The organism is Maribellus sp. YY47 (assembly GCF_023111095.1).
In the GTDB taxonomy this organism is placed as follows: Bacteria; Bacteroidota; Bacteroidia; order Bacteroidales; family Prolixibacteraceae; genus Draconibacterium.
Genome location: NZ_JALGYW010000010.1, coordinates 1 through 57,671, shown reverse-complemented (window position 1 = coordinate 57,671; position 57,671 = coordinate 1). Strand labels below are relative to the sequence as shown.

42 protein-coding genes, 2 tRNA genes and 1 pseudogene (1 of these 45 running past the window's edge) are annotated in these 57,671 nt (G+C 41.9%); 29 read left to right on the top strand and 16 right to left on the bottom strand.

Features of this window, described 5'->3' with window-relative positions; translation table 11 throughout:
* The 7 genes from MR764_RS09925 to MR764_RS09895 all read left to right on the top strand — a co-directional run.
* Nucleotides 1-614 carry the 3' portion of a hypothetical protein gene (locus MR764_RS09925; protein ID WP_247979260.1) on the top strand. It extends 64 nt beyond the left edge of the window, so 614 of the gene's 678 nt are visible here — the last part of the coding sequence; its start codon lies beyond the left edge, outside the window; the stop codon is at nucleotides 612-614.
* Nucleotides 615-880: 266 nt separating this feature from the next.
* Complete coding sequence (locus tag MR764_RS09920; RefSeq protein WP_247979259.1) at nucleotides 881-1,435, top strand: sigma-70 family RNA polymerase sigma factor; 555 nt, start codon at nucleotides 881-883, stop codon at nucleotides 1,433-1,435.
* Nucleotides 1,436-1,442: 7 nt separating this feature from the next.
* Nucleotides 1,443-2,027, top strand: a complete 585-nt coding sequence (locus MR764_RS09915; protein WP_247979258.1) for a hypothetical protein — start codon at nucleotides 1,443-1,445, stop codon at nucleotides 2,025-2,027.
* Nucleotides 2,014-3,057 carry a hypothetical protein gene (locus MR764_RS09910; protein WP_247979257.1) on the top strand — a complete coding sequence of 348 codons (1,044 nt, stop codon included), beginning with the start codon at nucleotides 2,014-2,016 and terminating at the stop codon, nucleotides 3,055-3,057. Before MR764_RS09915 ends, MR764_RS09910 begins: the two co-directional genes overlap by 14 nt.
* A 144-nt stretch (nucleotides 3,058-3,201) precedes the next feature.
* Entirely contained in the window at nucleotides 3,202-4,323 is a 1,122-nt protein-coding gene (locus MR764_RS09905; RefSeq protein ID WP_247979256.1) for a glycosyltransferase, read from the top strand.
* Nucleotides 4,320-5,726, top strand: coding sequence for a redoxin domain-containing protein (locus MR764_RS09900; RefSeq protein ID WP_247979255.1), 1,407 nt, complete (start codon nucleotides 4,320-4,322; stop codon nucleotides 5,724-5,726). The genes MR764_RS09905 and MR764_RS09900 overlap by 4 nt, the downstream gene beginning before the upstream one ends.
* Before the next feature lie 304 nt (nucleotides 5,727-6,030).
* The gene (locus tag MR764_RS09895) at nucleotides 6,031-7,689 is read left to right on the top strand and encodes a mechanosensitive ion channel domain-containing protein (protein ID WP_247979254.1); all 1,659 of its coding nucleotides are present in this window, start codon (nucleotides 6,031-6,033) and stop codon (nucleotides 7,687-7,689) included.
* A 1-nt stretch (nucleotide 7,690) separates the two neighbouring features.
* On the opposite strand, the gene MR764_RS09890 is transcribed toward MR764_RS09895, so the two are convergent.
* Nucleotides 7,691-9,862: a T9SS type A sorting domain-containing protein gene (locus MR764_RS09890; RefSeq protein ID WP_247979253.1), complete on the bottom strand. Its 2,172-nt coding sequence runs from the start codon at nucleotides 9,860-9,862 to the stop codon at nucleotides 7,691-7,693.
* 136 nt (nucleotides 9,863-9,998) lie between these two features.
* Between MR764_RS09890 and MR764_RS09885 the strand changes: the two genes are divergently transcribed.
* From MR764_RS09885 to MR764_RS09870, 4 genes are all read left to right on the top strand, one after another.
* Nucleotides 9,999-10,388, top strand: coding sequence for a heme-binding domain-containing protein (locus tag MR764_RS09885; RefSeq protein ID WP_247979252.1), 390 nt, complete (start codon nucleotides 9,999-10,001; stop codon nucleotides 10,386-10,388).
* A gap of 128 nt (nucleotides 10,389-10,516) precedes the next feature.
* Nucleotides 10,517-10,990, top strand: coding sequence for a heme-binding domain-containing protein (locus tag MR764_RS09880; RefSeq protein ID WP_247979251.1), 474 nt, complete (start codon nucleotides 10,517-10,519; stop codon nucleotides 10,988-10,990).
* A 42-nt stretch (nucleotides 10,991-11,032) separates the two neighbouring features.
* The gene (locus MR764_RS09875) at nucleotides 11,033-11,446 is read left to right on the top strand and encodes a threonyl-tRNA synthetase editing domain-containing protein (protein ID WP_247979250.1); all 414 of its coding nucleotides are present in this window, start codon (nucleotides 11,033-11,035) and stop codon (nucleotides 11,444-11,446) included.
* Nucleotides 11,447-11,528: 82 nt separating this feature from the next.
* On the top strand, nucleotides 11,529-12,749 hold the full coding sequence (locus MR764_RS09870; RefSeq protein ID WP_247979249.1) for a DEAD/DEAH box helicase: 1,221 nt from the start codon (nucleotides 11,529-11,531) through the stop codon (nucleotides 12,747-12,749).
* Nucleotides 12,750-13,019: 270 nt separating this feature from the next.
* On the opposite strand, the gene MR764_RS09865 is transcribed toward MR764_RS09870, so the two are convergent.
* The 3 genes from MR764_RS09865 to MR764_RS09855 form a co-directional block, all read right to left on the bottom strand.
* Nucleotides 13,020-13,688 carry a DUF1080 domain-containing protein gene (locus MR764_RS09865; protein WP_247979248.1) on the bottom strand — a complete coding sequence of 223 codons (669 nt, stop codon included), beginning with the start codon at nucleotides 13,686-13,688 and terminating at the stop codon, nucleotides 13,020-13,022.
* 28 nt (nucleotides 13,689-13,716) lie between these two features.
* Nucleotides 13,717-15,036, bottom strand: a complete 1,320-nt coding sequence (locus MR764_RS09860; protein WP_247979247.1) for an SO_0444 family Cu/Zn efflux transporter — start codon at nucleotides 15,034-15,036, stop codon at nucleotides 13,717-13,719.
* Between the two features lie 154 nt (nucleotides 15,037-15,190).
* Entirely contained in the window at nucleotides 15,191-16,588 is a 1,398-nt protein-coding gene (locus MR764_RS09855) for an NfeD family protein (RefSeq protein WP_247979246.1), read from the bottom strand.
* Between the two features lie 292 nt (nucleotides 16,589-16,880).
* Here MR764_RS09855 and purB point away from each other — a divergent pair, with 292 nt between their 5' ends.
* Entirely contained in the window at nucleotides 16,881-18,227 is a 1,347-nt protein-coding gene (purB, locus tag MR764_RS09850; RefSeq protein WP_247979245.1) for an adenylosuccinate lyase, read from the top strand.
* Between the two features lie 78 nt (nucleotides 18,228-18,305).
* A complete protein-coding gene (locus tag MR764_RS09845; protein ID WP_247979244.1) occupies nucleotides 18,306-20,114 on the top strand; it encodes an ABC transporter ATP-binding protein in 1,809 nt (602 codons plus the stop codon).
* Between the two features lie 183 nt (nucleotides 20,115-20,297).
* Here the strand turns inward: MR764_RS09845 and MR764_RS09840 are convergent, their stop codons facing one another.
* The 3 genes from MR764_RS09840 to MR764_RS09830 form a co-directional block, all read right to left on the bottom strand.
* The gene (locus tag MR764_RS09840) at nucleotides 20,298-21,020 is read right to left on the bottom strand and encodes a (Fe-S)-binding protein (RefSeq protein WP_247979243.1); all 723 of its coding nucleotides are present in this window, start codon (nucleotides 21,018-21,020) and stop codon (nucleotides 20,298-20,300) included.
* Between the two features lie 99 nt (nucleotides 21,021-21,119).
* Nucleotides 21,120-21,192: transfer RNA gene (locus tag MR764_RS09835), tRNA-Trp, on the bottom strand.
* Nucleotides 21,193-21,395: 203 nt separating this feature from the next.
* Nucleotides 21,396-21,480 (bottom strand) — tRNA-Ser (locus MR764_RS09830).
* A 285-nt stretch (nucleotides 21,481-21,765) separates the two neighbouring features.
* Between MR764_RS09830 and MR764_RS09825 the strand changes: the two genes are divergently transcribed.
* The gene (locus MR764_RS09825; RefSeq protein WP_119440295.1) at nucleotides 21,766-22,038 is read left to right on the top strand and encodes an HU family DNA-binding protein; all 273 of its coding nucleotides are present in this window, start codon (nucleotides 21,766-21,768) and stop codon (nucleotides 22,036-22,038) included.
* Between the two features lie 616 nt (nucleotides 22,039-22,654).
* Here the strand turns inward: MR764_RS09825 and MR764_RS09820 are convergent.
* From MR764_RS09820 to MR764_RS09805, 4 genes are read right to left on the bottom strand one after another with little or no spacing between them, the layout of a single operon-like run.
* Complete coding sequence (locus tag MR764_RS09820) at nucleotides 22,655-24,832, bottom strand: family 43 glycosylhydrolase (protein ID WP_247979242.1); 2,178 nt, start codon at nucleotides 24,830-24,832, stop codon at nucleotides 22,655-22,657.
* A 6-nt stretch (nucleotides 24,833-24,838) separates the two neighbouring features.
* Nucleotides 24,839-26,782 carry an alpha-L-arabinofuranosidase C-terminal domain-containing protein gene (locus MR764_RS09815; RefSeq protein WP_247979241.1) on the bottom strand — a complete coding sequence of 648 codons (1,944 nt, stop codon included), beginning with the start codon at nucleotides 26,780-26,782 and terminating at the stop codon, nucleotides 24,839-24,841.
* A 54-nt stretch (nucleotides 26,783-26,836) separates the two neighbouring features.
* A complete protein-coding gene (locus MR764_RS09810; protein ID WP_247979240.1) occupies nucleotides 26,837-29,428 on the bottom strand; it encodes an alpha-L-arabinofuranosidase C-terminal domain-containing protein in 2,592 nt (863 codons plus the stop codon).
* 48 nt (nucleotides 29,429-29,476) lie between these two features.
* Nucleotides 29,477-30,661, bottom strand: coding sequence for a glycoside hydrolase family 43 protein (locus MR764_RS09805; protein ID WP_247979239.1), 1,185 nt, complete (start codon nucleotides 30,659-30,661; stop codon nucleotides 29,477-29,479).
* A 311-nt stretch (nucleotides 30,662-30,972) separates the two neighbouring features.
* Between MR764_RS09805 and MR764_RS20370 the strand changes: the two are divergent.
* Together MR764_RS20370 and MR764_RS20365 are read left to right on the top strand one after the other, a co-directional pair.
* Nucleotides 30,973-32,196: pseudogene (locus tag MR764_RS20370) on the top strand (malic enzyme-like NAD(P)-binding protein); the annotation flags it as partial.
* Nucleotides 32,197-32,259: 63 nt separating this feature from the next.
* Nucleotides 32,260-33,252, top strand: a complete 993-nt coding sequence (locus MR764_RS20365; RefSeq protein ID WP_348773077.1) for a phosphate acyltransferase — start codon at nucleotides 32,260-32,262, stop codon at nucleotides 33,250-33,252.
* Here the strand turns inward: MR764_RS20365 and MR764_RS09795 are convergent.
* Nucleotides 33,249-33,806, bottom strand: coding sequence for a hypothetical protein (locus MR764_RS09795; protein WP_247979237.1), 558 nt, complete (start codon nucleotides 33,804-33,806; stop codon nucleotides 33,249-33,251). The genes MR764_RS20365 and MR764_RS09795 overlap by 4 nt on opposite strands.
* Before the next feature lie 88 nt (nucleotides 33,807-33,894).
* Here MR764_RS09795 and recR point away from each other — a divergent pair, with 88 nt between their 5' ends.
* The 3 genes from recR (at nucleotide 33,895) to MR764_RS09780 (ending at nucleotide 37,081) form a co-directional block, all read left to right on the top strand.
* Nucleotides 33,895-34,521: a recombination mediator RecR gene (recR, locus tag MR764_RS09790; RefSeq protein ID WP_247979236.1), complete on the top strand. Its 627-nt coding sequence runs from the start codon at nucleotides 33,895-33,897 to the stop codon at nucleotides 34,519-34,521.
* A gap of 77 nt (nucleotides 34,522-34,598) precedes the next feature.
* Nucleotides 34,599-36,554 carry a glycosyltransferase gene (locus MR764_RS09785; protein WP_247979235.1) on the top strand — a complete coding sequence of 652 codons (1,956 nt, stop codon included), beginning with the start codon at nucleotides 34,599-34,601 and terminating at the stop codon, nucleotides 36,552-36,554.
* Nucleotides 36,554-37,081, top strand: coding sequence for a GNAT family N-acetyltransferase (locus MR764_RS09780; RefSeq protein WP_247979234.1), 528 nt, complete (start codon nucleotides 36,554-36,556; stop codon nucleotides 37,079-37,081). The genes MR764_RS09785 and MR764_RS09780 overlap by 1 nt, the downstream gene beginning before the upstream one ends.
* A gap of 162 nt (nucleotides 37,082-37,243) precedes the next feature.
* Here MR764_RS09780 and MR764_RS09775 read toward each other — a convergent pair whose 3' ends face one another.
* A complete protein-coding gene (locus tag MR764_RS09775) occupies nucleotides 37,244-37,699 on the bottom strand; it encodes a type I restriction enzyme HsdR N-terminal domain-containing protein (RefSeq protein WP_247979233.1) in 456 nt (151 codons plus the stop codon).
* Between the two features lie 114 nt (nucleotides 37,700-37,813).
* Here MR764_RS09775 and MR764_RS09770 point away from each other — a divergent pair, with 114 nt between their 5' ends.
* From MR764_RS09770 to MR764_RS09750, 5 genes are all read left to right on the top strand, one after another.
* The gene (locus tag MR764_RS09770; RefSeq protein ID WP_247979232.1) at nucleotides 37,814-38,584 is read left to right on the top strand and encodes an AMP nucleosidase; all 771 of its coding nucleotides are present in this window, start codon (nucleotides 37,814-37,816) and stop codon (nucleotides 38,582-38,584) included.
* Between the two features lies 1 nt (nucleotide 38,585).
* The gene (gene holA, locus MR764_RS09765; protein ID WP_247979231.1) at nucleotides 38,586-39,587 is read left to right on the top strand and encodes a DNA polymerase III subunit delta; all 1,002 of its coding nucleotides are present in this window, start codon (nucleotides 38,586-38,588) and stop codon (nucleotides 39,585-39,587) included.
* A 2-nt stretch (nucleotides 39,588-39,589) separates the two neighbouring features.
* Nucleotides 39,590-40,204, top strand: coding sequence for a rhomboid family intramembrane serine protease (locus tag MR764_RS09760; RefSeq protein ID WP_247979230.1), 615 nt, complete (start codon nucleotides 39,590-39,592; stop codon nucleotides 40,202-40,204).
* Nucleotides 40,205-40,206: 2 nt separating this feature from the next.
* Nucleotides 40,207-41,031 carry an aminotransferase class IV gene (locus MR764_RS09755; RefSeq protein ID WP_247979229.1) on the top strand — a complete coding sequence of 275 codons (825 nt, stop codon included), beginning with the start codon at nucleotides 40,207-40,209 and terminating at the stop codon, nucleotides 41,029-41,031.
* 139 nt (nucleotides 41,032-41,170) lie between these two features.
* Nucleotides 41,171-42,346 carry a sialidase family protein gene (locus MR764_RS09750; RefSeq protein WP_247979228.1) on the top strand — a complete coding sequence of 392 codons (1,176 nt, stop codon included), beginning with the start codon at nucleotides 41,171-41,173 and terminating at the stop codon, nucleotides 42,344-42,346.
* 161 nt (nucleotides 42,347-42,507) lie between these two features.
* Here the strand turns inward: MR764_RS09750 and fabF are convergent, their stop codons facing one another.
* The 3 genes from fabF to MR764_RS09735 all read right to left on the bottom strand — a co-directional run bounded on the left by fabF (nucleotide 42,508) and on the right by MR764_RS09735 (nucleotide 48,579).
* Nucleotides 42,508-43,752: a beta-ketoacyl-ACP synthase II gene (fabF, locus tag MR764_RS09745; protein WP_247979227.1), complete on the bottom strand. Its 1,245-nt coding sequence runs from the start codon at nucleotides 43,750-43,752 to the stop codon at nucleotides 42,508-42,510.
* A gap of 70 nt (nucleotides 43,753-43,822) precedes the next feature.
* Nucleotides 43,823-44,383: a TetR/AcrR family transcriptional regulator gene (locus tag MR764_RS09740; RefSeq protein WP_247979226.1), complete on the bottom strand. Its 561-nt coding sequence runs from the start codon at nucleotides 44,381-44,383 to the stop codon at nucleotides 43,823-43,825.
* 164 nt (nucleotides 44,384-44,547) lie between these two features.
* Complete coding sequence (locus MR764_RS09735; protein ID WP_247979225.1) at nucleotides 44,548-48,579, bottom strand: hybrid sensor histidine kinase/response regulator transcription factor; 4,032 nt, start codon at nucleotides 48,577-48,579, stop codon at nucleotides 44,548-44,550.
* A 223-nt stretch (nucleotides 48,580-48,802) separates the two neighbouring features.
* Here MR764_RS09735 and MR764_RS09730 point away from each other — a divergent pair, with 223 nt between their 5' ends.
* From MR764_RS09730 to MR764_RS09710, 5 genes are all read left to right on the top strand, one after another.
* Nucleotides 48,803-50,128 (top strand): IPT/TIG domain-containing protein, encoded by a 1,326-nt coding sequence (locus tag MR764_RS09730; protein ID WP_247979224.1) that lies wholly within the window; start codon nucleotides 48,803-48,805, stop codon nucleotides 50,126-50,128.
* A gap of 83 nt (nucleotides 50,129-50,211) precedes the next feature.
* Nucleotides 50,212-53,304, top strand: a complete 3,093-nt coding sequence (locus MR764_RS09725; protein WP_247979223.1) for a TonB-dependent receptor — start codon at nucleotides 50,212-50,214, stop codon at nucleotides 53,302-53,304.
* Between the two features lie 43 nt (nucleotides 53,305-53,347).
* A complete protein-coding gene (locus MR764_RS09720; protein ID WP_247979222.1) occupies nucleotides 53,348-55,459 on the top strand; it encodes a RagB/SusD family nutrient uptake outer membrane protein in 2,112 nt (703 codons plus the stop codon).
* 26 nt (nucleotides 55,460-55,485) lie between these two features.
* Nucleotides 55,486-56,415 (top strand): DUF4361 domain-containing protein, encoded by a 930-nt coding sequence (locus MR764_RS09715; protein WP_247979221.1) that lies wholly within the window; start codon nucleotides 55,486-55,488, stop codon nucleotides 56,413-56,415.
* Nucleotides 56,416-56,459: 44 nt separating this feature from the next.
* Nucleotides 56,460-57,518, top strand: a complete 1,059-nt coding sequence (locus tag MR764_RS09710) for a carbohydrate-binding protein (RefSeq protein WP_247979220.1) — start codon at nucleotides 56,460-56,462, stop codon at nucleotides 57,516-57,518.
* Nucleotides 57,519-57,671: the final 153 nt, after the last annotated feature.

The following is a 57,671-nucleotide window of genomic DNA, read 5'->3' as shown; positions in this document are numbered from 1 at the left end:
ATCAAATCAGTTCACTAATGGATATGATGAAAATCAATAAATCTGCGCATACCATTATTACTGAAGAAGACATTGAAGGCTCTCCGTATTTAAACGACGAATTTATAACCGGAACTGTTTATACCACCAATAAATATCAATTCAAAGACATACCTCTGCGATACAACGTTTTTAACGGCGATGTTGAATTTAAAACTCCCGATAATAAAATTTTAGCCATTGCAGTATCAGAAACCATCGAAAAAGTTGAGTTTGGAGACTATACGTTGGAATACATTCCTTACATAGCCGTAAAAAAAGTAAAAACCGGATATTTGTTGGCCCTATCCAAAGGCAAAATAAGTTTATATGCCAAACCAGAAATTAGCTACAGGAAACCCACCAAAGCCGGGGCTTACAAGGAAGCAGAACCTGCGAAATTTCTGCGCGGAAACGATTCTTTTTACATTAGGATAGACTCGGGAAACGCTCAAAGCGTTGGGAATAAAAAAGACTTAATCGGTGCATTCCCCGACCACCAAGCTCAAATTGAAGACTTTATCAAAAAGAATAAAATAAGACCGGATAAAGCGGATGAACTAAAATTGCTGGTCGAATTTTACAATTCACTATAAAATTAACTCGTATCCGATTACCTCCGTAAGCATTTGTCGGCAGAACAAGGCGACTTAACAAGCATTCAATGGGTCGTACCGGGTTATACTTGATATGAAACAAGTTCAATTCCTGAAGCAAAACGTTATATTTAATGTTTCCCGACAGCTTGTCGCACTGTTTTTCCAACACCTGTTCACCCCAAATATTCAAAATAGAAAAATAATTTCGTAACAGATGCAACATTGCATTTTTGCTTTCGTCATTGAATCAGAAAAACAAGAGTGTGAATACGCTTTATAAAAACATCCATCAGGAACTCATCGACCAGTGCCGCAACGGCGATCAAAAGGCACAGTTCAGGTTGTACAAGCTTTATTACAAAGCCATGTTCAGTGTGAGCCTGCGGATCGTAAACGATGTTGTAGAGGCGGAAGATGTAATGCAGGAAGCTTTTTTAAGCGCATTCAAAAAAATGGATACTTACAAGGGCGAGGTTAGTTTTGGCGCCTGGTTAAAGAAGATTGTTGTAAACCGTTCATTGGACTATTTAAAAAAGAACAAGGTAAAGTTCGAAGAGGTAAACGAACGTACCAACGAAATTGCCGACTATCAGATGCCCACTCATGAAGTGGATGTAAAAGTATTACACGATACGATACAAAGTCTGCCTGACGGCTACCGGGTGGTGCTCAGTTTATTTCTGATCGAAGGCTACGATCACGAGGAAATCAGCCAGATACTGGGCATTTCAAACTCGTCGTCGAGAACCCAGCTGCTGCGGGCAAAAAACAAATTGCGCGATTTACTCAAAGGCAAAGAAGTATTCTCATACAATTAGGAAGGACATGAAGGAAAAAGATTACATAGAAGAATTGATTTTAAAGAACCTGGAGGCGTTGAACGACAACGAACCGATGGATGGGCACTTCGATAGGTTTGAAGCCAGGTTGAATCAACAACACAGCAAATATAAATTTAGCTGGTCGTTGGTATGGAAAGCAGCGGCAGTGGTGGTATTTGCCTTATTAATCACCAACCAGGCTTTTATCTATTTTTCACCCGACCAACAGGGATTTATCTTAAACGCAAGAGATAAATCGGATATAACACTGGCCTCGTTGTCACCGGAATATGAAGAAACCGAGTTCTACTATCAAACGTCAATCCGTTCGGGACTAAACCAATGGGATGAACTAACCCGCGAAGGCTATGTTTCCGAAGAAGAACAAAGGCTGATGCAAAACGAACTCAACGATTTTGAAACACGTTTTAAGAACCTCCAGGAAGATTTAGCCGCCAATCCAAACGACGAAAGAGTTATCAATGCAATGCTTGAATATTACCAGGTAAAATTAAGTGTGATCAACATGATTGTGAACAAATTAGAAGAAGTAAAACAACAAAAAAATACAAGTTATGAAAACCTTTAAGTGGATGACAGTTCTGCTGTTCGCCGGTCTTCTTTCGGCCGGAATTACAGCAAAAGCAGAGGAAAAATCAAAGGAGTACAATAAATCGTGGACCGCTTCGGAAGTTGCCACTCTTCAGATCATCAATAAATTTGGTGAAGTAAAGATCAATAACAACGGAGGAAGCGAGATTACGATTGACGTTAAAGTTACGGTTGAAGCAGCAACTGAAAAAAAGACAAATGAGTTACTCGATTTAATCGATGTTCAATTTCAAAAAAACGGAAAAACCATTAAGGCTGAAACCAAAATTGAAAATGACTTTAAAAGCCAGAAACGCTTTAGTATCGATTATACGGTAAATATCCCATCGGATAAAAACCTGATGATTGAAAATAAATACGGCAACACATCGGTTAACCGGCTCGAAGCCAATGGCGACTTCCAGATTAAATACGGGAACTTTAGTGCCAACGCACTACTTACTCCTGAAGGTGGCAGTTTACATGTTGATCTGGCTTACGGTAATGCCAGTATTGGAGAGGCAACCAACCTCAATGCCCTGGTAGCCTACTCCCCGATGACAATTGAAACATTACATTCATTAAAACTCGAATCGAAATATTCATCCGTTGAACTGGGAGAAGGAAAAGACATACAGATCGAATCGAAATACGACAAGTTCCGCTTCGGAAAACTGGAAAGCGTTACAGCAGTCACTAAATACAGTCAAATCAGTATCGACGAACTTTCAAAAAGTATAAAAATTGAAGCAGGTTATGGCGGCGTAAAACTTGCCACTGTGAGCCCTGATTTTGAATTCATTGATATTACCAACAGCTACGGACAAATATCGCTGGGACTTAACGAGGCCAATTATTCGATCGATGCCAGCTGCGATTACTGTGGAATTTCTTACCCGCAGGAAAGTTTTGAAGGCAACCGCATTCGGGAAAACAATTCTCAAACCCTGAAAGGGAAAGTCGGCTCAGGAGAAGGAGGAAAAGTTTATGTAAGAAGCCGTTACGGAGAAATTAAATTGACAAATTAATAGAACAGGATATTTTAGAAATGGAAAAACCGCCGGAAAAATCCCGCGGTTTTTCTTTTTCACGAAACGTCCAAATTCGTTGTGGATTTTACTGCTCGTTTGTATTTTTGAAATACATCTTTCTTTGATTACTTTTGCGTCGCGATGGCAGAAATAAGTATCAATATTGTTGCGTTCGATATCCCATATCCGGCAGATTACGGAGGCAGCATCGACATCTTTTACAAGTTAAAAGCACTTCATGCAAACGGTGTTCAAATTATCCTACACTGTTTTAAATACAACAAAAGTGAACAACCCGAACTCGAAAAATATTGCCAAAAGGTAATTTATTACAAGCGGCAAAAAGGCGTTCGCTTTCTTTTTTCCAGGCTCCCGTACATTGTAATAACCCGGAAAAACAAACAGTTACTAAAAAACCTGTCCGCCAACGATTATCCGATTCTGTTTGAAGGCCTGCATTCGTGTTATTATCTGAATTCCCGAAAATTAAAGGGAAGGCGCAAAATAGTACGTATGCACAATATTGAACATTATTACTATCGCGGCCTCGCCGATGCTTCCATCGACTTTTTCAGGCGAATTTATTACGGTATGGAAAGCCGTAAACTGAGACGCTACGAAAAAGTGCTGAAACATGCCTCTCAAATTATCAGCATCATATTCGACGATCAAAAGTACTTTGCTGATAAATACGGAAAATCGTTGTGTATTCCTGCCTTCCATTCGTTTGACCACATCACGGTAGAACCCGGACGGGGATCGTACTTTCTTTACCACGGTAACCTTTCGGTGGAAGAAAACCAAAAAGCAGTTCGTTTTTTGCTCTATGAAGTTTTCAATAACCTGGATATAAAACTGATTATCGCCGGGAAAAACCCTGAGAAAGACATTGAAAACCGTTCCAACAAACTCGAAAATGTAGAGTTAATCGCCAACCCGTCGGATGAGAAAATGTACGAGCTGCTAAGAAATGCACAAGGTTGTGTTTTGCCTACTTTTCAGGATACGGGATTGAAGTTAAAACTATTGATTTCGCTGTTCTCGTCGCGATTTGTAGTGGTAAACAATACCATGGTTAAACACACTGCCCTGGCCGATCTTTGTGAAATTGCCTATACGGCCAGTGAGTTTCAGAATGCACTGAGAGACCTTTCAATACAGGAATTTACTGCAGAAATGGTGGAACAGCGCAAACATAAACTGGAAAAATTCACCAATCAATACAACAGTAAAGAACTCATCAAAATTTTAACCTCCGAATGAGAAACTATTTTTCAGTCTTGTTGATATTACTGCTTTTTCTCTTTTCAAAGTGTTTGTTTGCTCAACACTACAAAATTGAAATTGAGTTACCCAACGAGGCGGGAAAACAAGTCAGGCTGGCGTATCATTTCCTTGATAAATTGTATGCGGCAGATACCACAGTGCTCGATAGCAAAGGGGCCGGCATTTTTGAAGGCGACTCGTTATTAACTCAGGGGCTTTACAAAATCCTGATCGACGACGAACATCATTTTGATTTTCTGCTGGGAGCCGATCAGCAGTTTCATCTCTACAATGCCGGAACCAATTCGGCTCAAATGAAAATAAAAGGTTCGGAGGAAAGCGAAGCTTTTGTGAACTATCTGAACTTCCTGGAAACGATGAAAACCCAAAGCCGCGAACTGAACGAACAATACAAAACAGTCGATGAAAACAGGAAGAAAGAGATTCGGGAACACTTACAGAATTTGAACGCTGAAATGCGGGCCTACCGGGAAAAAATCAACCACAAACTTCCGGGATCGTTCCTATATAAATTTCTAATCGCCAACGAGGTTCCTCACCTCGATACTTCTACCCTTCCTGTAGAGATTCAGCAAAGCGATTCGTTACTATTGCTGGCAAAATTTCGCTATCAGTTAGAGCATTACTGGGATAATTTCGATTATACCGACGAACGGATGCTCTATACTCCGTTCTACAAACCTAAACTGGAAACCTGGTTCACCAAAGTTTTATACCCGGCGTACGATTCGGTTAAACCCTATGTTTACCAGTTTCTGGATAATGTAGAATCCAATCCGCGTATTTTTCAATATGCAGCATCCTATTTTATAAATGCCGCCATCAATAGCAATATTCTGGGCATGGACGCGCTTTTTGTCGATCTCGCCAATGATTACTACCTGAATGGGAAAGCATTCTGGGCATCGGAATCAACCCTCGATAAGGTGAGAGAAAATGTAATTTTCCTAAAAGATAACCTGATTGGGAAGACTGCACCCGACCTGACACTGGAGAATTTCGACGGCGAATATGTAGACCTTCACCAAATTGATGCCGAAATTACAATTCTGATCATATATGAACCCAATTGCGGGCATTGCAAGGTTTTTGTTCCCGAATTGTACAACGAAGTTTATCAGAGCTACAAAAACAAAGGTTTGGAGGTGTTTGCCATTTATTCGATGGACAACCGCGAAGAGTGGACCGAATTCCTGACCGAACATCATCTTTTCGACTGGATCAATGTGTGGGATGAACATCAAACCACCCGATTTAAAATTTTATATGACGGAAGAAAGACTCCCGGGGTCTATGTTTTGGACCACGACAAAAAGATCATTGCCAAGAAATTGGACATCGAACAACTCAAGCAGCTATTGGCCGATACATTGAAATGAACATCCGTTTTTCGAACAACAAGCTGTTTCATATGTTTTAAGGATGATATTCAACAATTTTATCCTTTAAACCCATCAAAAATGACCAATCAGGAAAAAACGAAAGCCCCCAACGAAAACGAATTGACAGAACTAAATAGCTGCGGGGCAAGCAACGAAAAAGTAAATCTTTTTCTACAATATGCGTCATTTCTCTTCAATCCTCTGATGTTAGTATAAGAAATTTGAAAGATTAGGTTGAAAGCTGAATAATTTTCTTTCCGGTTAGATCGATCTATCCTATTTTTATAAAAAGAACATTTTTATGCTAAGAATATTTTTAGTCATACTGTTGACCGTCGGAAGCCTGTCGGTTTTTGCTCAGACAGCAAACAGCCCCGAGTTGAAAGATCCTCAGATGTCTTCCACTTCACATTTCGGATATGTAGTGTTTAACCGAGACACCCTTCTCACAATAAGAACAAGCCTTGGCCCCTTTTCTCCGGTTGAGCGGGCCTCCGCAATCGACAAAAAGCTCTTGCTGATTGAAGACGAACCAAGAATCAGTATCGACTCTTTACACATCGTTAGTTCGGAAAATTACTCCATTATTATTTACAAAGACATTTCCATATTAAGTGTAACCGACGATGATGCGGCTGCCATTGGTAAAGAAAGAAACGACCTGGCAGCTGAAACTTTCGCCGTGGTAAAAGAGGCACTGGTCAAGATTGGAAAGACAAAAAGCATTGTTTTCTGGATACTCCGTATATTTTATACGTTGCTTGCCGTTGCAGGCCTGTTCCTGATTTACAAACTGACCAACCGCTTTTTTCGCTGGCTAACCGGCTACGTAGAGCACTATCAAAACGACATAAAAGAAAAACACAAAAGTTTCTGGCGCTACCTGGCTCCCAAAGGTCCGGATAGTTTTTTTGCCTTCTTATTAAAAATCTCGAAAATCGCTGTTCTGATCGTTATCCTGCTGTTGTACATGCCGCTGATGTTCAGTTTCCTGCCCTGGACACGGGGAATTGTTACCGATTTTTATGTTTTTATCAGCGACCCGCTAAAGGATATTCTGCTGGGTTTGTGGGAATTTATCAGCAAGAAACTTGTTTTCATTGTACTCATCATTTTTATTTCAAAATACCTGCTCAGAGTAATCTACTATATTTCAAGTGAACTGGAAACGGGGAAACTCAAATTCAAAGGCTTTCATCAGGATTGGGCAAAACCCACGTACAATATTGTACGGATTCTTGTCATCGCCTTCACACTGGTTTTTATTTGGCCTTATATTCCGGGTTCCGATTCGCCGGCCTTTAAGGGGGTTTCCATTTTCCTGGGGGTACTTTTCTCGCTCGGGTCAACATCGGCCATTGCCAACATTGTGGCCGGAATTGTAATTACCTACATGCGACCTTTTCAAATCGGCGACCGGGTAAAAATTGGTGAAACCGTTGGCGATATCGTTGAGAAAAACCTCCTGGTAACCAGAATGACCACCATCAAAAACGAAGATGTGACCATTCCAAATTCCACGATCATCAATACACATTTGATGAATTTCACGAAGAATGCCAGTAAATTGGGAATTATTCTTCATCCCACGGTTACCATCGGCTACGATGTTCCGTCAGATACCGTGATCAAGTTATTGCTGGCAGCCGCGAAAAATACACCCAACCTGACACGCGAATTCAAGCCTTTTGTTTTGCAAAAAAGCCTGAGTGATTTTTATGTGGAATATGAATTAAACGTTTATACCAAGCAACCGGGAAAAATGGCTTTCTTTTATTCCGAATTGTACAAAAGCATTCTGAATGAATTTAATAAAGCGGGGGTGGAAATTATGTCGCCGCATTACACGGCTTACCGCGACGGGAACAAATCGACCATTCCTGAACAGCAACCGGAGCAACCGGTAAAAGGCCCCGACCCGGTTACCAATATCATCGATAAAATCACAAAAAAAGATTAAACTAAGGCGTTAACACCAGGAATTTTCGGGTAACAAACGAATCGTTGTAATTAAAGCGGATAATATACGTTCCGGGAGTTTTCCCTGAGAGATCGATTTTTACCCGGTTTTCTTCAACACTTAGCAAGGGCGCCTGTACCTCCTGCCCCATAACATTGAAAATGGAGATGGTTTCGACTACTATTTCCTGATCGGAAACTACATTCAGCACCGAATTTGAAGGATTGGGATACAGCCACACGTCAGCGGGTACATTCACAATTGGCGTATCGGTCACCTGATCAATGTTGCAGGCAATCAGTTCCATTACGCTTGTCATCACGCCCTGCTCGTTGGTTTCAAAATTATACCAGTCGCCCGATCGTTTGTAATAAAAGTTATTTTCTTCGCCTGTATTTCTCAACGATTGATAAAGCACCAAGGTATCCTGTGCCTGAATATTTCGAATATCGATCCCAACAAAAAAAGTCCCGACCGGCTTAACGTCCTGCCCGAAGTCGATGTAATTCATCGCATCTTTTGCGAGGCTTGTAATGTTTACCGTTTTGCTGAACAGAACCGTCCCCGGCATATCAGTTCCTTCGTAAACCTTTACATCAACCGTGCTGATTCCTCCTGCTTTTTTCACCATTTTCCCAACTCCCAGCGAAACACCTTTTAAACTTTCGCTACCCGGAATATCAAATTTCTCCACAATTTCGGTAATACCCACGGTATTGGTACCGCCCCAGTAACCGGCAAAACTGCCACCCGATGTAATTCGAATATTGCCATGTTCATCGTTGTCGTTCAGATTGGTAAATGCTCCGCACAGGTCTTCTCCCGAATTAAACTGTTCTCCATCGAGTGAAGATGTGGCTGAAGCCAAGGGATCGAGCCAGCATTTAACCTGTTTACTGCTATCGGGATAATAGTCCCAGTAAACTGAAAAATTTGCAAAATAGTCGTTTACGGGCTTAATACAAGTTGCTGCACCTCCGGTTAACGTACCAATAAGCTGCCCGTTCCTGTTAAAAAGTCCACCTCCCGAAGAGCCACTTTCGGTCACTCCGGCTTCCCATGTGGCAATTTTCAGAAAAGCATTGGGAATATAATCGACTGTAAAATTCGATGGTGTTGGTTTATTTTCGTCAAACGCAATTTTTTTAACATCGCCCTGCGGATGATGAATGCTTACCGTACTATCCGAATATACATCAGTATGGTTCCATCCGGCATAATACGGACGATAAGTAGGCGGCGGAACCAACGACATTTCGGTTAGTGCAAAATCGAGGCTATCGCTCTGAGCTTTCATTACCGCTCCCGAAATCGAATTTCCCGGATCTCCGTCAAGTGGTGCACAATAAGGACTTTCGTAGTTAAACGTATAAACCGTGGTTTCGGCCAGCTCCCACGCATCGTAACAGTGGGCCGCTGAAATAATATACGGTTTGCCGTCTTTGGCAGTATTGTTGACCAAGGTACCGCTGCATATTTCGTCACCGTCCACAATCAGGCGGCAAACAGCGTTTTTCAGCTCACCATACTTTCCGGCAACATCGCAGTTTACGTCCACATTGCAGGAACCCGCTAGTCCCAATGGCCGGCGTTCTGATTTCAGTATCCCGACAAAATCGTGGTTCACACTGGCAATTTCAAAACAGCTGGGAGTACCCAGTTTTTTAGGCACTTCGTATTGCACGGTAACCTCGTCTCCGGCCACCGGTGAAACCGCAAATTTCTGCGATACCTTATTGTTTTTAGCCGTGTACGCCCCAAGGTAATGTTCCTCCTGCTCGTTGTATAAAAACAACCTTGCCCCTTCCGGCAACTGAAAATTATGAAAGATCAGATTTAAGGACTGCGCTCCTGCCGATTGAATCGTAAGTTTCCAAACATTAAAACCGCTATTGGTCGAATACCATTGACCGGAGTTGGCAGGACTGAAGTCAACGTTAAATTTATAGGCAAAGCGAAAAGCTTTTAGATTTCTTTCATTTGAGCTATTTTCCGCCGTCAACGAATCGATCATGCTTTGTTTTACTTCCGGCATTTTCACCGCTTCCGCTCCAACACTTTTGACCGAAATCACCTGTAAGGGATAGCCGCCTTCAGAAACCTGTGCTGCAGCGAAATGGATATTCACCAACAGACCTATGATAGCCCCGGCTAAAAAAATTGCTCTTTTCAAAATCACCAAATATTTGTTTTCGCCTGAAAAATACATAAAAATCTTGCGTGAAATTTGACTTCATCTGATTTTCAACAAAATCAACTTCACTTGTGTTATAGTAATCAAACTGTAAATTAAACTTAAAATTACATTTATGAGAACAAAAACCGGTTTAACCCTGCTTGCAATCCTTTTCAGCCTGGCGTTATTTGCCACTGAAACTGAAAAAAATCCCGTTCAACCTTTCGGCCCCATGCCCGACGAAGTAAAAGCAATCGTTGATAAATCATGTATCGGCTGCCACAACACCGATTCGAGAAACGAGGATGCGAAGAAGGAACTCGATTTCAAAAAACTCGACGCGTTGAGCAAAGTGAAAATGATCAGCACCTACAAAGAAATCTCAGAGACCCTAGAAAAGAACGAAATGCCGCCTAAAAAGTTTTTGGAAAAATACCCCGACAAAGCATTAACCGATGCCGAAAAGAAAGTGTTGATGACCTGGGCCAAAAAAGAAACAAAAACTTTGGTAAAAGCGAAGTAATACCGATTAGCAATTGAATTGAGGCTTAAATCGTTACACGCCTTAAGCCTTTCAATTGTCTATCGGCATTAACCATTATAATTTCATCGTTTCGCTTAGAGCTCACTTTGAAAAACAATTGGTATAACATGCGAAAAACAATTCGAATCTTTCTGCTGGTGCTTGTTGTGACCTTTATTGTTGCACAATTTTACCGGCCCGAAAAGAATACAAGTGAAGCGTCGGAAAATAATATTCTGATGCTTCATTCTGTCCCTGACGAGGTTGCAGGACTCCTCAAAAACTCTTGTTTCGATTGTCATTCGAACAATACCACCTATCGTTGGTACCACAACATTTCGCCTGTATCATGGATGGTGGCCGACCACATTCGGGAAGGAAAAAAAGAATTGAACTTTTCGGAATGGGGAAACATGGATATATTTTCGCAAATTACCAAACTGGAAGAAATGTGCCAGGAAAGTGAACATCGGAAAATGCCACTCAAATCGTATTTGTTGATGCATTCCAAAGCCAAACTTTCGGACGAACAAATTGCCACACTTTGCGACTGGACCACCAGGCTGAGCGAGGAACTGCTGGTTAAAGCAGCAGAAGAATAATTCAGGTTTGCCTATTTCCTTTATCTTTATCTGAAAAACAAGATGAAGGTACTTGTAATGTATGTTGACCGCTTTGCGTATTCGCCGCGAATAAAAAATCTGGAGACAGCTGAAGAAATAACAGAAGGAGCAGAATTTACGGATTCTATTCTGGCATTTATCCAGGTGGAAGAAAGCGACGAAGAAAAGGATGTGGCGAGTCGCGAGAAAAAGCTCGTGAATCATTTGAAATGGACAGCCCGCAAAAACAACTGCAAAAAAGTAATTCTTCATTCTTTCGCGCACCTTTCCGAATCAAAAGCATCGATAGAATTCACCAAAGAATTGTTTGATTTGGCTGAGAAAAGGCTTCAAAATGCCGACTTTACCACCGCTCAAACTCCCTTTGGCTATTTTCTTGATCTTGACATAAAAGCGCCCGGTTATTCTTTGGCCCGAATATGGGCAACGCTTTAATTCCAGGTCCAAATTTCCGGAATATTCATTGAGTCTTGCATTTGAATAAACGATTCAACTACCTTTGTCGCAAAATCAGATCATGAAGTTCGAAGAATATTCAATAGCACAAGCCATTAAGCAAAACCTGGAGAAACAAGGATTACGCCGGCCAACCGACATTCAGTACAAAGCCATCCCTCCTATTTTAAAGGGTGAAGATGTGCTGGCAATTGCTCAAACCGGTACCGGTAAAACCGCAGCCTTTGTCATTCCTGTGCTTCATAAACTGCAGCAAATCAAAAACAGGCAGGGAGTGAAATGCCTGGTAATGGCTCCAACCCACGAACTGGCCGAGCAGATTTGCTCGGTTTTTAATGGACTGGCCGAAAATATGGATGTAAAAACCATTGCGGTTATTGGCGGAGTGGAACAGGATCCTCAAATCAGTCAAATTCAAAAAGGTGTCGATGTGGTTGTGGCTACGCCCGGCCGGCTTTTCGATTTGGTGAGCCAGGGGCATTTGAAATTGCAAAACACAGATATCCTGATCCTGGATGAAGCCGATCACATGCTGGATTTGGGCTTTATCAAAGACATTAATGACCTGATTCGTTTTCTCCCCAAGAAACGACAAACGCTGTTTTTCTCAGCCACCATAAACCCAAAAATCAAGAAACTCGCTTATTCGCTGGTGAGTAATCCGATAAGAATTCAGATTTCGCCCAAAAACCCGGTAGCCAAAAACATCGACCACAAAGTTGCCTTTATCGAGATGGACGACAAAAGGGCTTTTCTGGAAAGACTGGTCAACGAAAATCCGGAGGCGAAAATTCTGGTTTTTGTCCGGACCAAGGTGCGCGCCGAACGAGTGAAAAAGGCAATGGAACGGGTAAAAATAGAGTCTGAAACCATCCACAGCGATAAAGATCAGAAAGAAAGAAATGCAACCATGAGCAACTTTAAGTCGGGCCATTCCCGATTACTGATTGCAACCGATGTGAGTGCACGTGGTATCGATATTCCGAATGTTGATTTTGTGGTAAACTATGACCTGCCTGAAGTTCCTGAAAATTACGTGCACCGCGTTGGGCGTACCGGAAGAGGAAAAAACAAAGGCCAGGCCGTTTCGTTCTGCAGCAGCGAAGAAAAAGAGATCCTGCAAGAAATCGAAGAATTTCTGGACAAAGAAATCACCGTTCTCGAGATTGACAAAGGAGATTACCAGGAAACGCTGGACTTTACGGCAGACACCGATTACAACTGGAAAAAACTGATGCGCGAAGCGAACGCTCCTCCGCAAAAACGAAGAAAAAAGAAATAGACAGTTTCTCTTTAGTTCAGCTACCCTTTTACACAACTAAGAATCTGAATAAAGCAGAATCAGATTTCCGCCGAAAATAATTCGACAACAAACCTTCAAGGTCGTTTTCGCGGACAATGAAGTGAAAAAGCATTTTGATAACCTTTTGTCCGCGACAACGATGCGAAAAATCATATCGATAGCTCTCCCCGCACCGATTCCAGCGAGGTTTTGGAAAAGCAGGAAAATAAGAAATAGAGAATAACAAATAAAGAAGTTTATAAAAAGTTGTTATTTCAGGGACCACCTTTTGTACCAGATATTTCGAATTTCGGCGGTGGTCATCCAGGTACAAATGCCAAACGGCCTCGAAAGTGAAACTTCAGGACGAATTCCCAACTTATGATCTTTGTAGTGAAAATCTACAACGGTTTCCCCGTCTATAGTAGCCACAATCGTTGAATCGTTTACCTGCAGGTTGATTTTATACCAAACACCCGGTTCAAATTTTCGCAATACTTTGGTTTCATTATCCGAAGCATCAGCACCGTCGATGGTACTCAATCCGACAACCGGACCGCCCCATCCGCCAACAATCAGCGAACAAAACTGTTCGTTAACCGGGAAAGTCAATCCGCAAAAGAAATCGTTACCGGAAGTTTTCCTGGCTTCGAGACCGAGCTCATAATTTATCGCAGGAAAATCCTTTAACCAGTTCACTCCGCTGCAACCATCGCCCATATTTATTACAATTTTCCCCTCGGAAACTTTCACGGGGCCTTGCGTTCCAAAATTGGTTACCTGCCATCCATCCAATGATTTTCCATCAAACATCGGCCTCGCACCTTCGGGGATTTGTTGCGTATATTCTATTGATTTTTCTTCCTTTTCGGCTTTCTTCCCTTGATTACAGGAAGCCAAAAACAGCAGAAATAAAACAGGTACAAAACATATTTTCATCGGTAGCAGTTGTGATTACCCTACTAAATTAACCAATATATTTGTAACCCAGCTGTTCAATTGTTTCCTTTACTTTATCCATTTTGTATCCGGAGCCCAATATCTTCACTGTGTTGTGACTATTATCTGCCATTACCGATTTGATCCCCCTGATTGATTCCAGGTTTCTTTTTACACTGGCTTCACAATGCGAGCAGGTCATTCCTTCCACATGAATGGTGACTCCTTCCATGGCTTTCATTCCTTGTTTTTTTCTGAGTTTTTGCCAGAAATAACCACCGATTATTGAGCCGATCAAAAGAACAGCCGAAGCCAGTTCCAACCACTGTGGCAACATCGAATGTTCACCTCCGTCGCCATGAATGTGCATTACTTTACTAAGAATGAAATCTGCGGGAAACAGCCAGTTCGTCAGCAATCCGAACAAAACAGCGCCGCCTGTGATGGTAGCCATATAAACCGCCAGAGAACGTTTCCCCATTGTTTTTCCAAGAACTGTCATGGTAGCAACATTGGTAGCCGGACCGGCCATCAGGAACACCAGGGCAGCGCCTGGAGAAACACCTTTCATTAACAATACTGCAGCAACCGGAATGGATCCGGTAGCACAAATATAAATGGGTACCGAAGCTGCCAGAATCAGCAAAATCTCCAATATCCCCCAGCCTTGAAAACGTGAAAAAAAATCATTGGGAAGCAACACTGAAATCAGTGCAGCCAGCATAAAACCGATCAACAACCATTTAGCAATATCCTGAAGTAATTCAACAAAAGCATAATCGGCAGCCCGCACCAACGACGGACGATTATCATCTTCTTTCTCCTCGTGACAACCGCATGATGCATCATTGCAGGTTTCGGCGCCATTAACTGCCTGTGTATCTATTTTGAAGGATGCAAAGGGTGATGCAGCCACTTGGGGCTTTGGTTTTTCCTTTACAAAAACATTGGTGAGCACCCCGCCGACCACACCGGTAACAAAAGCCACAAGTGGTCTTAAAACGGCAAACGGCCAACCCAACATGGAGTATGTTGCAAAAATTGAATCTACCCCGGTTTGAGGCGTTGAAATCAAAAACGAATTGGTAGCCCCTTTCGAAGCGCCGTCTTTATAAAAGGAGATTCCGGTTGGAATAACACCACACGAACACAAAGGCATTGGAATACCCAATAAAGCAGCGTTTAACGCCGACTTGAAATTCCGTTTCCCTAAATATTTATCGATATGCTTTTGCGGAAAATATACTTTCAGCAAACCGGCAAAAATTAATCCCAACAGCAGCCATGGTGCCATTTCCTGCACCAAAAACCACAACTCCTTAATGTAATTTTCAATATACTCCATCATAACATTCAATTAAACAACACAGGTGTCATGTTGTTTGACAGGGTTCAAAATTACATACAGAAACAGCAAAGGGTATTATATAATTATAGAAATAACTATCAGCATTTTGATGAATCAGCCAAATCCAACAACGCTTATATTGAATGGAATGGCTTTAGCTGTTCTCCGCTCTCTCCACATAAACCTGTGTGGCTTCCACACGGGTAACCACCACTTTTTCTCCGCGATCGATAAAACCGGTTTCGGCCACTGCATCGTAAACTTCAGCATCAACTAAAACTTTACCGCCGGGGCGAAGTACTGTTTGCGCCGTTCCCGACTTCCCTTTTAAGGCGAGCATCGCAGGTTCTATACTGATATAGCCTTCGTTGGTATGCTGAACCGTGTTCAGTGCGAAATTTTTAAACATCCCCTTTTCTGCAGTAAACACTTTTCTACCGAAATACAATGAAATCAGAAATCCGCCAAAAACTCCAAGGACAACAGTAGTAATAGCCACTCCTACCCTGCGTATTTCCACACCTTCAAAATCGAAGTGAATGTTGTCGATCAAACTAAGCACCAGCCCGGCGAACACCAGCAAGATGCCCAAAGCACCGGTTACACCAAAGCCCGGAATGGCAAAAATCTCGATCGCGATCAGAATCACCCCGACGATAAAAACTACAATTTCCCAGTTGGCAGCCAATCCTTCGAGGTAAAGCGGAGCAAAATACAATACCGCAGCCAGCACCGCAATTCCCAACGGAAATCCGATACCCGGGGTTTGCATCTCGAAATAAATACCTCCGATGATTGCCATGATCAACAAACCGGAAATCATTGGATGAACCAGGAAACCAATAATTTTTTCGATCCACGACGGTTCGTACTCGACCAGCGTATACTCTTCTACGCCCACCTGATGCAGCACTTCCTCAACGCTTTCAGCAATTCCTTCGCAATAACCATTCTCCATCGCCTCCATCGGAGTAAATGTGAGCACTTTCCCCGTATCCGAAATCCCTTCTATATAAATACGCTCATCCACCATTGCTTCTGCAATTTTCGGATCGCGAAACCATTTTACAATCGTATCGTTGTTGGCCGTTATCACTGTATCTTTTCCATGTGCTTCAGCTGTCGATCGCATGGTCGATCGCATGTAACTTTGGTACTTGTCGGGCATGGCAGCACCGGTTTGATTGACCACCGTGGCTGCCCCAATGCTTCCCCCCGGCCGCATATAAATTCCGTCGCAGGCAATGGAAATAAGCGCTCCTGCCGAAGCCGCATTATTATCAATAAAAACATACACCGGAATTTTACTCTGCAGTATCATCGTTCGGATGGAATCGGCATCAACCACCGTTCCGCCGTAAGTATTCATATGAATCAAAAAGATGTCGGCCTTGAGCGAATCGGCTGCATCAAAAGCCTGTGCTACCTGCCGACGTGTTCCCGGCGAAATATCCTGTTTGATGTTCAGTTTATACACCAGTTTTTTGGGAGTTTCCTGTGCAAACACCACAATCGACAGCAAAAGAAGAAATATCAGCCCGTATCGTTTCATTTTTATGAAATGTTAATGATTCAGATCATCCGCCCACTTTCAGTTAAAATACCCCAAAAGACAGGCATTCTATATCCTTTCTACGAAGTTAGAAATTATCGCCGATTCGGGAATAATGATCGGGTTAATAAAATCCGACACAGCTCAATGCGTTTCAAAAAAACATTCATTATGAACCGTGAATTATGGTGGAATTGGATTTATCAGTGGCAGAGAATGTTAAATCCTTCGGCCATCACCATACGAACTTGCCCGAAATTGTTAAATTTGCGACCTAATCATTCAAAATAAAATGGAATTATCTGCATTAACAGCCATTTCCCCGGTTGACGGGAGATACAGAGATAAAGTTGAAGGGTTGAATAAATATTTCAGTGAGTTTGCCCTGATCAAATACCGCTTATTAACCGAAATTGAATATTTCATCGCCCTGTGCGAACTGCCACTTCCTCAGCTGGCTGAAATTCCTGCTGAAAAACTGGAGCAGTTGCGCGAATTACACAAAAACTTCTCGCTGGAAGATGCACTGCGAATCAAGTCGATTGAAAGCGTTACCAACCACGATGTTAAGGCAGTTGAGTATTTCATCAAAGAAGAATTCGATAAGCTTGATTTGGGCAAATACAAGGAGTTTATCCATTTTGCACTGACTTCGCAGGATGCCAACAACACGGCGCTTCCGAAATCCATTCAGGATGCACTGGAAGAAGAATATTACCCGCTTTTGCAACAGTTGATTGAGAAACTGCTGACCTTGGCTAACGACTGGAAAGATATTCCAATGCTGGCCAAAACACACGGTCAACCGGCTTCTCCAACCAAAGTTGGAAAAGAATTCAAGGTTTTCATTGAACGGATCATGGTGCAATTGGTACATCTGAAATCGATTGCCATCGATGCAAAATTTGGTGGTGCCACCGGCAATTTCAATGCACATTATGTGGCTTATCCCGATATTAACTGGGAAGAATTCGCCAATAATTTTTTAAAGGAAAAACTGGGATTGCACCGTTCGCAATACACTACGCAAATTTCGCATTACGATAACCACAGCGCAATTTTTGATGCCTTGAAGCGCATTAACAACATTATCCTTGATTTGGATCGTGACATCTGGTCGTACGTTTCGATGAACTACTTCAAACAAAAAATCAAAAAGGGAGAAGTGGGTTCGTCAACCATGCCACACAAGGTGAATCCGATCGATTTTGAAAACTCGGAAGGTAACATTGGCATTGCCAACGCCGGTTTTGAACAACTGGCGCAAAAACTTCCGGTTTCGCGTTTGCAGCGCGACCTGACCGATTCAACAGTGACACGTTTTATTGGCGTTCCGTTTGGTCATACCATTATTGCCATCAAATCAACGTTAAAAGGATTGAACAAGTTGCTGCTGAACGAAACAGCCATTCAAAAAGATTTGGAAGACAACTGGGCAGTAGTGGCTGAAGCCATTCAGACCATTTTGCGCCGCGAGTTTTTCCCCAATCCCTATGAAGCGCTGAAAGACCTGACACGCAGAAACGAAGTGATCAACAAAGAGGCTATTCATAATTTTATTGAAACACTGAACGTTAGTGAATCTGTAAGAGAAGAACTTAAGGCGATTACTCCTCAGAATTATACAGGAATTTTTTAATTCAAACCATAAAGAATCAGAACTTCGGACGTCCGGCTTCTGATGTAAGATTATTCTATGAAGGAATTCATGCAATTGATGAAACGATTTATTCCGCCCTACAAGTGGAAAGTCGTTATGAACATCATCTACAATATTCTGGGAGCCATATTTGGGGCTTTCGCGTTCGCTATGCTTCAACCCACATTGGAAATTCTTTTTCAAACTCAAACTGAAAATGTGGTGATCGAAAAGACAGAACTGGTATTATCCCTCGATTCAATCAAACAAAATTTCTTTTATTATATCAGCCAATTCATTGCTGAACATGGTCCGCAGCATACCCTAATTCTTATTGGTGTATTTTTGGTAAGTGCTACTTTACTAAAAGTTGGATTTACATATCTGGCTAGTTTTGTACTAATTGCCCTCCGTAATGGAATTGTTTATGACATCCGTTCGCTTATTTATCAAAAAATCATTGGTCTTCCTTTGGGCTATTTCTCAGATGAGCGCAAGGGCGATATTATGGCGCGAATCACCAGCGATGTGCAGGAAGTAGAGAATTCGATTGCCAACTCGCTGGAAATGATGATCAAAAACCCGATTCTGATCGCAGTGTATTTGGGAGTAATGATTTATATGAGTTGGTCGCTAACCTTGTTCGTTTTTATTATGCTGCCGGTTACCGGGCTGATTATCGGAAGAATCGGGCGCAGCCTTAAACGTGTTTCTACCAAAGGGCAGGACAAACTGGGAGAAATTTTATCGATTATTGAAGAAGACCTTTCAGGACTACGTATCATAAAATCGTTTAATGCCGAAGAAAAAGCAACCCGGCGTTTTGACAACGAAAACCACAACTACAGGCTGATCATGAACAAACTGATGTGGAGACGTTATCTTGCACATCCGGCTAGTGAATTTTTAGGAACAATTGTTATTGTGATCGTATTATGGTACGGAGGAAACATCATTCTTGGCGGTGGAATATCTTCGCTTTCTGCTTCCGAGTTCATTGTTTATCTGGTCTTTTTCTACGGAATTATTAATCCTGCTAAAGCATTTTCAACTGCCCTTTACAGCGTTGAAAAAGGACTGGCTTCCATGCACCGCATCGATCATGTTCTGGCAGCAGAAGTAACCATAAAAGACAAACCCTACGCGAAAGAGATCGTTTCGTTTGAAAATAAAATCGCTTATAAAAATGTAAGTTTCTCTTACGACAAGGCGGAGGTACTTTCGAATGTTTCGTTGGAAATTGAAAAAGGAAAAACAGTTGCACTGGTGGGCTCTTCCGGAAGCGGTAAAACAACCATGGTCGACCTTTTGCCGCGTTTCTGGGATATTTCAGAAGGTAGTCTTGAAATTGACGGCACCGACATTCGCGATCTGAAACTGAAATCGCTGCGTAACCTGATCGGAAATGTTAACCAGGAACCGATTTTATTCAACGATACCATTTTTAACAACATCGCTTTTGGAGTGGAGAACGCCACGAAAGAAGAAGTGGAAAAAGCAGCCAGAATTGCCAATGCCCACGATTTTATCATGGCTTCTGAAAATGGATACGATACCCGCATCGGCGATCGCGGCGACAAACTGTCGGGTGGACAAAAGCAACGTTTATCGATTGCACGCGCCATTTTGCGTAATCCACCGATTTTAATCCTTGATGAAGCAACTTCAGCGTTGGATACAGAATCGGAAAAGCTGGTTCAGGAGGCCTTGGAAAACCTGATGAAGAACCGAACTTCACTGGTGATTGCACACCGGCTTTCGACCATAAAAAATGCCAACCTGATTTGTGTGTTGCACGAAGGAAAGATTGTGGAACAGGGAACGCACGAAGATTTGATTAAACTTGATGGCCGCTATACACGTTTGCACAAAATGCAGATGTTTTAAAAGCAACTACAAGCTATTGTTAAACCGAGAAATTGTAGTATTGTTAAATTGTAATACACTTCGTAATCCTTCGTTTTCACAAAAAAATGAAAACTGTGACTGCTTACTGCGACTAGCAACTCAATCGCAGATTAGAAAGCGTTACGTGAAAACAGGTGCATCTATGTGTAAAAAATAGTGATTTTACCAGCCTGTGGCCAGTACATCAACCAAATGAATGATTTTGATGGGCAGCTTCTGTTTCCGGATATAAGCTTCCATATTCATCAAACACGAAGCTTCGGTAGATACAATATATTCCGCGCCCGTTTTTAACGCATTCTCTACTTTTTGCTCGGTCATTGCCGAAGAAATATGATGGAATTTGGCGGCAAATGTTCCTCCAAAACCACAGCAGGTTTCCTGGTTCTCCATTTCAAGCAACTCCAATCCTTTCACTTTTTCCAGTAATTGCCGCGGTTCCGATTTTATGCCATACTCCCGCAAACCTGCACAGGAATCATGGAAGGTGACTTTGTGATGAAACGCTGCTCCAAATTCAGAAACCCGCAATCTGTTGATCATAAAGTCAGAGAATTCAAAGATTCGCTTTTTAATTGTCTTTGATTTCTCCAGCTGAATTTCGTCTTCAGCAAAAAGTTTATGATAATAATTCCGAATAAATCCGGTACAGGAAGCTGAAGGTGCCACCACAATCTCTGCTTCATCAAAATCGTTGAGAAACTTCCCGGCTACCGTTCTGGCTTCTTCCCAATAACCGCTGTTAAATGCCGGCTGTCCGCAACAGGTCTGCTCCGGATTATATTTTACTTCGCAACCCGCTTTTTCAAGAACTTTTATAAAGTTCCAGGCTGTATCAGGATAAAACTGATCGATAAAACAAGGGATAAAAACGTCAATCCGCATTTTGGCTATTTTGGGATGAAATTACATCAAAGAGTTAGAATAAAAAAAAAGATAAACTCCCGAAAACAAAAAAAGCGAGGCTATATAACCTCGCTTTTGCACGGGAGGAGAGACTCGAACTCCCGACACCTGGTTTTGGAGACCAGTGCTCTACCAACTGAGCTACACCCGTGTGTTTTTATTAAAGAACATCGCTTTTGTTAAGCGTCTGCAAATATAATCATTCATTCCAAATTACCTAAACTGCCTGCTAAAATATCTTTGTAAATTGAAAGATTCTCAACACCGATCTTACGCAGAAAATTTGCTTTAGGTAAAAAGTTACTTACACTATGTCAAATAAAAAATCCACCGTAATTCCGGTGGATTTTTCTGCGGAGAGAGAGGGATTCGAACCCCCGGTACCTCTCGGTACAACGGTTTTCAAGACCGCCGCAATCGACCACTCTGCCATCTCTCCGGATGCGGTGCAAAAGTAGATTAATTTTTTAAACCGCAAAAAGTTTTTTGTCTAATTTTTATGAAAACGCAGAAAAAAAAAAGGGTTTTATAGTTTGGTTTTTTAAAACTTATTTCTGAATTTAGCTAAGCTTTAGTTAAAGCGCTCTGAAAGTATTGATTTTACTGATGTTTGGACGTACCGATATCAATATCTCAGAAAACAATAAGATTTAAATAAGAATTAACTAAAATAACTAAATACTTTATTTTCAATCACTTAATTAATTATTTTAAATTTTGCCTTATGAATAAAGCACAATTAATTGACGCAATGGCCGAAAAAGCAGGCCTTAGCAAAGCCGACGCAAAAAAAGCACTAGACGCTTTTATCGATGCAACAACTGACGCTCTTAAAGGCGGTGACAGAGTTGCTCTCGTTGGATTTGGCTCATTATCTATCTCTGAACGTGGTGCCAGAACAGGTAGAAACCCACAAACTGGTAAAGAAATTACAATTCCTGCTAAAAAGGTAGTTAAATTCAAAGCTGGTGCTGAATTGGCTGACGCAGTGTCGTAACAATACACTACAGGCAAAGAAATTTAAGGGAGGCAATTGACCTCCCTTTTTTATTTCCCTCAAACATAATTTCTACTTATCAAAACCATCCTTATTTCGAGATGACTGGCCTTACTCTGGTTTTCTGTCATTAAACGCGAAAAAAACTTCTTGTTGAATTAAACTATTTTTATTTCGTCTGGTCAATGAAGTGGTTTAGCTTGTTAAATGAACTAATTTCATTGACAGCTTTAAAACTCCTCAGAGAGCTGGGGAGTTTTTTTTTTGTTGTACTGAATCATTGTAAATCTTATGCAGCCCCTATAGCAACAGATAAATTATAAGTCCTTAGATTTGTTAAAAGAAAAGCGGCATGAAAGTCCAATTCGAAACAGAATTGAGAAAACCTTGAAGATGAAAATTGGACTCTAGCCGCTATCTTTTTTGATTATTTGCGTCCCAATAAACCGACCGGTCATCCAGGGGAAGATTCCACAAGTCGTTGTAGAGGTTGAAAATAACAATATTTACCAATATAATGGGGCTAACCAACAGGATATTATCACAAATTATGTAAAAAAGGCTGTCTTAAAACGACAACCCTGTTGAAATAAATTATTGTATTTGCAAAATGTAACTAGTTCACCGGCTCAATTCCTTTAAAAGTTGGTTTCACCTCCAGAATATTTCCGTTTTCATCAAACTCCATTTTGTCGATGCAAACTTCGCGATGAAAACCACCGGAGCCGCGTGGCATATCTACTCCCTTGGGATAGGTGAAGCGATGATAAACCAGGTACCATTCATCTTTTCCGGGAACCTGAATGGCTGAATTGTGTCCGGTTGCAAAAATATTGGTCTCCGGATCACGCTGAATAACGATGTTGTTTTCAGGAATCGTCAGTTTACCCATCGGCGAATCGCTTGTGGCATAACGCACTTTGTAATTCGGACTGCGGGTATCATCTTCCGACCACATAAAATAATAGGTGCCATTCCGATAAATCACATACGTTCCTTCCCTGAAAGTGCCGTCAACGTTGAACGTTTTAAAGGTTTTCATATTGAGTGAAACCATATCGTCATTCAACTCAGCACCGGCCATGTAACCATTTCCCCAATAGAGGTAACTTTTATTTGTTTTTGGATCGGTAAATACATCCGGATCAATTTCCTGACCACGGTTGATGCCTTTGGGTTTCCAGTCGATCAGCGCTTTTCCGCTGTCAACAAACGGTCCGGTTGGATTATCAGCCACAGCCACACCGATTTTCTGAGCCGCGGTGAAATAATAGAAATATTTGTATTCACCGTTAATTTTCTTTTCAACGATACACGGAGCCCAGGCATTCCGGTCTGCCCAGCTCACATCTTTATGCAGATCAAGAATGATTCCCTCATCTGTCCAGTCAACCAAGTTATCCGAAGAAAATACCTTGAAATAATACCCCGACCAGCCATCAAAACCATCGCTGGTTGGATAGATGTAATATTTCCCTGTTTTTTCGGAATACAAAATATCCGGGTCGGCATAATAGCCTTCCAACACCGGATTTTGATCTTCGGCAGAAGTTACCTGGTAAACAGCATCGCCCTTTCCTTCAATCGAAAAAGTATAAGCCACCGCTCCGTTGGAGAAATCCTGTGGTCCAAGCGGACTAACAGAAAAACCTGTCCAACATTTAAATGCGGGATCAAAATTCTTAAGATCGGTTCCCCGTTTAACCGGCAAATGCATTGTTCTTTCTTTCCCTTTTATATCAACGTTCAGTTTCTTTAATTGCGGCGAAGTAATGTCAACGAACGGATCATCAAAACTTCCCCATTTATCCACCAAACGTTTTAATTCCTTTCCTGTAATTGGCATTACCGTTCCGTGCCGAGGATGAAAATTCATGGAAATGTCTTCATCGATCACCTCAAAATGTTCCAGGTCAGAACTTTTGGTGAACTGATAGCGACCGTTGGTGTACACATCGTACATCAGAATGTAATCCTCCGAACTATTCAGTTTGAAAACACCGCTTCCTTCCACACGATTTCTTTCGCAATCCACGCGTTTGTCGCTTACCAGCTGATAGCCTTCGGTAAGTTTATCCGAAATAGCTAGTTTAATCCCGGGATCACCGTCTTCCGCTTTGTGAAACAGATAAAACTTGCCGTTAAAGGAAATAATGTCACCATCGATGCAAGCTTTGGTGTTACTATCAGCAGGTGGAAAATACAACTGTTTTGGAGCGGCTTCAAGCGCCGTAAAATCCTTGTTGGCAAAAGCATAGTAAATAATGTCGGGGGTGCCATCGCCACTGCGCATCGAGAAGTAAACCATGTATTTCCCGGTAGTTTCATCGTAAATGGTTTGCGGTGCCCAAACACGATCTACTTTTCCAAATTGATCAGGATAAGTCTCCGGAATATTTACTACCGATGTTTGCCAGTTAATCAGGTCGGTCGATTTCATCAGGATCATCGCATAATTGTTCCAGCCCTGTTCAGGAACGTACAAATCGGTGGCTACCATATAAAAGTTTTTGCCATCGGCGCCGCGCAAAATATGTGGATCGCGAACACCACCAGAAGTGCTTATCTCCTTAGAATCCAATACCGGCTGATTGTCATTCAGCGCCCGGTAGTGATAACCGTCGGTACTGATTGCAAAACGGATGGCTTCCTGCCCGGGTCCGTTTCCGGTAAAGTACGCGAACAGATAGCCTTCCATATTTTCTGGCTTACTGCAACCGGCCAGAAGAAAGGCTCCCATTATCGTCAAAAAGAAAAAAGAAAAAACTCTTTTTACAATCGCTCGAACTATCATGATCTGCTATTTTTTAGGTTGAATTTTTAGTTTGCAAACATAAAAGGCATTTCCCTGTGCTTTAAGCTGAAATTCGTTTCCGTTTGTATGAATAGATGTATGAGTCGGTACCACCGAGTTGGGCGCTTCCAAAGTATTCACGGCTTCGGGCACGTTTGAATGCAGACAGGTTATCAGCACTTCACCGTTTTTCACTGTTCCTTTCAAACCAGTCAGATTAATATTTATATCCTGAACATCAGCCGAAGCATTCACCACTTTCACAATAATTTCAGAGGTATTTTTATCAATACAGGACGAAGCATACAAACCATCTGCTCCTGATATGATATTTCCATCCTGTAAAATTGAAAGTACGTTTGTACCAACGTTCTGCGCGTACATTTGCTGCACATAATAATTGGGTGTCCGAACTACATTCAGGTTATCAAACCAGATCATATCAGGTTTCCACTGCCAGGCATCCACATGGGCAAACAAGGGTGCATAGGTAGCCAGCTGAACAACATCGGCATTTCGCTCCAAACCGGTCATAAAAGCAGCTTCAGCGATTGCTCCGGCTACGTTGTTGTCTCTACTTTTAGGATGTGCCGCATATTCTCCGGCAAATACTTTTGGGCCGTTCCGGTCGTAGCTGTCGTAACGTTCAGCATTTTCCAGGAACCATTCGGGGCTGCGGTAATAATGTTCATCCACCAGATCCACTTTTAGCTCCTTCATTTTGGGCCACAGGTAGTCAAAATTTTCACCTTCAGGAGTTGGACCTGCCGTTCCCACTATTTTAATTTCAGGATATTTTCCCCGGATGGCTTCCATAAACGGAATCAAACGTTCCACGTATCCTTCGCCCCACTGTTCGTTTCCAACGGCTAAATATTTCAGATGAAAAGGTTCCGGATGTCCCATTTCCGCACGCACTTTCCCCCATTCCGAATCGGCCGGGCCGTTGGCAAATTCTATTAGATCCACTGCATCGTCGATGTAAGGTTGCAAATCACCAACAGCTACACATTCTGTACTTTCGTACTGACAAGCCAGTCCGCAACTTACTACGGGAAGCGGCTCAGCACCCAAATCTTCGCTCAACAAAAAGAACTCGTAAAAACCCAGTCCGTAACTTTGGTAATAATCAGGGAAAAAACGATGTTTAAAAGTGTAGTTCCAGCGGTTTTCATTTAACGGACGGTTTTCAACCGGGCCAACACTGTTCTTCCACTGGTAACGGGTTTCGAGCGTGTTACCTTCGATGATACAACCACCGGGAAAGCGAAATACTCCGGGATTCAGATCATAAAGCGCTTCCACCAAATCTTTTCGCAAACCATTTTCGCGGTTTTTCCAGGTTTCAGTCGGAAAAAGTGAAATATGATCGAGATCCACTTCGCCGGCAGTTTCCAGTACCAGCCGGATTTTTCCTTTTAAAGAAGTTTCACCCGCTTTAATTGTACACTCGTACTTTTTCCAGTCAGAACCCGCAACTGAAAGATTTCCTTTTCCAATCGTGTTGTTATTGCTGATCAGCTCAATTCTGAATTTCTTTTCCGCGCCATCCAGCGAGCGGCCGTAAAACGAAAACCGGTAAGTATCGTTTTGTTTAAAACCAATCCCTGTGAAACCAACATTTTCCAAACCCGTTCCTCTGCGAAGGCCTTTTTCATTTAATCGCACATAGCGCGGATTCCGATCGAAACAAGGATCTTCATCCATTACTTTTACATCGCCAAACGGTATCCAGCCCACAAACGGCTGGTCAAATTCGAATGAACGGTTTTTGATTAGTTCGGCGTATAAACCGCCGTCGGCACCAAAGTTGATGTCTTCAAAAAACACCCCGTACATATCGGGCTGAATTTTAGCTCCAATTTTTCCCGCATCTACTACAAAACTCCTCTGCGCACAAACAGGCTGAAACCACGCCAATACAATTATCAGAATTGCTATTTTTTTCATCATTATATCGTTTTATATGTATTACAAATTTCTGCAGCTTTAATCTTGTAAAACTCATTCAGACTTCATTCTGATTACAGAAAAAGAATAAGCCGGCAAATCAACTTCAAAATTGGAAGAGACTGAAACTGTCCTTGCTTCAGGCTTTGCTTTTTCATCATTAACCTCTCCCTGAAATGTGATCAACTCAGCTTCTCCCTCAATCACAGGAAGATCAGCCAGATTGATTTTTGAACTTATTTTTACAGGAAGCAGGTTTGCCAGTTTTAGAATATATTCGTCTGTTTTACTGTCGTAAACAACTGATGAGGCAACCCGTTTTTTTACTTCCTCATTCTGAGTTGACAGCCAGATCGACGAAGCAAAATATTCATCTCCACTATTCTGTCCGAACAATTTCTGCACGTAATAATCGGTGGTCAAAAACACTTCAGAGTTATTGAAATAAATGAGATCCGGATTCCACTGCGTATGTTCGTGTTTGGCCAGCAAAGGCGCGTACGAGGTCATACTTACCACATCGGCATTGCGTTCCACATTTATCAGGTGAAGCGCATCGCAAAGTGCTGTTTCCATGTTTAAGCGGCGACCGGGAATGTGAGTGGCGTATTCACCTAGGTACACTTTGGGTTTTGAGCGGTCGTAACGATCGTAAAAGTCCTGGTTATTTAAATACCAACCCGGCGGCTGATAGTAATGTTCGTCCACCAGTGGCACCTGTAGTTTGGTAGCAATTTCCCATCCAACCCGGTAATCGGTTCCTTCCGAGAACGGTCCAACTGTGCCGATCACGATAATTTCAGGGTACTTTTCTTTTATCGCATTGAAGATCATTGTGAAACGCTCTTCAAAAATGTCGGTGATCAAATCTTCGTTTCCAATACCCACATATTTCAGGTTGAAAGGTTCGGGATGGCCGGCTTCGGCACGCAGTTTTCCCCACTTCGTACTTTTGTCGCCATTGGCCCATTCAATCAAATCAAGAATATCCTGTACATACTGATCCATGTCGCACATCGGGATTCCTCCTTGCTGTCCATGTCCTCCGGTTGACGAATTTTGGCAGGGAACTCCTGCGGCAATTACCGGCAATGGTTCAGCGCCAATGTCTTCACAAAACTGAAAATATTCGAAATACCCCAATCCCATCGATTGATGATAATTCCAGATGTTCCGATCCGGCTTCCGGCTCTCCAACGGGCCGATGGTGTTTTTCCAGCGGTAAATATTATCAAGACCGTCGCCATGCGAAACACATCCTCCCGGGAAACGCACAAAGCGCGGATGAAGATCGGCAATTGCCTGCGCCAGATCGGGTCGCAAACCATTTTTTCGGCCTTTAAAAGTTTGCTGCGGGAAAAGCGAAATCATGTCGAGTGCGACCTTACCTGTAAACTGCGGAACGACCTGCAATCTTGCATTTCCAATACTTTCATTTGCCGTTAAAACCAGTTCCTGTTTTTTCCACTCAGTGCCAACCGGTTTAGTGCTGGCTTCGGCATAAATTTTACCGTTTTCATCTACCAGGCGAATCAGCAACTTTCCTTTAACACCATTCAACCCTTTTGCGAAAACCGAAAAATTATACTTGTCGCCGGCGTTTAACTGAATGCCATCAAAACCTTCGTTTTCAAGCGCTTCACCTTCATTGGTAATATTCAAAACTGCATAATGTTTTTGATTGGGATGCACGGGTGCCAATGTGTCGATTGTAAATCCTGATTCACTCCCGGTAAAGCTCCACGCTTTTTTGCTGTTCCAGTTACGATCACGGAATTTGGTATCGGCCGGATTGTATTCAAAACCACGGTTCTGAATAAGCTCGGCATACAAACCGCCATCAGCCGCGTAGTTAATGTCTTCAAAAAAAACTCCGATCAGCAGATCACTGATTGCCTTACTGTTTTCGGGATCAACGGTTATTTCAGCTTTCAAATCTTTTAAATCGGTAAAACGCTCGGCATCATCGGTCAAACGTTCGGAACGTTGAATCTCACGAAATTTCGACAACTCGTAAAATTTTATCAGGCCGTCGATCACGGACCATGATACCTTTGAAATTACTCCCAACTGCTTTTCTCCGTCAACCAAAACTTCTTCGCGGGCATTTATCCGGTCTTTTTCCGATCCAGCAACCTTTGGTGAATAGGTTTTAAAATCAATGGTAGTGGTTTTAAATATTTTCTGAATTCCACCGATATCACTCAGCCAGGTAATTAAATAGTTTTTATCGTTTATCCGGAATGAAACCTCCGGCAGCATCACATTTCCATCGGTCATCACTTCGGGGTACGACTGAGGTTCCCAGGTGTACAAATCGTCGGTTTCCGCATGAGCAAACTGCCCCACTTCCTCGTTCAAACTCCAGATTGCATGCCATGTTCCCTGCTGATCCTGAAACAAGAAAGTATCTAACATTCGTTTCTGCGATCCCCAGGTTCCGAAATCACAAAACAGAAAACGAAATTCAGAACCGATTCCCTGCCAGTTTTTTCGATCAACACTCCAGGCATAATGCAAACCGTTATGACCATTGTTCTTCAATGTTGTATAGGAAAATAGATATGCTGAATCAGGTTCGTTTGCCTTCACTTTTTGTGAAAACAGCAATACAATCAGCAACAATACCAGAGTGATCTGTTTCATTTAGATTTGATTTTGCAGATTAAGTTAGAAAGATCAACCCGATATTGTTTAATTCTTTAGATCATCAAAAACATCCAATGTCCATTCGTCGAGCCACTTCAGAACCGGAAGCCCGTTTTCGAACTGAATGGGCAGCCACACATACCGGCCATCGATGGCATTCGAGGGATTCCATCGGTCGGCCATAAAAATGAACGCATTATTTTTCCCCGATACCGGTAGGATGTAAGTACTCTGTGAATGAAAGGTTAAATCAGAATCGTCTCCCACGCATGGATTCGGATGTTCGGTCCAGGGTCCCCAAATCGATTCGGCAGTATGCAAACGAGCAGCGTTTGGCGCCCAACCGGTACAACCTGAGGTAATCATATAATAGACTCCGTCCTTTTTAAAAATGGCAGGCGCTTCATTGTGTCCACCCGGAGCAACACGAATATATTTCCCGGTGTAATCGAGGTAGTCATCTGTCAGTTCTGCAATGTGAAGCGTCAGATTTTCTTCGGAAGCAAAAATGTGATAGGCTTTTCCGTCATCGTCGACATACAAAGTCATATCGCGTGACATTTGCCCTCCTTCAAAATCGCGGCGAATAAACAAACCGTCGTGTACTGCTTTCATCCATTCTTCTGTCCACCATTCCGGAAAATCAGCAAGTGCAACAGTACTTGTTCTTTGTTCCACTGTCATATCTACCGGCCACTGTCCGGCATTGGGGCGCAACGATCGAATAAAATTATAAGGCCCGGTTACCTCATCACTCACTGCTATTCCAACACGGGCTGCACTATATCCCTTTCCTTTTAATTCGAGATGAAAATACATTACGAACTTTTGGTTAACTGCATTGTAAATTACTTTCGGACGTTCAAGCACACAACCTTTTACAATATCGGAATTAGGGTCCTCAGAAACAGCCAAAGCAACCCCTTCGTTTTTCCAGTTGTACAAGTCTTTCGATGAATAGCATTGTACGCCCACCTGCGCAGAATTTCCACGTTTCCCCTCTGTTTTGTGTTCGCCAAACCAATAATAGGTATCGTTAACTATCAAAATACCTCCGCCGTGGGCGTTTATGTGCACACTATCGGAATCTACCCATATTTCACCGGGTTTAAAACTATGATTGTATTTTTTTACCGGCTCCTGTGTTTGACATCCGGATGAAAGAAAAAGCAATAAAAAGAAGAATGGGGAAAAGTCAACAAGTAAGGTTCGGATTGATTTAGCTTTCATGTTCGTTTATTTAGGAAAACGTGTAATATTTACGTTTATCTGCAAATCTATAAAATTTAGGTTGTCTTTCTTTTGATTCCAATATGAAAATCAGGTTATCCTGGCAGAATACCCAACACGTCTTCCGTTCAATCCATAAGAAAATTTTAAGCCTTGAATAAATCCAGATGTATCGGAATATAACCAGCCGGCCTGCAATGATCAAACAACGATGCTTACTTCTTGTTAAACAACAGCTTTTTAGCTGACGAATAACATATCCTCTCCGCTTGATTTTCAGTAAATTTAATAGAAACCATAATTCACTAGTCATGGCGAAACTGCGTAAAATTGATGCACTCAACTACCATCAAAAAGACCGTCCGGGAAAAATCGAAGTTATCCCGACAAAACCACACAGTACCCAATACGATTTATCGCTGGCTTATACTCCCGGAGTTGCTCAACCTTGCCTTGAGATCAAGAAAAAAACCGACAATGTGTATAAATATACTGCCAAAGGCAACCTCGTCGCAGTTGTTTCTAACGGAACTGCGGTACTTGGACTGGGCGACATCGGCCCCGAAGCCGGCAAACCCGTAATGGAAGGAAAGGGCTTGCTTTTTAAGATTTTTGCCGATGTGGATGTATTCGACATTGAAGTAAATGAGAAAAATCCGCAAAAGCTGATTGAAGTGGTAAAAGCCATTTCTCCAACTTTTGGAGGAATCAACCTCGAAGATATTAAAGCTCCGGAATGTTTCGAGATTGAAGAAACCCTCAAAAAAGAACTAAATATTCCTGTTTTTCATGACGATCAGCATGGTACTGCAATAATCTCATCAGCAGGTTTGCTCAATGCGTTGGAAATTACCCACAAAAAGATTGACACCATCAAAGTAGTAGTAAGCGGAGCCGGAGCGGCAGCTATTTCCTGTATTAAATTGTACATCAGTTTAGGCGTAAAACGCGAAAATGTTGTGATGGTGGACAGCAGAGGTGTCATCAACCGGCAACGAACCGATCTGAATCCTATCAAGCAACAATTTGTTACCGACCGTGATCTGAATTCTTTAGAGGAAGCCATGCAAGGTGCCGATGTTTTTCTGGGGCTTTCAGTGGCCGACGTGGTTTCGAAAAAGATGATAAAATCGATGGCAGCCAATCCGATTGTTTTTGCCATGGCCAACCCCAATCCCGAAATATCTTACGAAGACGCCACCGCGGCGCGCAACGACATAATTATGGCTACCGGGCGAAGCGATTACCCCAACCAAATCAACAATGTACTGGGATTTCCTTTTATTTTCAGGGGAGCGCTTGATGTACGCGCCACCACTATCAACGAAGAAATGAAAATTGCTGCAGCCAGAGCGCTGGCCAAACTGGCGAAAGATTTTGTCCCTGAAATGGTGGCGAAAGCTTACAACCAGCAAAACATTACTTTCGGGAAAGACTATATTATTCCCAAACCTCTCGATCCACGTTTGATCACCACGGTATCGATGGCAGTTGCAAACGCTGCCATGGAATCGGGTGTAGCCCGGAAACCCATCAAAAACTGGACGGCTTATAAGCAGGAACTCATCAATCGGTTAGGACTCGACAATAAACTGATCATGGCTATCCGAAACAAAGCCAGACAAAATCCGAAAAGGGTGGTATTTGCAGAAGCGAACAATTTTCGCATTTTAAAAGCAGTCCAATCAGTTATACGCGATGGTATAGCCCAACCTATTTTGATCGGCAATGAAGCAAAAATAAAGGCGCTTATCAAAGAGAACCAACTCGAAATTGACAATGTTCCAATCATTGATTTGCAAAATTCAGTAAGTGAAGAGAAACGCCAGCAGTATGCGAAGATTCTCTATGAAAAACGCAAACGCAAAGGAATGACTTACGAAGAGGCGCTGGAAAATATGTACAACCGCGATTACTTTGGCCCAATGATGGTTGAAACAGGTGAAGCTGACGCTTTTATTTCAGGTTTTTCCCGTACTTATTCAAACACCATCCGTCCCGCCCTGCAAGTGGTTGGCGTACGCGAAGATTTTAACCACATTGCCGGTATGTATATCATGCTGACCAGGCGGGGCCCACTGTTCTTGTCAGATACCACGGTTAATATGAATCCGTCAGCACAGGTATTGGCCGACACCACGGTTTTAACAGCCTGGGAAGTACGGCGGTTTACCATCGAGCCTAAAATTGCACTACTCTCCTATTCCAATTTTGGTGCTTTCAAAGGCGAAGGAAGTCCGGTACGGGTAAAAGAAGCAGTAAAAATTCTTCATGACAAATATCCCGACCTGATCGTTGACGGTGAACTTCAGGCCAATTATGCACTAAATGGCAAACTGCGCTATGCGCGTTATCCGTTTAATAAGCTGGGCGATGCAGATGCAAATACACTCATTTTCCCCAACCTGAGTTCAGGAAACATTACATACAAAATTCTTCAGTCCATCGGACCATGCGAAGCACTTGGCCCTATTTTGATGGGAATGAAAAAACCCATTCATATTTTGCAACGCGACAGTTCTGTCAGGGAAATCATTAACATGACGGCCATTGCTGTGATTGATGCACAATCGATGGAAAAAGAGACTTAAAAACCAACGCCGATCCCAATGGTATAAAACGGTTCCCAATCTTCAAACGGAGAATTCTCGTCCTGGATAACGTCAAACAGCAACTGTGCATTTATCCAGGTATTCTTCGATATGGGCTGGCTAAAACCACCGCCAACAAATAAAAACGGCACCCAGTCGCGATTGCTTCCAGTGTAAACGCTTTGAAATTCGTAATTCATCATCGAGAATTCAACATGACCGTAAAGTTGTGGAACAAAACGGTAGCGCGAAAACAGGCTGCCTCCGTAATTGGTTGCACTATAGTCGTAACCGGCACGATCGTATCTGAAATACTGATAGGTTAACTGGCTGCCCACCGAAAACTGTGGAGTTGCTTTATAACCAACCAGCGGAGAAATACCCACTTCGGTAATGCTTCCGAAAGTCAGATTCAATCCGCCACCATAATAAACTTTTGAAGGGCTGTAATCTTCACTTTGCCCTTCACCCCTTTTTTGTGCTGAAGTATAGTTTTGTCCGAATGCAACAATAAATGCAGACAGCATTGCAAGAGTCAGGAAAAGCGTTTTCATTGTTTCTGTTTTTTTTGACCACAAAAGATACACAAAATTTATCGAGCTAAATTTCCAAAAATTATACTTTTCACTCTATTTTTGACACATGAACATCGATAAATATCCTTCGCGCTTACTGGAAAATGCGGTAAATGAATTTTCCAAACTGCCCGGCATCGGTCGAAAGAGTGCGTTACGCCTGGTTCTGCATTTGCTTCGGCAAGACACCGAACAGGTGCATGCTTTTGGAAACAGCCTCATTCAATTGCGCGACGAAATCAAACACTGCAAGGTTTGTCATAACATTTCGGATACCGATTTGTGCCAGATTTGCAGCAATCCTTCGCGCAACGCGAGCGTAATTTGTGTGGTGGAAAACATCCGCGATGTAATGTCGATCGAAAACACGCAGCAATTTAACGGTTTGTATCATGTTCTTGGCGGCATCATTTCGCCCATGGACGGAATTGGCCCTGCTGATCTGGAAATAGACTCGCTGGTAAAACGTGTCGCGTCGGGAGAAGTAATCGAAGTTATTCTTGCCTTATCGACTACCATGGAAGGCGATACCACCAACTTTTATATTTACCGAAAGTTGAAGGAATATGAAGTGCGACTTTCCACCCTGGCCCGCGGTGTTTCCATTGGCGACGAACTGGAATATACCGACGAGATTACGTTGGGGCGTTCGCTGGTAAACCGTGTTCCCTACGAAAATTCGGTTGGGAGATAAGTTTCAATCAGATTTTTCCTGATCTTCCGTTATCTAAAAGGAATGCCTACATTTGAGCATCTTTGACTGAACTGTTTATGGATTTATCGGTCGTTATCGTCAACTACAATGTCAAACACTTTCTCGAGCAGTGTCTTCACGCTGTGTTTCGGGCTGCAAAAAATGTAAGTACCGAAGTGTTTGTGGTCGACAATAATTCGGTTGACGGTTCCATGGAACTTGTCCGCGAAAAGTTCCCGCAGGTTCAGCTGATCGAAAACAAAAACAACCAGGGTTTTTCAAAAGCCAATAACCAGGCCATCCGACAGGCAAAAGGCAGGTATATTCTTTTGTTGAATCCCGACACGGTGGTTGAGGAAAATACCTTTGAGAAAACCGTCGCCTTTATGGACCAGCACTCTGAAGCAGGCGCTCTGGGCGTAAAAATGATCGATGGGAAAGGAAATTTTCTGCCCGAATCCAAACGCGGATTACCCACACCGTGGGTAGCGTTTTATAAAATGTTCGGCCTGGCAAAAATATTTCCCAAATCAAAGAAATTCGGAAAGTATCATCTCTCCTATCTCAGTGAAAACGAAATTCATGAAGTGGATGTGCTGGCAGGCGCTTTTATGTTAATGCGGAAAGAAACGCTCGACAAGGTTGGTCTGCTCGACGAAACCTTTTTTATGTATGGCGAAGACATCGATCTTTCCTACCGGATTCAGCAAGCAGGCTATAAAAACTATTATTTCCCCGAAACCACCATTATTCACTACAAAGGTGAAAGCACCAAAAAAGGTTCGTTGAATTATGTAAAAGTATTTTACAAGGCAATGGTGATCTTTGTCCGGAAACATTTCCCGGGTAAGAAAGCAGGTATTTTCGCAACGCTTATTCACCTGGCCATTTACTTTAGGGCTTTTCTTTCGATCGGGAAAAGAGTCTTCTCGCGTACCTTTCTTCCGTTGCTTGACGCACTACTGATTTTCCTTGGATTTTTTCTCCTCACCCCGGTTTGGGAAGAACTCCAATTTCATCAGGCAGATTATTACCCGCCGGTTTTTCTGGAGGTTGTGGCGCCCGTTTACATCCTATTCTTTTTATTCGGAATTGGATTTTCGGGAGCTTACAAAAGACCGTTCAGTATATACAAACTCGAGCGCGGAATCTTGTGGGGATTGATTGCCATTTTGCTGGTGTACTCATTGGTGGATGAGGAATACCGGTTTTCCAGAGCGCTTATTTTATTAGGCGCTGGCTGGGCGGGGGTTTCGCTGCCCTTGTTGCGCTTGTTATTTCATGGGTTGATACCGGGCAAATTCCCTTTAAATATTCAGCGTAACAAAAAAATGGCGATTGTCGGACACCCCGGGGAGGCCGAAAGGGTACAACAAATTTTGGAAGAAACCCAGTTTCACACACAGCTGGCGGGCTACATTGCGCTGGACGAAAAAGATAAAGGAGAGCAATACCTTGGAAATATCAACCAGATAAAAGAGATCATCCGGATCAACCGGATTGATGAGCTCATTTTTTGTGCCGCAAACATTTCTTCAGCAGATATCATCCGGGCCATGCTCGATTTAACCGAACTTGATGTGGATTACAAAATAGCACCACCTGAAAGCATCAGTATTATCGGGAGTAACTCGATTCACACAGCCGGCGATTTGTATGTGGTAAACGTAAATGCCATCTCAAAACCCGTCAACAAAAAGAAGAAAAGACTGTTCGACGTTGAAGTTGCCTTGATTCTTTTACTCGCCAGCCCGCTGCTGGTTTGGTTTTTCGAAAACAAATCCCGTTTTCTGTCCAACATCTTCAGCGTGCTTACCGCGAAAAAGTCATGGATTGGTTACCTGCCCGAAAAAGGAACCTTTGAGCACCTTCCGGCGTTAAAAGGAGGTGTGTTGAATCCGGGGGACCTGTTTCCGGAGCTTCGGCCCGATCCCGAAAAATTCACCCGGCTGAACATGCTTTATGCAAAGGATTACCGTTTGGTTACCGATGCCGAAATTCTGTATAAATCGTGGAAAAAACTCGACCGCTAATGAATGAATTACTCACCTATGGAAAGATCAACCTTCGGCCGCTGGAGCCCGAAGACATCGATCTTTTGTACAAATGGGAAAACAACATCGAGATCTGGCAGGTAAGCAATACCAAAGCGCCGTTCTCAAAACATATTCTGGCGCAATACCTGGCCGAATCGGCAAAAGATATTTATGCTACCCGGCAGTTACGTCTGATTATACAGGATGAAAGTATGCAGGCCGTCGGTGCAGTCGATCTGTTTGATTTCGAACCGTATCATCTGCGTGCCGGTGTGGGAATTCTGATTCATAAAACCGAAAACCGCGGTAAAGGATATGCCGGCGATGCCTTGCAAGCTCTATCCGTTTATGCACTCGAAGTACTTGGACTAAAGCAATTGTATACCAATATTGCCATCGATAATGCCACCAGTATTCACCTTTTTGAAAAAGCCGGATTTCAGAAATCGGGAATAAAAAAAGACTGGCTAAAAACCAGAGATGGCTGGAAAGACGAAATTCTTTTCCAGAAAGTATTGTGCTGAAATACAAAATAATGATCAAAATATCCTAAACAATAAAAAAGTCAGGCTTCCGCAAAGACGCAAAAGAAGCGCAAAAAATCGCAAAGTGCTGACTCCGGTTTCTATTTTGCGTTCATTTGGGTAAAACTTGGCGTACTTTACGTGAAATGTGCTTTTGCGCCCTCATCTCGAAACAATACTAAATTCAGGAATCTCACGCAAAAAGCTGTAGCTGTTGTTCACATAATCTATTTCGCAGGCAAAATGCTGCATTCCGTTCGAAACCACCACGCGCTCCACACGCAAGGCCATGTTGTAACGAACCACCTGATCGAACGTGTCCTGTGTTATTTTTACGTTGGGCGCTTTAAACTCAGCAATTAAATGAGGCTGTCCGTTTTTGGAATAAATCAGCAAATCGAAACGCCGGGGTTTTCCGTTCACCGTAATCTGCTTCTCAACCGCCATGCGGTTTTCAGGGTATTTTTTATCGTGTTTCAGGTACTGAATAAAATTCTGCCGCACCCATTCTTCGGGAGTCAGCGCCACAAATTTTTTCCGAATGGCATCAAATATCCAATTTTTGCCCGCTTCGGTTTTGGTACGAAAAGCATAATCCGGTAAATTCAGCTTGTCCATTTTTCGGTTTCTTGTGCACTCATTTTTGAAGGTGACGGCGAAAAATGTACATTTGTGTCAACCTTTCAACCTTACCCATCTCAGATTGTTCAAAGGTAAAATATTTCAGAAAGTATGAAGACAAAAAAAGAGATCGTTGAAAACTGGCTTCCGCGTTATACAGGAAAAAATCTGGAAGACATCGGACAATATATTCTGCTGACCAATTTTCAGGATTATGTCGACAAGTTTGCCCGTAAGTTTGAAGTTCCGGTAGAAGGCACCGACAAAAATATGCCGAGTGCTACCGCCGAAGGAATCACCATTATCAATTTTGGAATGGGAAGTCCGAATGCGGCTACCATCATGGATCTTTTAAGTGCAATCCACCCCAAGGCTGTACTTTTCCTGGGTAAATGCGGCGGGTTAAAAAAGAAAAATCAGCTCGGCGATTTTATCCTTCCGATTGCTGCAATCCGGCGCGAAGGGACTTCCGACGATTATCTGCCGCCAGAAATTCCGGCGCTGCCTGCTTTTAGTTTGGAAAGGGCGGTTTCGCATATCTTGCGCAACCAGGGGCAGGATTACTGGACCGGCGTTGTGACCACCATTAACCGACGGGTTTGGGAATTTGATAATCAGTTTAAAAAATACCTGAAGAAAACCCGCGCCATTGCAATCGATATGGAAACGGCCACCTTGTTTACAGTAGGCTTTGCCAATTCTATTCCCACAGGCGCACTTTTACTGGTTACCGACCAACCGATGATTTCATCGGGAGTAAAAACCAGCACCAGCGATCAAAAAGTAACTTCTCAATTTGTGGGAAGACATATACAGGCAGGCATCGACGCATTGCTTGAAATCAAAAACAACGGACTTTCCGTAAAACACCTGAAATTCTGATATGGAGTTCGCCGATATTTTACAAGACCTAAAAAAAGGAATTTACCACCCCATTTATTTGCTGCAAGGCGAAGAGCCCTATTTTATTGACATCATTTCGGACTACATTGAAAAAAACGTGCTGACAGATGCCGAAAAGGGTTTCAACCAAACCGTTTTTTACGGGAAAGATTCGGATGCAATCAATATTGCGGAAAGTTCGATGCGTTTTCCGATGATGGCCAGTAAACAGGTGATTATTGTAAAGGAGGCGCAAAGTTTAAATAAGATCGAACTCTTGTCGTCGTACGCCGAAAAGCCACTGGCATCGACTATTTTGGTGTTGGCCTACAAATACAAAACGGTAGACGCCCGAAGTAAGCTGGTAAAGGCCATCAAGAAAAACGGTGTTATTCTGACGACCAAAAAATTGTACGAAAACCAGGTTCCGGGATGGATAGACAGTTACCTGAAAAGTCACAACTACTCCATAACTCCACAGGCTGCTCAACTTCTCACCTCGTTTTTAGGCACCGACCTCAGCAAAGTAGCCAACGAATTAAATAAACTGGTGATTGCTGTAAAAGATTCGAACAAAATCACTCCCGAACATATCGAGAAAAACATTGGAATCAGTAAGGATTTCAATTTGATAGAATTACAGACAGCGCTGGGGGATAAAGACGTGTTGCGGGCGAACAAAATCATTAACTATTTTGGGGCCAATCCCACGCTCAATCCCATTCAAAAAACAATTGCCGGATTGTATTTCTACTATTCAAAGTTATTTACCTATCATTTTCTGAAAGATAAATCGGAGCGAAGTGCTGCTGCAGAATTACGGGTGAGCCCTTATTTTGTTCGCGATTACATTAACGCAGCCAAAAAATACTCGCCCACCAAGTTGTACGAAATCATGGGAATTCTTCGTGAATACGACCTGAAAAGTAAAGGGCTCAATGTTTCGACAATGGTCGACACCGCTGATCTTCAAAAGGAAATGATCTACAAAATATTGCACTAAACATGATGATGACCTGGTTTATAATAGCAGTCACAGTATTGATTTCGTACCTGGCGTTTCGTAATCCCGAAATGGCTTCGAAACTGCAGTTTAACGCCGCACAAATAATTCACCGGAAAGAATATTACCGCTTGGTTTCGCATGCTTTTATTCACGCCAACTGGGCGCATTTGGGCGTAAACATGCTGGTACTGTATTTCTTCGGGCGTAACATTGAGGCCTATTTCAACTTCTATTTTGGCAATAAGGGAACCGCTTTTTATCTCCTCTTGTATTTTGGCGGTATTCTGGCCTCCAATATCTGGAGTTTGATCAAACATAAGAACAACTATTACTACAACGCAGTGGGCGCTTCGGGGGCTGTTTCGGCGGTACTTTTTGCAACGATCTTTTTTGATCCGTGGGAACCACTGTACCTGTTTGCCATTTTACCGATACCGGGAATATTGTTTGCCGCCGGCTACCTGTTTTACTCGTACCGGATGAGCCAGAAGCAAAACGACAATGTAGCGCACGACGCACATTTTCTGGGGGCCGTCTTTGGCTTCATTTTTCCGATTTTATTAAAGCCTGACCTTTTTGATCGTTTTATCGATCATTTATTTGTATTCTTTTAATCATGAAAAAGCTGATCGTCAACGGAGAAGTTTGTTCGCTGGAAGACGTTAGCATGAACCGCTGGCTGCTTGACGATCCGGTGATTGTTGCCCAAAAAGTATGGTTTGGATACGGTGGCATTCCTCTGTTGAATGAAAACGTAGACAGCCTGAAAGAACAAGTTTCATTTTTGGGCGCTTTGCTTCCTCCTCTGTTTCAAAACCGGCGCGAGCTTTTTCGGCTCTGCAAGCGCATGCTCAACAAAAACAGGTACTACCGATCGGGCATCATTCATATCCGGCTTTATGTTTCGGAGAAAAAAGTCAATTTCCTGATCACCTCCGAAGGGCGTGAAATTTTTGATTTCCCCCTTTCAGAACAAGGATTGCTGGTAAACATCAGTCCGTATCGCAAACCGGTCAATCCGGTTGCCTCCTACCCTTTTTACAGTCGCTTGCTTTGGGAAACGGCATACAACAACCTTAGTAACCAGCACCGCAATGCCATTTTGTTAAACGACAACGAATACATCTGCGAAGGCATTGCATCCAGCGTTTTTATGCTGAAAGACAATGTATTGATTACGCCCGCAACCGAATCGGGATGTTGCCGACATCAAATCCGGGAAGTTGTGTTGGAGCAAGCCATTAAAATGGGATTAAAAGTATTGGAGGCCCCGAAACTGGAAAAAGAATTGCTTTTTCATGTCGAGGAGCTATTCCTGGTGAGTGAAGCCAGGGGTATTGAATGGATACTCGGGCTCGGGAACAAGCGTTTTGTGCGTTCCGTTTCTTCGGATCTTCATGAGCAACTTAATTTTTTCATGGAGCAAAAGGCAGGAAGCTAGTTTACACGGACATCCCCTTTTTTGTATTCAAAAAGCGGCTATTTCTTCAAAAGAATTTAAATTATGTCTTATACATTTCTATTTTTGGTATCGCATTGATTTATAAATATTTTTAAGTCGACTAAACAATAAAACGCAAATGAAAATTTTGATTCCATTCGCTTTGCTGATTATCATGGCTGCCTCCTGCAAGGTAAATTCCGGGCTTGAGAAAAATGCTATCCTGGTAAAAGAAATCTGGAGTCAGGCAGATTCATCGTACAAAAATTTTCGCATTCCCTCGCTTATTGTTACTAAAAACAATACACTGCTTGCTTTTGCTGAAGGCAGAGAAGGCGGCGACACGGGAAATATCGATTTGCTGCTGAAGCGATCGACCGACAATGGTCAAACATGGGAAAGCCAGACCGTTGTCTGGGACGATGGGAATAATACCTGCGGGAATCCTTGTCCGGTTATTGATCAGAGTACCGGACGAATCATTTTGTTTATGACCTGGAACCTGGGCAGCGACCACGAATCTGATATTATTCGCAAACAAAGCGAGGATACGCGCGTCCCCTATATGACTTATTCCGACGATGACGGGCTGACTTGGGCAACCCCGCGAAACATGCTGGAAACCTGCAAAGACACCAGCTGGGGCTGGTACGCAACCGGCCCGGGAATAGGCATTCAGCTAACATCAGGTAAATACAAAGGACGCTTAGTTATACCGTGTAATAACAGTTACGATGATCCAGATTCAAAAAAACTGGATGGATTTAATTATGGCTGTCATGTACTTTTAAGTGACGACGGCGGAACTACATGGAGAATGAGTGAACCGATTACGCCATTGGTAAACGAAAGCCAGGTAGTAGAATTAAGCGACGGAACGCTGTTGATGAATATGCGCTCGTACCACGAAAAAGCATACAGGGCTGTTTCGATAAGCACTGACGGAGGTGAAACCTGGAGCGAAATACAACATGCGGCACAACTGACAGAACCCGTTTGCCAGGCCAGCTTGTTTCACTTTGGAAAATATAAGGGCAAAGAGATGTATCTTTTCTCCAATCCGGCAGTTCCTTTCAGCCGGACAAACATGACCATCAAAACCAGCTTTGACGACTGCTCTTCGTGGAGCAATTCAAAATTAATTTACCAGGGGCCTTCCGCCTATTCCTGCCTGACCCGATTACCCAACGGAAATGTGGGCTTGTTTTTCGAATGCGGAGAAAAAAATCCTTATGAGAAAATGTTGTTCGTGTCTTTCGATCCCAAAGAATTATTTACTCCGGGATCGGTTTTAGCGAATTTTATAAAAGAATAATCACATCAAAAAATAAAAATTCGCGAATTGACAGAGAAGGTCTTGCTTTTATAAAATCGTAAGCAGAATATCTGACTTCAAAATTTTATTCCCTGGCAAAAAAACAATGCAGATGCAATGCTAATTTTCAACACATTGCACCTGCATTCGTAAATAAACGGTTAAGCGTATCTCTGGAACACAGTTGTGGATGTATGTCCGCCAAAACCAAAAGTATTGTTTAGCGCTACATTTACTTCTATTTTCTCAGCTTTGTTTGCAGTCAAATTCAGTCCCGGATTTATTTCAGAATCCCTTTCACCCAGGTTTATTGTAGGTGGAATAATTCCCTGTTCGATGGCTTTAACGCAGGCAATAGCCTCAATAGCACCCGCCGCTCCCAATAAATGACCGGTCATGGATTTAGTGGCGCTAATATGAAGCTTGTCCAATTTTTGATGGAAAACCTTTTCAATCGCAAGGCACTCACTGATGTCGCCTACCGGTGTTGAAGTTGCGTGTGCGTTCACATAATTCACTTGCTCCGGTTTTAGATGAGCATCAGCTAAAGCCCCCTCCATTGCCAGTATAGCTCCCAACCCTTCAGGATGTGTGGCGGCAACATGGTATGCATCCGACGCAGATCCGTAACCCGACAGTTCGCAATATATTTTCGCACCTCTGTTTAAGGCGTGCTCCAATTCTTCAATCATCAAAACCCCGGCACCTTCTCCGGCTACAAATCCATCGCGTGTTTTATCAAATGGCCGCGATGCAGTTTCAGGATTTTCATTCAATGTCGACAAGGCTTTCATCGAATTAAAACCTCCAATTGATGCCTCTGTAGTTGATGCTTCCGAACCACCGGCGATAACTACATTTGCGCGTCCCAAACGAATAAGATCCAGCGCATTGGCAATGGCATTGTTCGACGAAGCACAAGCTGACGTCACTGAATAACTGATTCCGCGCAAACCATAGCGGATCGAAATCTGCCCTGTCGCCATGTTTGAAATCATTTTTGTAATGAAAAAGGGGCTGAACCGCGGGTTTTGAGGATTTTCTCCAAATTTCAGAATTTCATCCTGAAAAGTCTGCATTCCTCCGATTCCGGTTGCCAGAATTACAGCAATTTTATTGCGGTCGCAAGCATCCAGGTTGATGCCCGAATCTATCATACATTCTTCGGTTGCTGCCAAAGCAAAAAGCGTGTACAAATCCATTTTACGAATTTCAGCTTTCTCAAATAATTGAGACGGATCAAAGCCTTTTACTTCGCAGGCAAACTTGGTTTTATGGTTCGCGGTGTCAAATCGGGTGATGGGAGCCGCTCCGCTTTTTCCTTCAATCAGATTCTGCCAAAAGCAGGCGACATTGTTACCGATCGGGGTAATCGCTCCCAATCCTGTTATTACTGCTCTCTTCATTTTTATCATTTTTGAAAGTTATTCAACGCTTCAGATACTTACTAGTAAGTAAGTACGTAGAACAAATTTTTTATGGTTTTAATCCTTCCTGTATTGCCTGACAATAACTTTTATAGTCGAGGTTCTTAATTATTCTCGAAAGCTGCAGGCTGGCCACTAAACTGGAAAAGATCATCGATGCCTTGTTTCCCGCATCTTCGTTAAACGCAAAATATCCCTTTTCTTTTCCTGAATTGAGGATTTCTGTCAGCCAGCTCACAATCAATTCGGTCATTTTCACCAGTTCGCTTTGTGTGGTTTCATTCAGGGTATCAAAGTCGGGACCAAGCGATCCTACAATGCAGAGTTTCTGTTCTCTGTGACTTTTTATATAGATCTTGATAAAGGCATCCAGCTGTTTCCATTCATCGAATCCGCGGCTGTGCATGTTATCGATCATTTCCTCGAAGCGTAGAATATTTGTTTTTACAATACTGGTCCCGAGATTGGCTTTTGTCGGAAAATAGTAATGAACAGCAGCATTTTTTATTCCCAGTTCAGTTGAAATATCTTGGTAGCTAAAAGCATTGTAGCCTTTGGTCAGAATAAGGTTTTCACCCAATTCAATAATTCTTTCCCGGGTCACCGACATTATTTGCGTTTTATATTTCGAAACAAAAATACTTACTAATAAGTAAGTTTCCAAATTTCAACATCACTCATTAAATTCGATTAAAAACAGCCAGTGAATCATCACAAGCTATTTCGCTTATACATCACCAAAATTTATGGTATATTAATTTCAGCAGTTCAGAACTAATTCCCCTTGTAATCTTTGGGAGACACACCGAATTGTTTTTTAAATAGTTTGGAAAAATGCGGATAAAAATTGAAGCCCGTATTCGTTGCAATATCAGCCAACGAAAAAGATCCCTCGTGAATCATTTCTGCTGCACGTTTGAGGCGATAGGTTCTGAAAAAATCGCTGGGGGATATGCCACAAAGTCCTCTTATTTTCCGATAAAAACCAGTCCTGCTATAGCCTAATTCCCTTGCAATATGATTAATGTTCAGTTCAGGATTTGCCAACTCATTTTCAAGCATTTGAATGAGTTTATCCATAAACCGCTGATCAATAGCGGTCAACTTAACTGAATTACCGGCTGGATTGATCGACCGAAGTTGTGGACTGGAAAAATAACTACGAAGCTGATCGCGAACGGCTAATAAATTCTTTATGGTAAGCAACAAATAATCGATATTAAAAGGTTTGCATATGTATGCATTAGCTCCTTCTTCTAATCCTTTTAGTTGTTCTTCGAACGTACTTTTTGCAGTTAGTAACACAACCGGAATGTGACTGAATTGCTGAGTTTTTTTCACTTTCTCACATAGCTCATACCCCGATAAACCAGGCATTAGAATATCGCTGACAATTAAATCAGGACACTCTTTCTGAACCAGACGCCATGCATTATCTCCGTCTAATGCTGTAATCACCCGGTATTTCTCTTCAAGTAAATCCCGAATAAAATCCAGCAATTCAACGTTGTCCTCCGCCACTAATATTGTGTGGTGTTTTTCAGGTTGGAAAGCTTTCCCTTTCTTTGAAAGAGAGATCAAAGGAGGAATATCTTGGTCGCTTTTCTCACTTGATGATATTTTTTTGTCATGGGTGTAAACATCTTCCAACGGAAGTATGAACGAAAATATCATACCTCCTTCCGGTCTTACGTCCGCTTTAATGGCCCCCAAATGTGTCTCAATTAACCTTTTAGTATAATGCAACCCAATGCCGCTGCCACTGTAATCCGGTTTCATCCCTCCCGGACCCTTAACCTGCTTATATCGAATAAACAAATCCTGAATCTTGTCTTGCGGCACTCCCGGGCCGTTATCGATCACCACTATTTCCAAATAAGTCTGATTCCCAAAAGAATATTGAAGCAATGCATCCTGTTCGCTTAGTTCTCGGGTTACAATTTCAATTTTACCTTTTCCGGGAGTAAACTTTACAGCATTCGACAACAAATTATACAAAACTTTCTCAATAATATCGGGATCTATCCAAAGTTGAAGAACAGGCTTATGCGGAGAAAAGCTCCACGATATTTGCTTGGCAGTTGCACTATGATAAAAAATTTCTTCGACTCTGCGAACAAATGCGATTACATCTATCTGTTGTACTTTCAGACTTAGCATCCCCTCTTCCAGTCGATTAAAATCCAATAGCTGATTAATCAACCGGAGCATGCTTTGAACATTTCGGGATATTGTATTTAAAAGATGCCTACTTTGCTGATCTACAGAAACCGTCTTCATAAGTTTCTCCAGCGGCGCAGAAATCAATGTCAGTGGTGTTCTTAATTCATGCGAGATATCGGCATAAAAATTCATTTTCATCTTTGCTATCTGGGCCTCTCTTTCTCGCTCCTGGTGTTCCGTCTCTAAATTGTGCTTATTAATCCGCGTCCTTAGGGCAAGTTTAAAAATAAAATACACCAACGCTAAAAATAAAACGATATAGCTGGCCCACGCGCCATTTGAAAACCATGGAGCAGATTTTACACTAATTTCCAGGGTTGCCGGTGTTTGACTCTCGATCCCCTCTCCGTTTATCGCTTTTACTTTAAAATTATAAGTTCCTGGTTTCAAATTTGAATAACTTGCCCTCCTAAAGCTCCCCACATAATTCCAGCTTTTATCAAAACCTTCGAGCATATAGACATATTTCAATTTGTTGGGAAACAGATAATCAATACCGGAATAATCAATAGAAATCAACGTTTGGTTGTGGTTAAGAACAATCTTTTTGACAAAGGGAAGCGCATGCGAAATGACAGAACCAGTAGAAGGCTCGACGCTCTTATTGAATATTTTCAAATCAGTAAGATGAATTCGGGGTGGCAACCGATTAGGCATGTCGGTCTTCGGATCGAAAAAAGTTAAGCCGTGATTACCGGCAAAAAAAATACGTCCATCGGAATGTTTTAACGCGACTTTTTCATGATACTGATTTCCAAGGGTACCATCACTGCTAAAATAATTCACAAAAGTAGTATCAGATTGTCTCAACATCGAAAGACCAAAGGAAGTACTTATCCATATATTCCCTTCATCGTCTTCTTCGAAACTAAGCGCATCGTTACTCGGCAATCCTTGTTTTTTATCAAAAGCGCGATAATGCCTTCCGTCCGCCGATATGCATAATAATCCTGCACCATAGCTTCCCATCCATACCCGATTCTTCGAATCCTCAAATAATGCGATACACGCACCACTCACTCTTTGATTTTCTTCGTTTTCATTTATAAATGGTTTTGTAGTGAAATCAACAGGATCAATTATATACGTATTATCTCCGTACGATGAGAAAAGCAATTTCCCCGATTCCAACGGACAAATATTTGTTATGCCTCCTTCCGTGATTAATTCAGGTTCGAGGGAAGGTTCTTCTACTTTAATACGATACAAGCCGTGCATCGAACAAAGCCATAAATTCCCCATTAAATCCTCTTTCATGAATCCGACCCATTTAAAATTCTTCTCTGCCACTTTTTGCAGGCGCCCATCCGGCAAAATCCTTGCTATTACCAGATAATTTGTTAATCCCATCCAAAGTCTTCCATGTGAATCAATGCAAAGAGATTCTATCAACTCCTCATCATTCGGGAACAAATCGGAATTATGTGCAGTATAAACCGTATGTTTTCCTGACACTGAATAGCAGTGAAGACCATCATAACGTGTTGCAACCCACAAGCCTCCTTCTTTGTCCTCTGCTATTTGATTGACAAATTTGTCTTTAAAAATATCACTGAGAGACTGATCAGAATTAAAGTGATCCAAACTACGATTCCAAACCGTGAATCCTCTATCGAATGAACCAATCCATACATTCTCGTCTTTATCAACAAAACAGGAAAGTAGCTGAGATGACCTGATGGCGGTTCGCGGATTTAGTTCCTGCTGCGACAGAGTCTGAGAAAAGATGTCGTAAAGAAATAGTCCTTGAGAATCCGTCCCTATTATAAGTTTTAGCGGGCTTATGTCTTTAATAAAATTAATTTGAGCGTGACTTAATAACCCGTTCTTCTTAATTGAAATGGGAGTATCTTCGAATCTTTTCTGCTTCGGATCGAAAATCACAATTCCCTGTTCAGTTCCCAGCCACCAGGAGCCCTGCTGATCCTCGTATTTACATCTTACTTTCCGTTCTTCCGGTAAAGAAAAATAATTCCAATCTCCTTCATTCAATTGTACCGCTAATCCGGGATTTTCATCTAATCCCATCCATAATCTTTGACAATTATCTTCCCAAAGCTGGTTAATATACTTTCCGGCTGTTGATGGAAATAAATTTAGTTGACGTCCAATAGTATCAATTATAAAAGCACCGGGAGCAGCAACAGCCCAAACATTCTTATGGTGGTCCTCAAAAAAAGAAAAGATGTTATGAGACAACTCAGATTCAGTTCCCCGGAAATGTATAAAATGGTCTGATTCAAAATCATACAAATCGACACCGCTTGGCGTTCCAATCCATAACCGATCAGAGGAATCAAGAAAAAGAGTTCTGACGAAATCACTGTTTACAGAATTGGAGTCATTTGCATCATTATAATACTGCACATATTCATATCCATTGTAACGATTCAATCCATTCGGCGTAGCAATCCACATATACCCTAGCGGATCCTGACAAAACGCCTTTATATTGAGATTGGAAACCTGGAAAGATTGCAAAGGATTATGTACTGTATTATTTGATTGAGAGAAAACATTCTGAACAATACAGAAGCAAAAAATCCAAGTAAAACTAATTCGGTGAATTTGGTTACTTAGCATAATAGGCGTTAGTTTAGTCGCCCCAAAATAAGAAAATTAAACGACTTTAAGTCCTGTTCATCCTGTCTTATTTAACATGAACAGAATATATAATAAAATGAACAGAATTTGCAAATAGACAAGAAAGTGGTCAGTACTTATAAATATTTGGATGATATTACAGCTCCCCCAACAACAGTCCACTTTTATTTTTGAGACCGATAAACCTATCAAATTAAAATTTATGAAAAGACCACTTCTTGTGAGTACCATACGAGGACTTTTTGTGCCAGTATGCGTATCATTAATTTTCTTATTTTCATGTAACGACAAGGATGATGGAATCGAGGGAGGCAAACCCTATGATCCAACAAAACCTGTTGTTCTAAATACTTTCTATCCTGATTCTGGAAAATATCAGGAAAAAGTAATTCTAACCGGAGAAAATTTCGGAACCGATCCTGAAAGCATTCGGGTGTACTTTAACAACAAACAGGCCGCTGTAATCGGTGCAACTGGTACGGATGTATACGTACAGGCACCACGTTTACCCGGTGACACCTGTACCATTTCGATTGCTGTAGGAAACGATTCTCTTTCGTATGATCACAAATTCATTTATGAAACTTCGGTAACTGTTACAACTATTGCCGGAAATGGAAACGGCTATGATTACGAGGATGGAGACTTAAGTACTGCGATCTTAAAACCCCGTTATCTTTGTACCGATAATGAAGATAACATTTTTGTTATCGTTTGGAATGAAGACCGATCGACGTATGCTATCGCGCGAATTGACGAAGAAGCGAACGAGTTGGTAACGATCGCTAAAGGCGTTGTTGCAAACGTTCCCTGTGTCGCCCCCGAAACCGGAATTATAACTTTTGCTACGGAAACAACGATTGGATCGTTTTACACACTTGATCCGAAAGAATTTTGGGCACCACGTTTCAGGGAAATGAAATTTGCCGACAAAAATAATATGCCTGAAAACGGGTGGAAACACTCAATGGTAGTAAATCCGGAAGACGGGTACATTTATACACGTTATTATTACGGAGAAATAGTAAGAATTAACCCCAAAACCTATGACGCAGAAGTAATTTATAAAACAGATATAGGTGACAGTTACGGATTAACATTCAATCCTACGAAACCGAACATCCTATACATGTCTTTCTGGAGTAATGCATTAGGGAATGCAAACAGTATCTGCAGCATTGATGTAACTGATCCTGAAAATTCATTCACAAAGCTGAGTGGTTCAACCAGTGGCGGACACCGGGACGGCCCAATAGCTGTATCTCAATTTAAAGATCCGGCGCAAATTTTCTGTGATGCCGACGGGAACATGTATGTAGCAGATTGTAGCAATCATGTGATCAGAAGAATCACTCCCGATGATTTAGTCGAAACCGTTTTAGGTATGCCTGGTGTTTCCGGATGGAAAGACGGAACCAAAGAAGATGCACTATTCAACGGGCCAAGAGGCATTGGCATTAGTAAAGATGGGTCGGTTTACGTTGCTGATTATGGAAACAGCCGTGTTCGAAAACTCTCAATCAACTAAAGCTCGGGGCCGCATAATGAAGAAAGGCATTCTGAACTGCTTCATTTAAAGCCCGACAAATAACCAAAATTAAATTAAAGTAAATGAAACATATAACATGTTTATTATGGATTTTGCTATCCATAAACTTTATCCTTTCAGCACAAACAAAGGATAATTTTACCATCCAGGGTACCGTTTACGATGAAACAGACGCGCCACTTCCTGGCGTCACCATTTATCTCAGAGATAAAATCAGTATCGGAACAATTTCAGATAGCGATGGAAAATTCAGTTTAAAAGTAACACGGGGAGACATGATTGTTTTCTCGTTCATAGGGTATAAAAAAGTGGAATACCTTGTTACCGAAGCTAAAACAAATTTAAAAATCAATATCTCCGAATCGGAGCAAGAACTCGACGAGGTTGTGGTTGTTGGACTTGGAAGTCAACGAAAAATATCAACTGTAGCTTCTGTTACCAGTATTGATGTAAAGGAACTTCAACAACCTACTGCATCCGTTGCTAACCTTTTAGGAGGTAGGGCTGCAGGTGTTATTTCCATGCAAACCAGTGGAGAACCTGGCAAGAACATTTCTGAGTTCTGGATTAGAGGTATCGGAACATTTGGGGCAAATGCCAGTGCTCTTGTATTGATTGATGGTTTAGAAGGAGATATTAACTCCATTGACCCGGCGGATATTGAAAGTTTTTCGATATTAAAAGACGCGTCAGCAACTGCCGTTTATGGTGTTCGCGGGGCTAATGGTGTTGTACTAATCACAACCAAAAGAGGAGAAGCCGGGAAACTGAAAATAACCGGAAGATTCAATAGTACGCTCTCTCAAATAAAAAGAACTCCAAACTATTTAAGAGCCTATGATTATGCCTTACTTGCCAACGAAGCAAGAGAAGTGAGAGGAGAATCTCCGATCTATTCTGACGTTGAGTTAAATATTATTCAAAAAGGAATGGATCCAGATATTTACCCGGATGTTTCGTGGCAGGATGAAGTACTACGAGATATTTCTTTTAAACAAAGCTATTACGTCAGTGCACGTGGTGGAGCCCAGGTTGCCCGTTATTTCCTTAGCGTGGGTGGAAGTAAAGAGACAGCAGCATATAAATTTGATGAAAGCAGTCCTTATGCCAACAACGTAGGATACAGTACCTACTCATACCGGGCAAACATTGACCTCGAATTATCTCCTACAACCAATCTTTATTTTGGTACTGATGGTTTTCTATCGGTTCAGAACAATCCTGGTGTAGCCAGTACCGACTATATATGGCAGGCTCAGTCTCAACTTAATCCATTGTTACTTCCGGTTACCTACTCAAATGGCCAGCTACCTGCCTCTTCAAGTGGACAGTCGCAAGTGTCTCCTATTGTAATGATTAATAATATGGGAAGAAGGACCAACCAGGAATACAATGGAAAAGTTACTTTGGAATTAAAACAGGATCTGTCAAAATTATTGGATGGATTAAAGTTCAGAATTCAGGGAGCATACGATATTAACAGTTACTTCAACGAACAAAGAACTATACAACCAGCACTTTATCAAGCCGTAGGCAGGACTCAGCAAGGGGAATTAATTACAATAGAAAGAGTTCAGCAGGGAACCGTTAATTATGGAAAAAGTACGAACCAATACCGAAAATACCACTTTGAAAGTACGGTAAATTACGACAAAAACTTTGGAGAGCATAACGTCTCAGGATTGCTTTACTTCTACCTCAGTGATGAAAAAACAGCTAGTGTTGGTGTGAATAATCTTAGCGCAATTCCAATCAGATACGAGGGTTTATCAAGCCGCTTAACCTATGGGTACAAGGACATCTACATGGTAGATTTCAACTTTGGATATACCGGTTCCGAAAATTTCCAGCCCGGAAAGCAATTTGGTTTCTTTCCGTCAATCGCTTTGGGTTGGGTTCCCACCACCTATCAATACGTAAAAGACAACATGCCCTGGCTTAATTTCTTAAAATTCAGAGCATCATACGGATCAGTGGGTAATGACAGAATTAGTTCCCGCAGGTTCCCATACTTAACGCTGGTAAATACATCGAATGTCAGCCCGTGGGGTTCAGTAAGTGTAGAAGGAGTAACCGAATCAACTGTGGGTGCCGACAACCTTGAATGGGAAAAAGCTGTAAAAACTGACTTTGGTATAGAAGGACGACTTTTTGATGAAAAAGTTGTGTTTGTTGTTGACATCTTTAATGATCAACGTAACGGAATTTTCATGCAAAGGGTACAAGTGCCAGGTTATGCCGGATTAGTGACGATGCCATATGGAAACGTAGGGAAAATGAAAAGTTACGGTGCCGATGGTAGCCTCAGTTATACGTATGAGATCAACAAGGATATGAGTATTACTGCACGTGGTAACTTTACCTATTCAAAAAATGATGTGGAAAACTGGGAAGAAGCCAATCCTAAATACCCTTATCAGGAAGTTTCAGGCTACCCGTATGGAACAATACGTGGCTACCATGCTATTGGCTTGTTCAAAGACATGGACGATGTAGAGAACAGTCCGGCACAATTTGGCACAGTGATGCCCGGAGATATAAAATACCGTGACGTCAACGGAGATGGTAAAATTGACTCAGATGACAAAACGCCGTTATCATACAGTAGTTATCCTTTATTAATGTATGGTTTTGGAGGAGAGTTCAGATACAAAAACCTAACGTTTGGTGTATTATTTAAAGGAACGGGCAAAACAGATTACTTCCATGTCGGATATAACGGCAACGGAACCGGATATGTTCCATTTTACAGCGGAGTATACGGAAACGTGCTTGACATTGCAGCCGATCCAAAAAACAGATGGATTCCGATGGAATACGCTATAAAAAACGGTATTGATCCGGCGCTGGCAGAAAATCCAAACGCTCGCTTTCCACGCTTAACATATGGATACAACGAGAATAACTCTCAACTCTCTGATTTCTGGAAAGGAGATTCACGTTATTTGCGACTTCAGGAGGTAACGATAAATTACAGCCTTAAAAGTGATGCACTAAGAAAGTTACATATCTCATCCATTGATCTACAATTTGTTGGCAACAACCTTTATGTATGGGATAAAGTAAAATTGTTCGACCCCGAACAAGCATATTACAACGGAAACGTCTATCCGATACCGAGTACTTACGCATTCCAGATGTACATTAACCTTTAATAAGGTTGTTTTTACCATCAAAAATGAATTCAAGATATCAACTATGAATAACTTATTTAGAATAAATAATATGGAGACCGGAACAAAGTTCAATGTGTCTCACCAAAAACCGGAATCTGCAGAAAAGGGAGATAATTGTCATTTGAAAAGAAGAAAAATCTCAAGGTATTCTTTACCCGGTATTTTTCTCATTCTTTTCTTCTCGATCACATCCTGCAGTGATTTCCTCAGTATCGATAACTACTTTAGCGATGAACTAAAGCTGGATTCTATATTTGCGCAAACCAGATATGTTGAAGCCTACATGTGGGCCACTTCAGCATTGTTTCCCGATGAAGGTAATTTGTTTAACGGCAACCATACTCCCGGGCCACTGGCCACCGATGAAGCCTTTACAGGTTTTCTCACTCGATATAGCTATAACGGGATGCGATTTGTTTTAGGAGAGATTACTGCTGGAAGCATGTACTCTTTTAACACCTGGGATACCTATTATAAAATCATCAGAAAATGTAACACAATTTTTGCCAGAATAGACGAAGCAAAGGATATGACAACGAAAGAACGCTTCGAGATCCTTGGAACTACCCGTTTTATCAGAGCTTACGCCTATTACAACATTATCGTTGATTTTGGACCACCTATTTTACTGGAAGATGAAATTGTTGAATCAAATGAACCTCTTTCCTATTACGACCGCGAAAGAAGCACATACGACGAAGCGATGGAATACATTTGTAGCGAACTGGAAACCGCTGCCGATTTTTTACCGGCATCAACTGCTATTATGGATTTTGGCCGTCCGACGAAAGGAGCAGCATACGGTTTGGTAGCACGTTTAAGATTAATCCATGCCAGTCCGCTCTACAATGGAGGTGACGTTGCCCGTTCGGTTTTTGGTGGTTGGAAACGAGAATCTGATGGAGCAGACTATATATCCCAATCTTATGATGAAAAACGCTGGGCGGTTGCTGCTGCTGCTGCAAAAAGAGTAATGGATCTGGAATCTGCAGGAGGAATAATGTATCGTTTACATACTGTTGAAGCAGATGCTGATACTCCTCCGCTACCGGAAGGTGTTACCAGCGATCCCAATTATTACAAAACCTGGCCTGAGGGTGCTGCCGGAATCGATCCTCTTAGATCGTATTCCGAAATGTTTACCGGAGAGTCTGTTATTGCCACTAATCCAGAATACGTTTGGGGAAGAAAAAGTGGAGCTACGGTATCAAATACACAAATGTCATTTCCTCAAAAATTAAGTGGGTGGAACGGATTGTGTGTAACCCAAAAGGTTGTAGATGCATATTCGATGATCGATGGCCGTTCTATCAGCAACTCCAGTACAGAATATCCTTACTCTGAAAGCGGATTTTCCAGCGGTGTGCAAACATTTTCGGGATACAGACTGAACGCAGGAGTAAGTAATATGTATGTAAATCGTGAAATGCGTTTCTATGCATCAGTTGGTTTTAGTGAATGCTATTGGCCAATGACATCATCAACATCGTCGGGGTACTACAACCAGACCATTGCTTATTACTATGACTCTCCTAACGGAAAAGGAGGTGTTAGCAGCCCGAACGACTTCCCGATTACAGGTTATGTTATCAAAAAATTCATCCACCCATCTGATTCATGGGGGGGCACTAATGCCAGAAGAATGGATAAAGCCTTCCCGATTATCCGTTACTCTGAAATATTGTTGTCGTATGCAGAAGCATTGAACAACCTGACTAGCAGTTATACGATTGAAACCGGCGATCAATCGCAAACCTTTCAAAGAGATCCGGAGGAAATTAAAAACGCGTTTAACCCGATTCGTTATCGGGCTGGCTTGCCCGGTATAACCGGAACTGAAGATGCACAAACCATTCAAAATCTTATTGAAAAAGAAAGAATGGTGGAATTCTTATTCGAAAATCGTCGTTATTACGATGTGAGGCGCTGGGGCATCTACGAAGAAACGGAGAGTGAACCAATTAAAGGGATGAACGTGGAAGGCAGTAAAGATGTATATTACAATAAAGTAATACCCAACACCTCCCGAATAGGAGCTCGTATCGTCAACAAAAGGCTGACTTTGCTACCCATACCCCTCAACGAGGTTAGAATTATTCCATCATTGTCTCAAAATCCCGGATGGGAGCAATAGTTAACAAATCAATAAAATAAAAGAACATGAAATATACCTATATTGGCTTGACAATCTTCGCTTTCATCTTTGGATTATACAGCTGCAATGAAGATGAAGTGTTCGAAAAAGAACAATACAAAAATGTATTTGCTCTGGTAAGTGAAAGTGACAATGTGGCGATTAAGTACCATAAGCTGGGCGAAGAATCAACTGGTTTTGTAGCTGCATCTTTAGGCGGCACCAATCCGACACAAAAAGATATCGTAGTGAACCTGGTCGAAGACGAGTCTTTAATTGATGCTTATAACAAAACCAACTTCGACGTTGATGTATCAAAATACGCTCGCCCTCTTCCTAAAGATAAATATGATATCGACAGTTATCAGTTTACCATTCCTAAAGGAGAAATTAATGGAAAGTTACCGCTTCGTATCCGCCCCGACGGATTATCCCCTGACACCACCTATTTTATTTCCCTATTGGTCAATTCTTTTGACAATTACGAAATAAATCCGGAGAAAAACTTCGTTTTATACAGCGTAAAATTAAAGAACTACTGGGCCAAGGGGAATGGCAGCACCATGTATAACATGAGGGGTAAACTAAGGCAAGAAGGAACAACAGCTGAAATTGAAATGCCCGGTACAAAAATCATCCAGCCACTCAGCACAAACCGTGTAAGAATTATGGCGGGAAATGAGACCTATGAATCAGATATTACCGTGTTTAACAATGAAGCCATTATTCTGGAAATTAGCGACGATAATAAAGTTACGATTTCACCGTACAAAAACATTGAAGTCGAACAAATCGACGGAGATTCGGAATTTCCCAATATCTTTTTTGTGGAAAACGACGGTTTTAAAACATATAAAACCTTCCTGCTACATTATCGCTATCGCATTAGTACCGTAACCTACTATATTAAAGAAGAATTGCGCCTCGAGTTCAACGAAGAAGACGAAAATTATTAAGGCTTCTTATAACTCCATTTATAAAAAATCGAAATAATACAAAAATGACAAATAATCTAATAAAATATAGCTCCTGGATATTCTTATTGATCTCCATCTGGGGATGTGACGATTATGAAAGAACTGGAGTGGAAGAAAGCATTTATATTAATAAGAGCTCTCTCTCTATGTTTGTTGGCGACCAGGATCAACTCACTGTGAGTCCCACTGAAGGCAAATACAGTTGGGAAAGTGAAGATCCGTCTGTTGCAACGGTAAACAATGGTCTTGTTGAAGCAGTTGGAGAAGGTACAACAAATATAATTGCAAGCAACGGAACTATCCAAACGAAAGTTTCGGTTGATGCCGTAATCAGGATTCCACTTACCGACGTTTCTCTTAGTGAATACTACATCGAAATGTCTCCCGGCGATGTTAAGAATATCTTAGTAACCCTTATTCCCGAGGATGCAAATGATATTCCCGGGTCGTCCTGGATATCGGAGAACATAGATATTGCAACTGTTACTGATGCAGGAGAGATTACTGCTATTACACATGGCGTTACTAATGTGATTTTCAGAATCGGTGATTTTGAAAAAATCATTGTGATTGATATTCCCAAAACACGTCCATTTAATGGACCTCATGTCCTTTCGGCTATGGCTCAGTGTCTTATCAATGCCGCCGATTTTGACCTCGGAGGAGCAGAAAACGCTTTCCACGATAATGCCTCAGGAGATAGCTCAGGACAAGGAGGGAATTATCGCAGACAAGGAGGAGACACTCAAAGTGATGATGTTGACGTGGAAGGATTTGGAGCAAATGTTGGCTGGACTGGCCCCGGTGAATGGTTACTTTACACTATTAATGTAGAAGACGAAGGTGAATACTTGTTAGAAGTACAAACTGCCGTTCCCGGATCTGGAAGTTTCCACCTCGAAGTCGATGGTGTGAACGTTACGAATACTGTTGCTGTTCCAAACACAGACGGTTGGGGTTCTTTTGTATGGCATCCAACACCAGGGATACCAATCAACTTAACCAGCGGAAAGCATCTGATAAAATACTATTTTGAAGGTGGCCATAATTTCCGTGCATTTCGTTTCACCTTCAATCAATAACTTATGTAAACAAGACTTTGCATAACTATTTGACTAGTCCTAAATAAGCGTTACAGATTATTGGACTAAGTTAATAGATTCACAGACCGTTTCAAAGCTAGCTTTGAAACGGTCTGTTCTTTTATAGCTTTTAATTTTAATGGTATCTTGTTT

Coding starts and splice junctions, on each gene's coding strand:
- MR764_RS09915 (WP_247979258.1), top strand. CDS start 1,443: ATGAAGGAAAAAGATTACATAGAAGAATTGATTTTAAAGAACCTGGAG.
- MR764_RS09910 (WP_247979257.1), top strand. CDS start 2,014: ATGAAAACCTTTAAGTGGATGACAGTTCTGCTGTTCGCCGGTCTTCTT.
- MR764_RS09905 (WP_247979256.1), top strand. CDS start 3,202: ATGGCAGAAATAAGTATCAATATTGTTGCGTTCGATATCCCATATCCG.
- MR764_RS09900 (WP_247979255.1), top strand. CDS start 4,320: ATGAGAAACTATTTTTCAGTCTTGTTGATATTACTGCTTTTTCTCTTT.
- MR764_RS09895 (WP_247979254.1), top strand. CDS start 6,031: ATGCTAAGAATATTTTTAGTCATACTGTTGACCGTCGGAAGCCTGTCG.
- MR764_RS09885 (WP_247979252.1), top strand. CDS start 9,999: ATGAGAACAAAAACCGGTTTAACCCTGCTTGCAATCCTTTTCAGCCTG.
- MR764_RS09880 (WP_247979251.1), top strand. CDS start 10,517: ATGCGAAAAACAATTCGAATCTTTCTGCTGGTGCTTGTTGTGACCTTT.
- MR764_RS09875 (WP_247979250.1), top strand. CDS start 11,033: ATGAAGGTACTTGTAATGTATGTTGACCGCTTTGCGTATTCGCCGCGA.
- MR764_RS09870 (WP_247979249.1), top strand. CDS start 11,529: ATGAAGTTCGAAGAATATTCAATAGCACAAGCCATTAAGCAAAACCTG.
- MR764_RS09865 (WP_247979248.1), bottom strand. CDS start 13,688: ATGAAAATATGTTTTGTACCTGTTTTATTTCTGCTGTTTTTGGCTTCC.
- MR764_RS09860 (WP_247979247.1), bottom strand. CDS start 15,036: ATGATGGAGTATATTGAAAATTACATTAAGGAGTTGTGGTTTTTGGTG.
- MR764_RS09855 (WP_247979246.1), bottom strand. CDS start 16,588: ATGAAACGATACGGGCTGATATTTCTTCTTTTGCTGTCGATTGTGGTG.
- purB (WP_247979245.1), top strand. CDS start 16,881: ATGGAATTATCTGCATTAACAGCCATTTCCCCGGTTGACGGGAGATAC.
- MR764_RS09845 (WP_247979244.1), top strand. CDS start 18,306: ATGAAACGATTTATTCCGCCCTACAAGTGGAAAGTCGTTATGAACATC.
- MR764_RS09840 (WP_247979243.1), bottom strand. CDS start 21,020: ATGCGGATTGACGTTTTTATCCCTTGTTTTATCGATCAGTTTTATCCT.
- MR764_RS09825 (WP_119440295.1), top strand. CDS start 21,766: ATGAATAAAGCACAATTAATTGACGCAATGGCCGAAAAAGCAGGCCTT.
- MR764_RS09820 (WP_247979242.1), bottom strand. CDS start 24,832: ATGATAGTTCGAGCGATTGTAAAAAGAGTTTTTTCTTTTTTCTTTTTG.
- MR764_RS09815 (WP_247979241.1), bottom strand. CDS start 26,782: ATGAAAAAAATAGCAATTCTGATAATTGTATTGGCGTGGTTTCAGCCT.
- MR764_RS09810 (WP_247979240.1), bottom strand. CDS start 29,428: ATGAAACAGATCACTCTGGTATTGTTGCTGATTGTATTGCTGTTTTCA.
- MR764_RS09805 (WP_247979239.1), bottom strand. CDS start 30,661: ATGAAAGCTAAATCAATCCGAACCTTACTTGTTGACTTTTCCCCATTC.
- MR764_RS20365 (WP_348773077.1), top strand. CDS start 32,260: ATGGCTATCCGAAACAAAGCCAGACAAAATCCGAAAAGGGTGGTATTT.
- MR764_RS09795 (WP_247979237.1), bottom strand. CDS start 33,806: ATGAAAACGCTTTTCCTGACTCTTGCAATGCTGTCTGCATTTATTGTT.
- recR (WP_247979236.1), top strand. CDS start 33,895: ATGAACATCGATAAATATCCTTCGCGCTTACTGGAAAATGCGGTAAAT.
- MR764_RS09785 (WP_247979235.1), top strand. CDS start 34,599: ATGGATTTATCGGTCGTTATCGTCAACTACAATGTCAAACACTTTCTC.
- MR764_RS09780 (WP_247979234.1), top strand. CDS start 36,554: ATGAATGAATTACTCACCTATGGAAAGATCAACCTTCGGCCGCTGGAG.
- MR764_RS09775 (WP_247979233.1), bottom strand. CDS start 37,699: ATGGACAAGCTGAATTTACCGGATTATGCTTTTCGTACCAAAACCGAA.
- MR764_RS09770 (WP_247979232.1), top strand. CDS start 37,814: ATGAAGACAAAAAAAGAGATCGTTGAAAACTGGCTTCCGCGTTATACA.
- holA (WP_247979231.1), top strand. CDS start 38,586: ATGGAGTTCGCCGATATTTTACAAGACCTAAAAAAAGGAATTTACCAC.
- MR764_RS09760 (WP_247979230.1), top strand. CDS start 39,590: ATGATGATGACCTGGTTTATAATAGCAGTCACAGTATTGATTTCGTAC.
- MR764_RS09755 (WP_247979229.1), top strand. CDS start 40,207: ATGAAAAAGCTGATCGTCAACGGAGAAGTTTGTTCGCTGGAAGACGTT.
- MR764_RS09750 (WP_247979228.1), top strand. CDS start 41,171: ATGAAAATTTTGATTCCATTCGCTTTGCTGATTATCATGGCTGCCTCC.
- fabF (WP_247979227.1), bottom strand. CDS start 43,752: ATGAAGAGAGCAGTAATAACAGGATTGGGAGCGATTACCCCGATCGGT.
- MR764_RS09740 (WP_247979226.1), bottom strand. CDS start 44,383: ATGTCGGTGACCCGGGAAAGAATTATTGAATTGGGTGAAAACCTTATT.
- MR764_RS09735 (WP_247979225.1), bottom strand. CDS start 48,579: ATGCTAAGTAACCAAATTCACCGAATTAGTTTTACTTGGATTTTTTGC.
- MR764_RS09730 (WP_247979224.1), top strand. CDS start 48,803: ATGAAAAGACCACTTCTTGTGAGTACCATACGAGGACTTTTTGTGCCA.
- MR764_RS09725 (WP_247979223.1), top strand. CDS start 50,212: ATGAAACATATAACATGTTTATTATGGATTTTGCTATCCATAAACTTT.
- MR764_RS09720 (WP_247979222.1), top strand. CDS start 53,348: ATGAATAACTTATTTAGAATAAATAATATGGAGACCGGAACAAAGTTC.
- MR764_RS09715 (WP_247979221.1), top strand. CDS start 55,486: ATGAAATATACCTATATTGGCTTGACAATCTTCGCTTTCATCTTTGGA.
- MR764_RS09710 (WP_247979220.1), top strand. CDS start 56,460: ATGACAAATAATCTAATAAAATATAGCTCCTGGATATTCTTATTGATC.